Source organism: Halosimplex salinum, from assembly GCF_003730195.1.
Classification (GTDB): Archaea; Halobacteriota; Halobacteria; order Halobacteriales; family Haloarculaceae; genus Halosimplex; species Halosimplex salinum.
The window spans coordinates 1-54,388 of the sequence record NZ_QWGG01000014.1 but is presented as its reverse complement, the minus strand read 5'-3'; the positions used below and the strand labels follow the sequence as shown (position 1 = coordinate 54,388).

The window sequence follows — 54,388 nt, the reverse complement described above, 5'->3', positions numbered from 1 at the left end:
GCGAGCCGCGAATTCATGGAGGCCGCGATCATCGTCGTCCTCTGGATTACATTCTTGGTGATCGGCACCTTCGTGTTGCTGCTCACACTTCCGTCGGGGGAGTATTCGCTCGCGAACGTCCTGTTCGAAGTCGCCAGCGCTCAGGGGAACGTGGGCCTGTCCTCAGGGATCACGGGCCCTGAGTCATTACCTACGGTCGGAAAGATCTCGTTCCTTTTCCATATGTGGATCGGGCGGCTCGAAATCATCCCCGTCCTCGTGACACTCCGAACTATCTTCCAGCGTGGGGGGCTCTATCGATGACGGTACGAGATCTGCCGGTTCTTTCCTCTGTGTTCGAGGCTGGAGCGGATGACCGGGTCTTCGACTCACTCCTGCTCGTGGGACCACTCGTTATTGGAGTGATCATCTTACTCGAGCGGTCGCTCATCACTGAGGCCCTCGCGCTCGCGTATATCGCTGTATTCGTCGTGTACACGCTGTATCGAGGGATCCGGAAATAAACTACCTACCAACACAAATGCTCACTGAGGGTCCTCCGCGTTCGAAGCAGGCCCATATGGCCGGCCTCCTTGAGCGCTGGCTGCGGTGGTCGGCTATCTGGGGGGCCCGTGGAATGTTCGGTAGCGCTGTTCTCTTTGTTGGCTACGTCGTAATTGGTTGGATTCTCACAATCGTCGCGAGCGCATGGGCTCCATCACAATTTCTCTCATTGACGGGAGACCCCGGATTTGTTCTGACGGGCACCCTGGTATCCCTGTTCATCGTGCAGGCGACAGCATCGATCATCCTGTATCATTTTCTCACCGGCTTCGAAGACGAGCGATCCCAGTTTGTTGTTCTGATGAGCTACATTGGTCTCGGGTTCGGTGGAGCTGCCTTACGATTTCTTCTTCCGCCTAGTCTCGCTTTTCTATCGAGCTGGTTCTGATGGGAGCTTAGATTCTCCGCCTTCAGTCCGAGATGGATGTCAAGCCAGATGAGAGACTTCCTCCGGTTCTTCGACACCGTCGAACTCCCTGCGCTTAACAGGCTCCCAGTCCTCACCCGGTTCTGGACTCCACCAGTCGACCTCGTAGGCACCCGGTGCGCCGAGGATCTTCACCCGTGCTGAGCCGTCGGGTAGGTCGCGACGGAGCTTCTCGTCGACATGGAGGTTCCAAGCCGTGGCGGAGTCGAAGCAGGCGAGGACGGCGTCATCGTAGCCACGATTCTCTCGGGACTCTTGGAGTTCAATCCGCGTGTTACAGTGCTTGCAGAATACACCCTCGAAGGGGATGTGGCTGAACACCTCGTGTCCGCAGACTGGACACCAGAGGAACTCAAACAATGCCTCACTGTGGCGGTCAATGACTTCTAGACTCATTTGTGAACCTGGCCTATTCGGGACGGGCCACCCGTTCCCGCCCCAAAGATAGACACCATCGAAGCTGCGCTCCCATCTTCACTGCTAAGCGTCGGTCACGGCTTTCTGGCGAACGGCGTTACGGTCCCAAGGTGACGATTATTACAATGTAGAACCGATGGAGAGTAATCCTAGTTGTGGTACTGATTACGTTGATATCCGACGATCCAACGTATACCGAGAAGACAGAGCCTCCACCTGATTTGACTCGTTTGTATCCCACCTATTCTTATTGGAGTCCTTGTAGGGTGCATTAGACAGGCTGCTGTAGGGCTCCTTCGACTATCCACAAAATGATTGCAAGAGTGGCTCCAAGGAAAAACGGGGACTCGGGAAGTGGAAAAAATAGAAATAGATAGCTGAAAAGCAGGAGTACCAACAGCCATTGCTTAAACACGGATGACCTTCTAGAGAAGGCCATCAATTTCATACTTGATCTTCAACGCCTCGGCATAAACGGTTTATGCTCAGCAGACAGCCTATACTGCCAGCTGAATAGTAATAATATAGTAGACAATGCGATGCAAATTGTATCCCTTGGGACGTGTTATTGCTCGTTGCCGTAGACAATCTTCGAACGCCCCTCATAGCCGCAGTCGGGGCAGTCGAACCATCGCTGTACCTTCGCGCCATCCGCCGACTTCTGGCCAACGACAACGTCGCTGTTCGGGCACTCAGGACAGGTGAGTTCGGGGGTCGATTTGTCTCGGAGTACATCCCGGAACGTGATGGTTTCCTTGGTGTCGAAGCCTCGCGACCAGACAGGATAGCCGTCGACGAGAATTACACCACGCCATTTGTATCGGTAGGAGTCAGGGGCCCGGTGCAGCACGGCTCGGGCACCAGTCTCGGTGTTTCGATACGCGAGTGTCGGCGAGCGGCTCTCGCGTCGCCAGTTGGTGATGGGGGGCATATTCAGAAGTGGACGTCAGCGGGTACGATCCAGAGCTCTTCACTCTTCTTGAGGAGTCGGTCCAGCTGTCCACGGTGGCGAATGCCGGTTCCGTGTTCGGTGTACAGGAAGATCGTCGGGCCGTCGTACGCACCGATCTGGTGGAAGGCGTGCCGGGCGAGGTCCTCGTCGCGCATAATATCCTCGTCGGAGAGCTCGTCGATGGCCTCTTTCACCCGAACAAGGTTGCGCTCGAACTCTTCCTTCGTCGCCTCCCACCCACGCTCGAGGAGATCCTGGCCGTCGTCGGAGTCGACAGGAACCGCGATCGGGAGCTCACCCCATCGCGCCTTCCCCGCAACGGACGTGTCCTCCCGATCGAACGTGACGTAGTAATCGAAGACGGCGCCGGTGTGTGGGTCCGCGCCGACCAGGCGGTCGAACACCGACTTTCCGGTGGCCAGGGCGTCGTCGTGCGTCGATGCCTCTACCAGTGCGTAAATCACCATATGCATCTTGAACACCTCGAAACGCCGACGCTCCGGGGATCGTTGCTCGCTCTCCCGGCTGCGCCGGCACCCATCGCCGGCGCTCGAAAAACTCACCTCGTGACGGCGGATTCTCAGGCTTCGTCCGTTCGTTCGACAGTGATGGTCAGGTCGCCCGATTCGTAGTCGGCCTCGCAGTCGACGGCGAACGCGTCCGCCTCGTAAGCGGCGTGGTAAGCACGGTGGCGTTCGAGCGAGCCAGTCGCCTTGAAGTGGAAGAATGCGGCCGCCGTGTAGGGCTTGCTTTGTGTTTCGACCTGCGACTCGACGGAAGCCGGAAGCGCGATCTGGGGCGTCTCCGTGTCGATACTCGCAGCGAACTCCTTCGCTTCCTCGACGGTTGCTTGCGAATGTGCCGGTGTCTCGCCGGTGAGCACGTTCACCGGGGTTTCCGTCTCGTCGGTGAACAGGACGTCTTCGAAGGTGTGTGTTCCGAGGATCGCCTCGGGATCCAACTCGCAGTCGTGAAACGGGTCGTCGTCTGAGGTCATCGAATCACGAGCCTATGGCGGGGCTCACCCATTCCGGCCTCTGAAAAACAGGAGCTGCCACGAAGCAGATCGAACTAGGAGTGGTTCAGGCTCGCCTTCTCGAAGGGTGATTCCCCGGTCGGAATGAGCAGCTCTTGTCGGTCTCCGACCCGCTCGGCCAGCTTCCGTTTCAGGTACTGCCTCGCCGTCGACGGCGTGAAGACGCCCTTGTCGAGCATGTCGCCGACGACGTCTTTGAGGGCCGCGAACTGCCCCTGCAGGTGGCCGTCGCCGACCGGCTCGCCGTCGTACCAGCGCACCGTCGCGAGCGCGCCGTTCCCGACCGTCTCTCCCTGTTCGGCTGTCTCCGAGTCGTACTGGAGCCCGAACCACAGCGTCCGATAGGCGGTCGCCTCGAACGTCGTCGACACCACGAAGAACGCCTCGTGGTGGAGGTAGTCGAGGTGGTCAGCGACGATCTCGTCCAGGGTGAGCCCGGTGGCGCGGGGCTTCGGCTCGACGACCGTCGACGGTCGATCCTCGCCAGCGAGGTAGCCGTCGACGGCATCTGCCTCGAGGCCATCGGCCAGCTCTGCGAGGAGCTGTTTCGCCCACTTGGAGTCGGTGTCGTCGCCACCGAATGGCGCCTCAGCCGAGATTCGGTGCTTGAGCTTCAGGTTTGCTGCGCCCCAGTGGCTGTAGTGGAGCGTGTACTGTCCGTCTGTGTGTTCGTACGCAACGAGTGCGCGGTGTCCCATTGAGCAATCACCTCACGGGGCGACCGCGAATGGATCGCCCCGCACCCCTCCCGGGGGACGAACAACCCTACTCGTCGATCGGGTCGGGGGAACTGAGGTCCGCGTGGAGGACTTCGCCGTCGCGAACGACGTACCGCTTCGCCAGCACGGGGAAGCGGCACTTGGTGAACCCCGCCGTCTGGATATCGAACACTTCGTCGGCTTCGAGGTGGTCGGCGAGTTCTCGCAGGAATTCGTGGGTCACGATCCCGCCCTCATAGTCCGGCAGGCCGTTCTCCCGCGCCTCGTACACCTCGAAGTCGTCATACCCCCAGATGGTGAGCTCTCCGTCTTCAGTGACCTCCCAGTCGAGCGTCCCGAAGCAGTAGCTCTCACAGAGCTCGCGGACAGCCTGCGGATCCGATACGATCGCGCCGGTCGACGTCGTCGCAGCTTGCAGTGTCGCCATATCTGGACTTCACGGGGTCGCCCCCGCACCCCTGTCGGGGGCGATAAACCGATGCGAGAGGTGCCTCCCGAGGCGTGGCCGGCGACTCCAGTTAGGAGTCTGCGTGGGCGTCCGCCCCGGCTCCGTCGCCCGGCCGCGTGAGAAGGCTCACCTCTTCCAGGAGGTCTCTCGCGGTCTCGACTCGCTCTCGATCCGCGTCGTCTAATCGGTCGACGTCGAGTCGGTTGAGATTGCTGAGTACACGATGCATCCGGTAGCCCTGTTTGAACTCTTGCTCCATTGGAAGCGCCTCACCGCTCGCCGGCGCGGAAAGACCCACCATCGAGACTGGCGTCGGGCTTGCAGGAGATCCCAGTCTTAACCAACGAACCTCGACGGTACTCGCAGGCGGTTCTTCATCCTCGACGAGATCGACCTCCTGGTCGGACGAACGAACCTCGACGGTACTCGCAGGCGGTTGGTTAATCGATGCCTAGCACTGGCCTTACTCGAGATTGGGGCCGTAGCGAGCCGAGCCACACACCCGGCACTCCCAGATCGGTTGTCCCGTCCACGCCTCATCCGGGACCGACTCGTGGGTCTTGAACCGATGGTCGGTCGCCCGTCCACAGTTTTGACAGTCGAGTTCCTGAGTCGTCGGTACCGACGACTCCTGCCGATCAGCCCCAGCTTCGCCAGTAGATTCGGTCAGCGCCATCGCTGGAACCAGCCACACCGCGTCGTCGGCGTCGTCGAGGACCGCGTCGAGACGCGACGCGTCGCGGATGCCGTCCCCACGCTGGTCGTAGAGCCGCGTCGGGCCCTGCCCCGGACGCTCCGACGCTCCCTGCCCGTGCCACCCAGTCCGGTGACGGGCGGCACTGAGAAGCCGCTCTCCCTCCTCTGCCGACACCTGTACCGCGTCGGGGAGTGAGGGCCATTGCTCGGCCAGCTGGCGCGCCGGTGCCTCGTCGAGATCGTAGATGAGCGTGTAGTCGTCGACGGCCGGCTCCGCCTTGTTGGCAGAGAGGAGGTTCGCCGCGGCGCCGCCCTTCGCCACGGCGCCGTAGAACGTGGTCGACTCGACGACCAGGTGGACGATGCCGAGGCACGTCGTCGACGCTGTCTCGTCCGTCCCGGTCGCGTCACTTCCGAGATGGTTGGTGAGACAGAACCGGCATTTCGTCTGGCCGTCTGGGACTGACGCCCCACAGGACCGGCACTCCGTGTTTGATTCAGTCGTGTCGCTCGGATACCCTTTCTCGGTTGTGGCAACGCGCTGCCGATGGGCTGCACTGTCACCGCATTCGCTAAGTTTCTCATCCGGAATATGCGATGCTTCGCCGATCGGTCTGAGTTCTTCGAAATCAGTGTAGTTGTTCATCGATTGGCTCATGGATTCGTCCGTAATGGTACTTCAACCTGAGGGGGTGACAATCCTCTTTGACCGGTGTTGTATTCAGGAATGACGCCTCCGCTGAAGGTAACTAGCCCCTCGCACGGCAATTGGAGAAAGTCGGTGGTAGTTCTCTATTGCACGCACATCGACCACGTTCCGTCCTCGTCAATTTCGAGAACGGCATCGAATAACGGTCGGAGGGTCTCAACCGTCTTCTCGTCACACGCTTCGGGATCTAGATGGAAGTGCGCTATCGCTCCTGCCGACGAGAGACGCCTGGTAAGGAGATGGAGAAATCTGAACGCCCGATTGAGTTCTGTGGCTTCGAGAAGATCTGTGAGTGAATGGAAGCAGACAACGGGTTGCTCATCGGTACTTCCCCACTCCGAAAGCTGTTCACTAATTCGTATTCCGAGGGTTGTCAGATCCGATGGGTCGAGAACGGTGTTAACCTCTATCCGTTCAGGTGGATGCGCATTCTTGGAAGGCCGTGAGGCAGATGATCGTGTGAAGTCTCCAACATTGATGAGTGAAATACGTGCGGGGGTCTCTTCCTCGAACTCCCATGTGCTGAGTCGGTTCGTGCCTGGAGACTCGTACGTTACCCCGAGCACGTTTGCCCGACTGGTCGGGACGGCGGACAACAAGTCGTCGCATCCCTCCTCTTCGGAGTGACTGCTGCTTGGCGCGAGAAACAGCACGTTTGTCTCTTGGTCAAGTTCTCTTGACCCGGCGTCCGATGCCCCCTGGATCGTGATTGTGCCATCGTTAGTAACCTCTACTACACACTCATCGTATTCGAACGACACCGAGAGATCTGTCTCCTCTGGCTGGTTGAACAGGGCGTCCAATGCGTCTACATCGATTACGTCTTGTAATGGCGTGAGCGCGGTCGGTTCAACACCTTTGAACCATGCCACTGCTCGAATCACTCCTGTACTCGGACTATCTCCGTAGTTGAAGGATGGGGGGTTGGTCTCGTTGTTTGGTCCCATTGATAGTTACACCGTTGAGTACGATTCTCCCGCTGGGGTCTGTTCGGTGGACCGGGAACGTAATTTGGGGTAGTACATAGATTCCAATTCTCCCGGTCCAATAGGTCTTTTGACTTGTTTGCTCTTTCTGACCGGTCAGAGATTTCTATTCTATGAGTTTCCCCAGACCGGTCAGAATACCCTGTGATAATGGGCGGTCTCATCAGCGATACCAAATTGGATATCCTCCGACAGCTACGTTCTGAACCACTTCACGGCTATGGGCTTGCCGCTGAACTGAACCTGAGTCATGGGTATATCTACACCCATCTCGGCGAACTACAGGAGGCAGGGATGATCGAAGTAGCGGAGGAACGCGATGGGAAGAAGATCTATCGACTTACCCAGAACGGTCAGTATTTGGTGAATGCCTTCGACGATTAACCAAGGTTTCAGAGCCTCTGCGCTACGCGGGGGCTGACTTCGAATCGTCGACCTCCTCTAGTTCGTTCCATCGTGTACGTATCGTTACCGGCGTTGTCTCCGCCACCTCTGCGAGATCTGTCTGCGTGAGAAATTGTCCCTGCTCCCGAGCAGCCTTATAGAGGCAGGCCGCTGCGACACCTGTCGGTTGGCATCCGTTCGAGATAATTGTCTCTTCAGCGCTCTTTGCGAGTTCAAACGCCCGCTGTCGGACCGTGTCAGAGACGTCCAATTCTGACGCGAAGCGCGGAATGAACGACTGCGGTCTCCTCGGTGGGGTAGGAAGTCCTAATTCTGTATTCAGCGTTTTGTACGCGTTTCTCACTCGAGACAGTTCGACGCGTGCTGTATCAGCGACCTCATCGAGTATCACTGCTCGACCGTTACACCGGCAGGCCCCGTACACGCTAGCCGCGGCGATGGCTTCGATGGATCTGCCACGAAGCAGATCCTCGTTCTGGGCGCTCCGGAAGAGCTGACACGCCTGGTCGCGGACCGAATCGGAGAGTTCGAGCGCACTCGCCAACCGACGCACTTCGCCCAATCCGTGGGCGAGATTCCGTTCCGCTTTCGACCGCCAGCGACCCCGGGTCTGCTCACGGCGCATCCGCGCGAGTCGTCGTCGCTTCTGCCCAGAGATCTCATTCCCCTTCGCGTCGGTGCCGCGACCGATCTCCGTTGACAGGCCGCGATCGTGGCGGGCGGCAGTGAGTGGAGCGCCCGTTCGTTTACACTCCTCGTCGTCGTACGCCCGCCACTCCGGCCCGTGATCGATACGCTGTTCGTCGATGACCAGGCCACAGTCCTCGCAGACCGTTTCGACCGCGTTCGTGGTGACTCGGCCGTCGCACTCGGGGCATTGGTTCGCACTCGATTCCGTTCGGACGTCTTCGTCGAATCCGCTCTCGTAGATGTCTCTGGTTGCCATTGAACTCACCTCTGTCTGGGACACCTCCTTCTGAGGGCCCCACCCCTCGGGGGCCAATAACAAACTACAAGTTGTTTTGTGGCGGGATTATAAGTATTTCCAAACAAGAGGTTGGGTATGGCTCAGGAACGACGTGTTCATCGAGGGCGAATTCAGCAGGTTGCTGCCGAGACCACCGTGTCAACGTCGCGCCTTACGGAACTCTTGGAACGGATTGCCGACGTGACCGTTATCGATGATTACTTCGAGAAGGCGTGGCGCAATTCTTCATCGACGGTCGAGCTAGCATTCCAGAATCCACCGAGTGACTTCGTCTTCGCTATACCTGACCCTGAGTGGTCAACCATTTTCGAATCGATCGATGTTGAGGAGGACGAGGCGACTGCAGCGAAAGAGTGGCATTCCATCCGCGCACATGACCTTCTCACGTCCAGCGGGCACTCTCATGAATTGGAGGGGCATCACTCATATCTCGTCGTACCGATTCAAGATATCGAGGTCTGGCGGCGATCGAGACTAGTCCTGTCCTGGTGGTTCCAAGAGCTGGCAGAGGATGGCCTCACCCCACCTGAAATCCTCGACTATTGGATGACGGAAGAGCTGGGGAATGCCCCGAAAGAATGGGCATCCCAACGTGATGTCCACCCTGAAGCGGTGCGAAAGAATGTCCGACAGGCCAGGGAGAAACTCATCGAGCAAGGCTTACTCTGATTCTTGCCTGAATTCGTTAGAGTACTCATTTCGCCGCGTTGCAGAGTCGGTTTTGAATCCTCGCGGTTTGATGATGGGCTGCTCTGGATCGTAGGGGGACGCAACCCCGTAGGTGTCGTCTTCCGGCTCGTTCTGATACGTCTCTCGAAGATCGGCTCGATACCGGTCGTCCGAATAATAGAGGCAGAGGACTGCATCCGGTTTTCTGTTCGGAATCGTCGGGACCTTCGCAGAGTCGAACGGTCGAGACTGAAATTGCTCGACGATGATGTCCTCGAGGATGCCCGTTTCATCTGGTGTGAAGAACAGATATTTTCCGTGGTCAGTCGTTTCAGCCAACGACCGTGGCCGGTCATCTGTCCGTTCCTGGATGCTGTCGGTCGTATGGTACCAGACCCACTGACGGGAGGTTGAACGACTGATTCCATCTGGAAGTTCAGATACTGACTGGAGTGAATCCGGCCGCACCGAGTCCCTGGCTTCGATGACGCCCTCGACGTACTCAAGAGCCTGCTGTCGGTAGCTCTCCGTTGGTTCTTCCGGAACCGCGGCTAGCTCTTCTTCGTGGTCGTAGTCCGGCAACTTGGTGACTGTCGGATGCGGGTTCTTCGGCGGCTTCACCAGCTCGAACCACTGCGATGTACTGTCTTCCTGGAGCAATCTGGCGAGCTCTCGTAGTTCCGGATCAGAGACCCGACCCACAGGGGCTATTCCAGTGGGGGCTGTTGGCCAGGAGACGTCTGCCTGATTCATACTTCTCTTATCAAGTCTACCTCGCAAAAGTATTCACGACCGGGAACACCGAGAGCTGAAGCCAGACGCTTCACTTCGATTTAAATATCCAGACTTGGACAATTCGCTATGTCATCTAGTAGTACCAGACGACTTGCCCTCGATATCGAGACGATCAGCCCGCATCTCACGCCTGATGACGATCCTGACTGGGAGGATTCGGAGGATTTCCAACTCGCGGCAATCGGACTCGCGTATGACGGTCCCGAAGCAGGCGGTCGCTTACCCCGAACGCAGATCCTCACTCGGCGCGCTCCAGGGCTTGCGTCCGAACTGGATCTACTACGACGGATCAATGGTGAGCTGTGGGCCTACCAACCGGACGAGATCGTAACGTATGCGGGCGATTTCTTCGACCTGCCGATGCTGAAAAAGCGACCCGTCTATGCTGCTGACGGCCCTGCCGGTGATGGGCTCGCTGGCGATCTGAAGACTGTCATCGGGAGTGCCGAATCTGTGGATTTGGGCGACTTCGCAGCTGAGGCCTACGGGTATGGGACTGGACTCGACGACCTCATCCAGCACCAAGAGGTCGGGCTCCGACGGACGTTCTTCGACGACTATGCTCATGAATTAGATCTCCAGAGGATTCGCCCGACTGATGCAGATACCGACTACGTCGATAGCGGCGACATCCCGGGAATCATGGAAACATGGCTCCATGCTCGTTCGGACAGCCATGACGATATTGGTCCGTGTAATCTCGAGCATACGGAGCGGATGCTCTCGGACTACATCTTGGGCGATATCGAACACCTCATCACGCTCTCGCACAGGGTGCCCTTCAGCGAGTAAGGTCGTGGCTGCGCGCGCAGCGAAGCGAGCACGGAGCGGAGGGTGGGGCGGCGGGGTCAGGGCCGGTCCGGCACACATCAAAAAAAGGAGGGCGACGCGCTCGCCTACTCTTCCCACCACCGACCGCGCTCTGGGAATTCGATCCTGCTCCAGCCCGTGATGGCGATGCTGCACCGCCCCTGGTACCAGTTTTTCTTGACGGCCCGGAACCGGACCGTCTCACCTTCGCTCACGACCGTCTTCCGAGAGGCCTCCCAGATGGTGAACTTGATCTTCCCGCTATCGTCCTCGATCAACCCGACCTGCGAAATCGACGTGTCACTCGGATCCCAGAGTTGCGTGATTTCACCCTGGACCGTCACCTCACCGACCGGGACGTCCGGCACGTCCGCGATGGGCACGATCGCCCCCGGTGCCGCCTTCAACTCCTCGAGGGTCTCCAGCACCGCCTTCGTGACGTCCCGCCCGCGCTGCACCTTCTCTGCCAGCTGCTTCGCGACGACCGCTCTCGACCAGCCGCCCTGCACCTCGTCGCTGATCCGCATCGCCTGCTCGTTGACCTCCGCGAGTTCCTCTTGCGTCAGCTTCTCCCGGGGATCCGTGCGCTCCGCCGGCGTCGGCTCGTCACGACCACACTGCTCGCTGACGACCTCTCGCGTGCGCTGCTCGCGACCGTCCTGTGTTCCCAGCTCGGCCTGGGCACTGATGCGCTCCAGTTCGGCTTCCCGTGCCCTGATGCGCTCTTCCTGTTCGAGGGTGGCACCGTGAATCCGGTCCTCGCTGGTGTCCGCGATCCCGTCCGGGTGGTTTGCATCCACCTTTGCCTGCGTCTCTTGCTCGACCGCGGCCTCGAACTCCGGCGTCTCGTCGACGACCGGGAAGCCGTCCTCATCGACCGCCTGCTCGTCCGCTTTTTCGAATGCCTGTTCATCCACCGTAACGACCTTGCGACTCGAGTTGGTACTAGACATTGGGTACTCACCGTACCTGTGAAGGCGCTCACGCGCCGACACCGCGATGCTACCACATCGCGGTTTTCCGACGACAACGACCGACAGAACCATCTGCGCGCTCTCGCTCGCGCCTTCGTGAGCGCCCTACCGGGCGCGAGCGAGAGCGCGCCTGCATGAGGTGACCCCAACCAGCACCGCGCGCCGACCCGCCCGGAGCGAGCGCCCAGCGCATTCCCCGTTCGCCGCGACGCAACCACGTCCGTCGCGGTCGGCTTTGCCGAGGTCCGCAGGACCCGAACGGGTGAAGCGCTGGCGCCGAGGGCACATGCATTTTAGCCCGGAACGGGCGCGGGCGGTGCGGAGAGCGCCCGCACGCCCGGAATGGTCGGTCGCGAGTGACGCGGAGGGCGGCAGCGGCGAGCGGGGCGGGCCGGTACGGACACACCCGTCCAGCCGGCTACGTCGCTCGGTGGGCCATCCACCGCCCTGGCGGACTCAGAAAGGGCGAGGCCGTCTCGGCTGTCCCCCGGCCCCGCAAGCACCGCAGGGACGAGGCGCGCAGCGGCGGTCGCGGGACGTCGAGCGGCCGAGGGCTTTCAGGGATGGTCTCTGATGTTGCCCTTGATCCGGCTACTGCTCCGTAGAATTCGAGTCTTTGTCGTCGATCAGGACGTCGACGCTCTCTGGTGTCACCGCAAGGTGGATTCCTTCCACCGTGACCTGTACTTCCACGTTTCCACTCGACGAGTTCACGATCTGTTCGAGTGCCTCGACGTCGACAGCGTCGTACAGCTGGTACTCGTCCCGATCCAACCCACACGCTTCGAGCGTCTCGATAATCTCGACGACGAGGTCAGGTGATGCTCCTGGCCCCCTCCTTGAAGAGCAATTCATTTTGAACGCTCGGAGCTTAGGATGGCTGGCGTTTAAAGGATTGGTAGTCAACTACAGTTGCTTGAAGCTTTTTCAGATGACTTAGCGCGTTTGGGATGGCGTCGGCGCAACCACAGGCGATTATGCGCTTTGACGCCGACTGGATGTCGCGTGCCGATGACCGCATTCTGGAGCATCTCTCCGAAGCCGGCCCCGATACCCCAAAAGAAATGGCGGACAGTGATCGAGTTCGCTTCTCTCGGCAACACATCAATGCCCGCTGCAAGACGCTGGTCGAATACGGCCTCCTCGTCCACCTCGGCAACGGCGTCTACGATATCACGCGAACGGGAGAGCAGTATCTTGCCGGCGACCTCGACGCTCGTGACCTCGAGGGTGAATGAACCTACTCCTCCAGAAGTGCTACCAACTGGGCGACGTATGGGCTGTTGTCCCAGCTCCGGAGGGGGCTAATCGCGCTAAGTAGCGTTCTCGCCTCTTCGTGGGTCATATGCCCGTTTCGGGCGTAATCACAGATGAGCCGCGGTGTTGGGACGATTCGCGGCCCTTCGAGCACCGCGTGGATGAGCGGGAAGTTCGTCCCACCAAACTCGTCGGTGAGAAAGCCGTCGACGTCGAGTGCGTTCGCGAGGACTATGCCATCAGTTTCGCCGTCATCGAGGCCGAACGTCGGTCGCGCGTCCGGGGTGTCGTCGCGCGCATACGGATCTTCGACCGTGTAGTGGCCACGGGCCGCGAGGACGTTACTCGCGGCTGCGGCGTGGATGTCCTGATACTGCGTGATGTCGCGGAGTTCTGCGACTACTTCCGGAGGAACGACCACGTCACAGGAGGTGAGCAGGTATTGGAACGGGTCGGGAACATTGGTACCGGTAGTTGCATCCGCACGGGGCACCGCGAGACTGACGAGCGCGCTCGTGTCGGCGACGACTGTTCGCAGTCGTGGACCGCTCATCGATCGTCGTCACCGGTCTCGACCGTCGTCACATCCCCATCGTAGACGTTGACGTCATCGGGGGGAACGAGATCGAGTGGTTCGTCTTCGAGATCCGCTTTGAGGAGGCGGAGTCGCTGGGCGGTCTCGGCGCCCACCAGTTGCTTCACCGTTTCGAACTCGAGTTGGTCGTCGTAGTACTTCGTCGCAACTAATTCCTGGAACGTCTCGCTGTCGGCCGTGTCTTCGATGTACTCTCGGATGGCATCGACGAGGAGATCCGTCCGGTCTTTGTCGAAGAGCTCGGCGATGGCATCGAGCCGGTCGACGAGATACTCCGGCGACTGGAAGTGAACCCGTCGCGGATCGTCGCTTGCGCTCATTGTATGTGCAAGTTTTGCACACAGCCGGATAACGGTTTCGCCGTATGCACAGAGCTTGCACATTAACGCCCGTGGAACAGGAAGGGTTTACGCCGCTCAGCCGTCGTCCTGTGCGTTCAGTTCGTCGAGGAACTGGCCAGCGGTCGTCCCGATACGAACACCGTCGACATTGCGTACCTCGAGGTCCTGGGTGGTGGTCCGGAAGGGCGTGCCGTCGACAAGGACACGGTGAATGACGGTCCGGACAGGGGCGGTACCGTATCTGTCGACGACAGTCGCCATCAGTTCGTCGAGATGCCCGTCGTGATGATTCGTACGGGGATGCTGCGCGCGCTCGAATACGAGTTCGACCACATCGTCGACCGATGCGTGCTCGGGATTCCCGGTTCGCTCACGAACGTCGTAGAGGGCCTCGAAATCAGACATCACCACTCACCCTGGGGTGTCCGCCCCAGTGTCAGTCGTCGATGGCTCCAGTCGTCGCTGCTGGCGAATCCCAGCAAGGGAATCTTCGAGCGTAATCGAGGACCTGCAGCGGGGCAGTCCATATCATTCTGGATGTCGTCCCCGGTGTTCAACGTACTGGGACTGCGTAAGTCCGTTACAGCCGAGAGTGTAGGACGCGACCACAGGTAGTGCTACGCTAGAACATTGCCTCAACAGTCGGCGACGAGATGTTCCTCGAGGTCACGCGTCCAGTACGTCGCGAGACCACCCGGACTACAGCGGGCGCACAGCTGCAACGGGCCTTCCAGATGCCCGAGTTCCACCCGGAACCGGGTGAGCGCTGCGAGCGTGTCGACGACCAGTCCACAGCCGTCACAAGCGACGTGATCGCGCTCGTCGGGATCCGTCTCCGTCTGGATCGCGCAATCGACGCAGATTTGGTGGGTGACCCGCTCGTCCTGCCCCCAGGTGTGCGCCTCGCCACTGTCGGTGCCAGGCGGAGCGTCGCAGAACGCACACCCCGTGAGCGTCTGCTGCATCACTCACCCTCCGCGTCGGCGTCGTGGCCGGCCGTCCAGCCACGGTGGAAGACGGCGAGCTGTGTCGTCGAGTCGAACGTGGTGCCGCTCGGCTCGTGAACCAGAACGCGGTCCTCGGGAATCGGAGTGACGACGTCCGCGTCGATGAGCTCGCTGACCAGGTTCTGGGCCGTCGTGTCGTCGACGTCCGCCGTGTCGACCCCGGCGGCGTCGCGGTCCTTGGCGAGCTGTTCTTTCTCGAACTGTTCGTAGTCGGTACTCATGTCGTCATGCGGATCGGGTTCAGCCATTATGGGTCACGCAGCACTCATGGTCGCGCGCTGCACGCCTCCCGGCGCCGACAAACAGTCAGGAGTGACAGCGTCAGTCCGGTCGCGGATCGCGATAGCCGATGACGGCGACGTCGTCGATGAACAGGACACCCTTCATGAAGTCGAGTTTCGTCAAACTGTGCTGGTAGAGGTTATGCCGGCCAAGGTAGTTCACCGGCACCACCAGACAGCCGAACTCGACCTTCGGCCGGCCGTCCTTCTGGGTGCGGTACCCCTTCTGGAACTTGAGGAGATCGTCGCTGACGTTCTTCCGCTCGCTCTTCTCGACCTCGATGGCGATGCGGGCGTCGGCGTCGTAGAGGTCGACGCTGTAGTTAAACCCCTGATGCGACCAGAGCTTACAGTCCGGGTTGTAGCCGCCGGCGGCGTCCCCTTCGTACTCGTACTGCGAGAGCCCGTCGGCGATCGCGGCATCGAACCCACCGACCTCTGTGTGCTTCGTCGAGCCGTCGAAAACGCTTGCCGGGACAGCTTCGACAGCCGCCCGAATCGACGCCAGTGCGTCGTCCGGAAACGCCTCGGACGAGGTTTGGGTGCGGCGCTCGCTCAGTTTGGTGACCTCCTCGACGACGACCATACTCGCTCTCGACGAACAGTGCCCCGATAAAACCCGTCGCGACGGCCATTCAAGCCGATCGGCCGTCAGGATACACTCACTTGAGGAACAGGGCGGTGGGTGGGGTTATTCGACCGGTTTAGTTAGCAGCAATATCTCTCTCTCAATTCAGCGATGGGGTGAAACTCCTGCTCAGGACTGCTAGTCGTCGTTATTATCCTGACTTCTTCAAGCGGAAAATCATCACTTCTAAGTCTCGAGTTTCGGCGTCGTGGCGTAGTTCGTATCCTCCATTGTCTATGGGAACCCCGTTCTCAAGTGCACGAAGAATGAGGTCATCCATCGCTTCTTGAAACTCCCGTTTGGTAGCTGAATCCTGTTCAGGCATCCTTCTCTTTAGACTGCGAAGAGGAATACGACTGTGGCATGATACACCATGTCAACTTCTGAATTAGCTCTTGAGGGGGCGTTCCTTGTCGAAGTGGGAGCCTTTCTTTACAACGTTCTCCTCCCGATCCCATTTGACCACTCCGTCTTCCACTAATTCTTCCAAAGACTTTTCGTTCAATTAAAGACGAAGTTTAGCAACGTCTAAGCCGGCGGAAGGGGGATCGGAACGAGGGGCGCTCCCCGATGACGTGCGGTCTGTGATAAACAGATAGTACGTGCTTCATACGAAAGAGTCCAGTAGGTTTTCACGCAACCTAGACAATTTGATTAAGTGGGTAACATTCTCCGATACGCACTCAGTCCGTAGTCCTCATTTCGAAATAGACGATTCCAGCTGTGGTTCTATTCTGGAAAAAGGGGTCGCGATAGCACCACCGTTAACCAACACTGTGCCGGTATCGGCCGGGAATGTTGGTTAAGTCTGGCCACTACGGCGTTCGGAGATCCCGAACTGGCTTCACGACGAAGGTGTCTGGCTCGCTGGCTGCTCCCTCACCTGACCGCTCCGCCGGCGTCGAGGGCGACCGCGTAAGCTGGGTGATGAGCTCGTCGCGAACGGTTTGTCGAGGGGCGGTGGTCTCGTGCCAGCCCAGCCGGTCGTCGAAGTGCCGTTTCTGGAACTGCTCACCGACGTCGTCGCCGGCGACGTACTGCGTCCGCGTCGACCGCCCGACCTGCTGGGAAACGAGGACGGCGCCCACGGCCTCGTGCGTGAGCTCGACGAGAGCACACTCCACGAGCGCGACGACCGACGCGTGATCCCGGTCGGTCGGGACCGTCAGCTCGAGGTCCGCCCACGGCGCTTCATCGTCGGGGGTGGTTTCTGCGTGATTCGCTGCTCGTGTCTTGCTGCGTCGTTCCGAAGCCATCGTCTATCGGGGGGCACGTGATGCGCCCCGCCACCCCCTCGCGGGGGCGACAGACTCCACCTGAACACACCCGGTCAACCTATGCGCTACATCTGATACTTCCGTAGTTCCGCTATCCTTGAGACGGCCCCTCGGCCTGAGAGAGCCGGCGGCCTTCGCACACCGCATATCGCCTCTTTCTTTGGACGAAATCCGCGATATGCAAGGCGGAATAACGGACTCAAATTGCAGAAGAACCTCGTCGGGCCGATTTGAGGGCGTAGAAATTACCTCGACGAATTCCGAGATAATGCTGTGATTTTAAAAATTGCTCGACGGCGGGGTAACGAAGGTGATTTCGGGCGTATCTGGATACCTTGGGACCGCTGCTTCACCGGGTCTGAGTCCCTCGAGGTTCCCGCAGCGCAGCACTTCGAGCCGTGAACCACCCTGATTCCCTTGATTCTGGTCTTCTTAGCCGCTGAAAATTGCTCGACGGGGATTCCGTGGGATCTATTTCTAGTTTTGAATGTAATTATTATAATTCTCTGGTTGTTACATGTTGTAGCTGCCGTGCTGAACACACCGAAACTACAACCTTACCAAATACCTGTTTCACTGAGAGTGATTTCGGTCAAGTAGATCCTCTACAGGCCAGAATTTTATCGTCTACAACGGTGGCTAGGAGATGCTGGAGAACCTGACTTCAAATAGGTTCAGGGACCGATCTGGTCCTCGGGCGGCAGTTCGACGTCGACTTCCCCAGTATCGATGTCGTCCCTGAGTTGTCGCCAGGTTTCCTCGGACATCTTGACTGCGACTTCGTCGTCTACCTTGCCTAATGTCTCGATGTTATACTCGGTAGAATTGTCGATGAACGTGAAGTCGTTGTCGGAGAAAAGCTTGATCCGGGAGTTGCCCTGCATCGTGAGGCCCATCGTCAGGCCAGGGATGTCCGTCGCCCATTTAATGAACTGAATGACTCCGTTGGGGTTTGAGATAACCAGTATGGCGATGCTGGTCCACCAGATATCTGACTGCCTGGTGTAGCCGCGGATCTCTTTGTCGATGACGTTGCCGTCCTCGTCGACTTGCTTGGTGTATTCGGTCTCTATCTCGTCTCCAGCTTCTTCGAGGAACTGCCTCACCTGCTCTCGTGCTTCCTCCTTTGTGCCATCGTATTCCTTGTCGATGGTTACGGCTTCAAGCCGAATATCTTCCATAAGTAAGGGATTGGTTGTTGCTGACAAAGTGTTTGGTCCGGTATTTCTTTCCAGCTGGCCGGGTTACAGCTCTTTAATGGCTGAGGTAGAGTTCCCGCCGGAACGGGTAGAGGACAAGTTTGAGAAGTGGGAGGAAACCTACGCTGTCGACAAGCTGGAGGAGCTGCCAGAGAACAAGCTTCGGTCTCAGAAGCACCTATTTGAGATCGAGGTCAAGGAGTTCGAGGCCGAATACAATCCTGGACGGTTGGTGACGCCGGAGATGGCGCAGATAGCTGGGAAGGAACCATTGACCCAGAATCAGTTCCGCAGGGTTCGCCGCATGATTGATGACGAGGCCGACAAAGTCAGAATGAATTTTGAGCGGGCTATCGGACGTCGAAGAGAGAAGGAGACAGAGCGTCGGAATAGTTTCTTCGTGGACTTGGCTGGCCGGGTATCCGACTCTTTGACGAACGTGTCTGTATCTTTCGAACTCCCGAAACTGAGGTGATTAACACCAAGACCTCTCAGTTCTATTCTCGAAAACGAAGAAATCCGTAGTTCAGAATTGCTCTACGGGACCGGCGGATTCCTCCTCAACCTGCTCGTACATCTCATCCGGGAACGGGAGACTGCCCCAGATCGAGTAGGGACACTGGTCCTGGCCGATGCAGTAGCGCTGCAGATCGTCGTTATCACAGTTCATCGGCAACGGCGTGTCGCCGTCGATGGTGTTCGAGAATTCGTAGCGAACCTGGTACTCGGTCTCCTGCTCGTCGTACCACGGCCACCGAGAGAAGACGTCCTTGAGGTCCGCGACAATCTCATCGAGACTGCTATCTTGGTACTGTGGGAGCCACATCACCATCCGCGCGAAGTTGTAGAGGTCCTTCCGGACGGGCTTCTTCTCGTGCAGCCGCTCCTCCATATTCGCCATACAGGGGAGTTCGAAGAGGTCCTCGATCTCCCGCACCTCGATCTGTTCGGCGCCGATTCCGGCTCGCCCGATTCGGTACGTATTGATGCGCCCGTCGCGATCGATCGTGACGGCCGAGTGGGACTCGTGGTCGGCCAGCGTCTTCGCGAGACTGCTTGGACTCGAGATCCAGTCCGTTACTGAGGATTCCCAGTCCTCCTCGGCGTCGTACGCCGTAACCGCTCGATAGAGTTCTTTCGCCGTGTGGAACTCGCCCCTTTGCGCTACGTCGTCGGGCGCATCACTTAGGGCCCGCCGGAGGACGCGAATCGTCCGTTCCCCACGGTCCCAGTTCCGCCAGATTCGCTCGTGATGGCCGGTCTCGAGGAAGCGGTCGATCCGCTCCGTAATCGCCGACTCGTTCGTGGTCAACCACGTCAGCTGGTCGTCGGAGAGCCCGTCTTCTTGCACCCGCAGGAGCTTCTTGAACGCCCGCTCAGCGTAGTCAAGATACTTGCTGTCGAAATCACCGACCGGGACGTACAGCTTGTTGTCTTTCACTCGCGTCAGTATCTCCCCGCCGTCACTCCCCGTAGATGACTCGCCCTCCGCTCGAACGAGACATTTGCGTGACGCCGCCGCCATCGGGATTTCGAGGTAGAGGCCCTCCCCGAACTCCGGCATCTCCGTGATTCCCGTACAGACCCGACCCGGATGTGGGCCATCCTCACCGGGCTCCTTGCTGTACAGCACGTCGGCGATGTCCTGCTGGAGTGACCCATCGCCGTGGGCGCGGATGAGGGAGGCGAGATTGTTGACGTACAGCTCCCGGATGTCGTAGAGCACCTGGATGTTTCGGGGTGACGCGTGCTCGAACTTCGGGTGCTCTTTCACACAGATCACACTCAGCGTCGCGAGCACGGCGAGCGTCCCCGGTTCGTCGACGAACGGCTCCTGGGCGGCGTCGGCACGAACCTGCTCTTTGAACGCCGCCGTCCCGAACCGCTCGACGTCGTTCACGAGGTCCTCGGGTTGGTCCTCGCCGTCGACGACGTATCGGTTGTAGCCACGCGTAAACAGCTGGTTGATGCGGGTCTCACCGTACTCCAGCGGGAGTGCCGCAACTCGATACGCCATGTCCTCGTCGTCGGTGGGCGTACTCGGACTCATTCGTCGATCACCTCTGGCGTCGCCGACCGAACGTCGAACGCCGGACTCTCGATTGGTTGGACGATGCTGCAGACGTCGGCGTGCAGCGAGTAGGGCAGGCGAGCGACACGCCGGCGGTCGGCCGTCACGACGGGGTCGATCGGGATGTCGTACGTCTCGAGAAGGAGGTCGTTCAACACCTCGCGACTCCGCTCGTCGTACCGGTGCGCCGGGTCGGTATCCAGCAGATAGACGTGGACACCCTGCCCGCTGTACACGACCATCGTCTCCTCGGCGTCGAAATCGTCCTCGAAGATGTCGCGCACCTCGAACCCGCACTCGATGGCGCGGTCGACGTCTTCGAAGGCGTACGGATACCCCTCGGGAGCGGCGTCGAGGATACCCGCAGCGTCGAGGAGCGCATCGTCGTCCCGATCATCGACGTCCGCCGACACCATCTCGTCTGCTCGGTCTCGGGCGATTTCTTTCGCGTCGATGTCGACGAGGAGGACCCACGGCCGCTCCCAATGATCCAGTGCGTAGTAAACGGCGTCGGGCTGTGGATCCGGTTTCTCCAGTACCTTCGGGTCTGCGAGTGCGAACTTGCTTCGTCCGAGTGGGTCGTTTCGAGCCGGGTGCCGAATGAACTCAACGACGTCCTCGAAGTCGTCGAACTCGGGCGTTGTTCGGTCGCCCGATACATCTGTCTGCCACGTATCTCGCCGGATGAAGTCCTTGTCAGGGACATCGTCTTTGCGAACCGGATGGGGATTTCGAAAGGCGATGGCGTACTGTTTCGGGCCGGTCGACGTGATGAACTCGGGAAGGTTGTCGATGTAGCGCGGGAACTCCTCGGCGTAGTACGCATAGATCTCCTCACGAGTTGCCTGTCGCCACGTCATTGATTCACCCCCTGATCGAGATTCTTGAACCCTCGAACGGTGGTCATCCCCGCTGCATCGAAGTCCGCCACAGCGTCTTGGATCGTCGAGAACGACCGTGCGTCCCGTCCACTGACGCTTTCTTCGATCCGGTCTGCGTCGGCCAGTCGGTCCAGCACTTCGACGGCCGTCTCGCGGTTGTTGAACGCCCAGATTGCGTCTGCGTCTACCGAACGCAGCTTATCGTAATCGTTGACCGGCGCGTGGGTGTTGTTGCTCGGGAGTTCTGCTTCCCCGACCCAGACGAATTCACCACCCGCGTCGAACCCGGCGACGTCGAACACGGTGTCGTCATCGTGTTCGTCGTACGGCTCGACGCGGGCGACGTCGTCCTGCTGCTGGAGCCACAACTCAAGGAGTCTGACTCCAACCTTGTGCGGCGTTTTCTCTCCGATGTCCCCCAGTCCGGGACCCACCTGGAGCTTTTCGCCGAGGAGCTCGCGCCCCGCTGGAAGGACGGTGTAGTATTTGCGGCCACAGGCCGAGGATTCCTCAACGAGGTTCTGTTCGATAAGGCGTTGGAGATTGAGCTCCTCGAACCCGTCTCGAAGCGCACGCATCGAGTCAAGAAGAGTGTACTCGCTGTCGTCCCTGTTCATCACGTCGAGGACGCGACTCAGGAAGCGGACGTCGTCGCGACTGAGATCGCGCTTTCGGAGTTCGTCATCAGGGACGGGCACGCTGCTTTTCTGGACGGGCGTTGACCCGTTCTCCGGTTGCTCTGATTGGTCGGCGGCTGGTTCCTCGTCGGTTTCGGTGGACCGCCCGAACAGGGTGCTCATCTCTTCCTCGTCTGTATCAGGGTCGATGTCAGTCTCGGGCTGCGTGGTCGACGTCGACGCTTCATCGGTCGTCGATTCGCTGATGAATGCGGATTGAGTCGGGTCGGTCGCTCCATCGCCGTCGTCAGCCGAGACCGTCGTGTCAGCCCCCGAACTTCCCCAGCCAGTTTCCGCCGGGGCAGTGCTCGACTCAGTTGGCTCTGCAAGCCCGTACTGGGCCTGTGTTCGCTCTATCATCCGTGGGCGGGACACGGACTCGAAATGGTCTTTCTGCGGCTCTGTGAGCGGCTGGTCGCTTTCTGGATGCCCCGGCGCAATCGGGAGCGGTTTCAGCGAAAACGGCGGTGGGCCAGTCTCCCCGAACGACGGACTCGGGAGCTGCGCTATCCACTCGCCGCTCGGAAGCGTGTTGATTCGGTTGCGGAGTTCGGTCGGGCTGAGGTCCTCGTGGGCAATCGACTCCGCGAGATCGCGTTCGATCGAGATGTTGCCGATGAGCTTCGTCTTGATGTTGTTGAGAACCTCGTCGTAGGCCCGCTCGTTCCGGTTCCGCACCTGTTCGGGGAACTGCATCACGAGCCCCATGCTCAACCCGAACGACCGGCCCTGCGGCAGTAGCTGCTCGGAGACAAGCTTCGTCGACGCGACCGGAGCCGCTTCCTCGATGATGAGGTTCGTCAGGTTCTCGTAGTCGGTCTGGCCGTCGCGTCGGCGAACCTGGACGGCGTCCCAGAGGTTACTCAACAGCAGTAGAGTGATCGCTCGCTGGGCCTCCGGACGGAGGTCGCCGAGGTCGAAGATGATGGTGGCGTCTTCATCAAGGAACTCGCGGAAGTCGAAGCGGTTGTCGACGTTCTCGCCGACATCGTTCTGCTCGGGAACGTGGCTGAAAATCCGCCGGAGATGCGCGTCTTCTTTGAGCTTGTCGAGACGGTTCCCGACGGCGTCCATCGACACCTGGAACCGGTGGTTGTCCTTCGCGAAGTGGCGCGTCAGCGATTCCTCGATATTCTGGTTGTTAGCGGAAACTGGGGGAATCGTCTGGTCGCGCTGCATCCGAAGGGCGGCGGCGAAGAGATCGTCCAGCCCGAACACGTCGCTCCCGTACTCCTCGTCGAACAGCGCCTTGATCAGGTAGCTAAGGATCTCGTTCGCGACGAACGCCTGCCCGTACTGCTCGCGACCCATAATCATCCGCAGGATATCGTGGAAGTGATCGACCTTATCCTGAATCGCGTCCTCACGGTTGCGCCCGGCCCCCAGCGCGGGCCGAATGTCGAAGAAGGAAAACGCGGGGATGGTCTCCGGGACGCGGAACTGGTAGACGTCGTCCAAACCACCGAACTGCTCGTAGTGGCAGCGCAGGTAGTTCTCGCACATCCCATCACCTTTTGGGTCGACGATGACGACGGGCCCGCCGGTCGTCTCTCGGAGCGAGAGGGCGTCGTTGATGATCGCTTTCGACTTCCCACCGCCAGTCGACGCGAAGCGACCGTAGTGCGTCGTCAACAGATCCAGCGGGATTCGGATTGGGTCCGGTCGCGGCTCGCCGTTCTCGTCGAGGGCGTACCCGATGGCCATTCCGCCTTGGAACTGCTGGATCAGGTCCGGGTTCGGCCACGGCAGCGGATTCCGGCTCTGCTGTTCGGCGCGAGTGCCCCGTGTTCCCTCGACGGTCAGCTGTTCGGAGGAGGGAACCAATACAAAGTTCGCTATCTCCGTCCCACAGAGGACCAGCTCGGGTCGGGTTTTGCCTCGTCCGGTCGTCAGATCGCGGTTGAGGAGGCGCTGGAGAGCGGCCCGTGCCTTCTTCTCCTTCGTTTTCTCACGGAAGCCACTGTCCCGGAGACGTTGTCCTTCGACCTCGTAGAACGGCCCATCAAGCGGGTCGAAAACCGGGAGGAGCGAATTCATCCGTGCATCGAGGTCGTCGCGGGTGTCGTCGATGGGGACGCCGACGGCCCGAATATTGGCCGTGAACGACCGTTTGGCGTTCTTCGCGTCGATGTACTCGATCCGCTTCTCGACGGACTCGCTGATCTGCCGTTCGTCCTGGTCGCTCCGCTGGTCCTCGACCTCGAGCACCGACCCGACGACCTCCTGGAAGAACGTATCCCGACCGTCGACGAGGTCCTCTTTTCGAACCTCCGCGTCGGACTGCCAGCTGGTCCGCCGTTGGAAGACGACTTGGAACGCGGTCGGCGCTGTCGCCTCCATCAGGTGGTCGACAAGCGACGCGAGCGCTGCTCCGGGTTGGTCGACGGACGAGAGTTCTCCATTCGTCTCCTCCGCCGTGAACGGCGTCAGCGAGGTCATCCAGTCCTGCTTCCGCGTCGCGGAGCCACACCAGCGGACGCCGAGCGGCGAGACAGCGTCTTCCCCTAGGCGAGCCAGAATCGTTCCCTGCGGTGTCATCGTCGGCTTCTCGATGGCCTGTCGCTCTTCTGTGTCGTCTGGAAGTGCATCGGGCGGCGCTAGTTCGAGGGCTGAGTCCCCAACAGTAACGTGATGATCAGGGAATCTCGTGGATGCCGTACCGCCGTCGACAACGGGGTCTGCTTCGGCTGACTCGGAGTCCGCTGATTCCTCGTCGACGATGTCGTACTGTTCCGCCGGGACAAACTCGTACTGCAGCCGCCCGGCCTCGTAGTGTTCGACGAATTCCTGCGGTGTGAACTCGACTGGCTGAATGAGCCGGGCGGCGACGTCGACGTCGACGCGCTCGATATCGAACGTGGCCGGATAGATGGAGCGGAGGCGTTTCTCGAGCGTATCGAGGTGTGCATCGGCCCCGTAGAAGAACTCCACTGGGTCGTCCGGGCCATCACTGATCGCGAGGAACTCGAACCGAGGCGGTGTGTTACTGTGGAGTGGGTTCAGCTTCGCCCCGAGGCCCGACGAGCCGGGCGTGTTCAGTTTGTGGAGGCTGTCGAGGACGCGGGAGATACTCCCCGGATCGAGTCGCTCGGACGTCGGCGTGACGCGCAGGTATTCAGCCATCGTTGGTCTCCTCCGTAGACCCGCCGTCTGGCTCAGCTTCGACGGCGTCTGATTCCTCGTTCGGTTCGCTCGTTTCGTTCGTTCCGTTCGTTGCTCGATGCTCGAGCGCTTCCTGGAACTCCTGCATCTCGGTATCAACGGCGTCGCCGCCGGCGCCGGGCAGCGAGGAGCGAACTTGGGAGGTCGGGTCGAAGTCGATGACCTGCTTCTCCTTGGGCATCGCTTTGACCTGGATGCCGCGCCACTCGCCGTCGACGCCGACGAGTGCCTCGGAGAAGCCGGCGTCCTCGTTACCGGGGACGGCATCTTGGACGAACCGCATCTGCGCGTAATTCAACCCGAACTCGTCGGCCCACTCTTCGTCCATCCCGTCGAGACGGTGGAACTGCTTGACTGCACACTGGTCGAGGATCGCTTCGGACTCGGCGTGCTCGAAGAACTCATCGACGGTCTGCGTGACCAGCCGAATCGAGAGATCGTGGTGGCGGTGGTGGCGGAACACCGTCTCGAGGAACGCCAGACTCGCAGCGTCCTGCATGATGTAGCGTGCCTCGTCGATGTAGAACACGACCTCCTTATCCGAGACCTTCGCTCGCTCGTAGACCAGCGAGATGAGTAGCTGCATTGTCAGCGCCGTGCTGCTGTCGACGCTGCCCTCCTGCTGGGCGAGGTCGAGGTAGATGACCTTCTCGTCGCGAATGTCGAAGTCCGACGCTTGACCGAGATTGGCGTGGCGACCGTCCTCCTCGAAGGGGCGAAGCTGATCGAGCAACCACGTCGCGTCGTCCTTGATCTTCCCTGCCTCCTCGTCGGACCGGACGACAAACTCCTCAGGATCGTCGACCATGTCCTCGAAGACGTCCATCATGTTCCGGATGGTCGGACTCGGATTGCTGTGGGTGGAGATGTCGTCGGTGATGCCGTTGCGCTTGTAAGCACGCTTGAGCCCGAGTTCCAACGTCGTTCTCCGGTCGCCCAGAGAGATTCCGCGGAGCGCGAAGAAGTTCGTGAGGAAGCTCATCGCGTCGTCGAGCTTCTCGTTGAACGGGCTCGCGTCCTCACCCATCGCCCGCTGCACGTGCTCAGGGGTCTCCCGGATCTCCAGGGGGTTGAGGCCGAGCGTCCCACCGACGGTGATTCGTTTGGCATCGAGCGCTTCGGCGACGCCTGCCCAGTTGTTCAGTGGTTCGAGGATGATGCCGATGCGGTCCTTGCTCTGCTCGATGGAGCGGATGAAGTTCTGCTTGGAGCTGAACGACTTCCCGGAGCCCGTGTCGCCGACGGTGAACATCGCGTAGCCGTTGTCCCGGGCGAACGGGTCGATGACGACGGGACTCTGGTTGTCCTTGTGGATGCCGACCTCGACGCCGCCCTCCTCGAGGATTGTCGCGTTGTGCGGGGAGGAGAGCAACGCTCCGACCGCACCGCCGAGTGCAATTGACTCTCGACCGAACTCGTTGTCGCCGATGGGTGCGGCGGACTGGAGGGCGAGGTCTTGCCTGCAGATGGCGGTCTTTGGCGTGAGGTTCGACGGCTCGTCGCGGAGCGCACTTTTGACCTTCTGGACGGCGTCTCTGAGGTCGTCCTTCTCGTCGGCCCGTACCGTGATGAACATCCCCTGGTCGAAGACGCTCGCGCCGTTCTCGACGGCCGTGTACGTCGCTGCGGCCTCGTTGGCGCGTTCCTGTAGGTAGGCACTCCGAACGCTCTGTTCGAGATCAGCATCGACCTGGAGGTCGTCAGCGATGTCCTGCAGTTCGTTCCGGGCTCGCTCCTGATTTTTCGGCGTGATGTGGGCGGTGAGGTCGAACTCGACATCGGTCAGCTCGAAGAGGTCGCTGAGGTAGCCGTCGTTGGGGTAGTCCGGGTAGTCAGTGATGTACAGCGTCGTGGTCCACTGCTCGCCGACCCGTGCGGCTCGTGTTTCCCACTCGATGGCATTCGGCGCCGTCACCGTCTTGTGCGACTCGGCGATGTCGTCGAGGAGTTGGCGTTCGGCGTGGCCGTCTTCGAGCGTGTCCTCGTCGAGGAGGTCGGAGAATTCGACCTCTTCTTCGTCCTCCTCGGTGTACCTGTCCCAGAGGAGTTTCCCGACGGCGCCGAGGACGACGACGATACCGACGTACAGTGCTACACCTTCGGCCGAAGTCGGGTCCGAGAGCCACTCGACTACCTGGCCGACAGTTTCGCTTTCCGTCTGGAGGACGAGGTTACGCATCGAACTCATCCTCCCGGCGCGAGTGGCCGACGATGGGTTGTTCGCGAACGACACGCTCCGCGTCGTCGTAGTCGTGCTCGTGCCCGTTCCAGAAGTCCATATTCAGGACGAATAGCTCGACCGTGCTCAGCCGCCGAGCGGACCAGCCCGAGGCCTGCTGGATGAACTCTGACCGCACGTCGTTGACTCGACTGTCCAGCTTGTCGAACATCTGCGCGCGGCGCTCGACGTCAGTGAGGTCCTCGCGGCGAGTCACGAACGGATTGAACAGGAACCCGATGACCGGGAACTGCGTCAGCTTCTCGGCCGGCGTCCCCTCGTCGCGGAAGCGGTCGTAGACTTCCAGCGGGGTGACCTCGGCGCCGATGTAGTACCGTACCTGCTGGATGCCCCGTTCGCGCATCTCCTTTGGCCGGGTCTCCCGGTACTCCTCGAGGAGTTCTTTGAAGATCGGGTTCTCTGTGACGTCCTCGTCGTTCAATCGCTCCTCGATGTTCTCGGTGATCTGTTCCACCGGAAATGAGCGGGTTGTCGCATGGAGTTTGAGCTTTGAGTCCAGTTCTTTGTTGGCGAACTCTTCGCCAGCGTCCTGGAGCTGGGCCCAGTCGTCGGACATCGCGAAGTCCATGTTGCCGGGGTTGATCTCGATGAACGCCTCCATCGTCCCGTCGGCTCGCTGGATCGCGCCTGCACCAGGCCACGCCCGCTCGATGTTCGTGAGGTCCTGGGTTCGCTCGTCCGGCTTGAAGGGCGTGTAGTTTGCGAGCCCGCCCTCGTTCCGTTCCGTTTCGTTAGTACTACTGTCGGCTTCCTCTGGTGCGCTGAACGTCACTCGTGGGCGTTTGACGTATCGGTAGACATCCTTCGTCCACGTCCATGCGTTCAGGTGGTCGGGAGAGACGTAGATGACTGCGACGCCGAATCCGAACCCGCCAGCGACGAACGGGAGGGCGAGCGATTCGATTCCGGTGAGGCCAGCAATGAACAGGCCGATGATCGGGAAGGCGATGAGGACGCCGACGTCGCCCTCCTCGATGTTGAGGTAGGGGATGCGACTTACTTCCCCGAACTGGTCCGTGATGCGTCGTGCGGCTGCGTCTTTATCTATGGACATCGTTAGTGGATACCTCGATCGAACTCCATGCCGTGTTCGTCGCTCGCTGCTTCCGCTGTGGCTCCGCCAGGGTCGTTTTCAGTCCGCCGGTACGATGGAGCACTGCCTCCCTCACCACCGTGACCGCCTCGTGCAGCAGCTTTTTGCGCGACTGCATGGCCGGCTGCAGCTTTCGGTCCCCACCGAGCGGCGGTCGTCGCGACGCCGGCGCCACCGACGTACGCACCGGCAGCCACGCCGCCGATGAGGGCTGCGCCTTTCGTCGCGCCACCGACGACCTTGGCAGTCAGCGGCGTCGCGTATTTGAACGTCTTCCACGTGAGATACAGAGCGATCAGGGGTAGCGAGGCTGCGACCAGGTACTTCAGAAACGCGCTATTTGGAGCAAGTGCATCCTGCGAGTAGAGCAGATCGTATCCTTTGAACACTACTGCCGCCGGGAGGGGAAGAACTGCGAGCGGGACGAACCGCTTGGTGAATCCCATCGCGATATCGGATAGCACCGGGATATTGCCATAGCCGAGGGCAATCGCTATTGGCATGCCATACACGTAGACGTAGAGGAGGATTTCTCGAATGTAGTAGAGTGCCTCCAGCGCCCACATCGAGAGACCGCCGATAAGGGCGAATACGAGTGCAAGTCCGGGGTTCGTTAGAGAGACTTCGAGGAAGTTGAGCATCGCATCACCTAGTGAACTGAGACTCGGCATCAGGGCAATCGTGAATCCATCCACGATGTAGAGGCCCAGAATACTCATCCAGTACCAGCTGATGATAAGGAACGCTCCAACCCAGGCGGTCTTCTTCGTCCGTCTAGCTTCGTATGTACTCCCGATATTGAAAATCCGGATCGTGTGCCGTCCTTGGACGCACATCAACAGCAGGAGTAACGAGATCAGCATAATCTCACCGCCCACCAATGCATCTCGGATTGCCTGCCAGGGAGTGTTGATCGGGTCACCGAAGACGAACGCTCCGTTCGTCTCAGGTGTGGGCGTACCGAACATCTCCTCTGTCAATGTCTCGTAGCCAGCCGTCAGCCCCTCCATAAAGAGGCTGATGACCCAGTCGACGGCATCTTTGAACCCCTCTAAGAAGACATCAATCAGGTCAACCATGGCTATGCCTCATTGATAGTGAGATCACAGTTGTTGGACTCTGTTGAAGCCGAATACTGGATGTTGTACGTTTTTGAGACCTGCTTTTCTCCGACGCGGCTTTCGAGGATGAGATTGAATTCTCCGGTCTGTTGCTCGTCCGTACAGGATGTCCCACTGCCGGGGACGAAGGCGAACGGCGATCGAGAGCTGTAGATTGTAATTTGGTCGCCAGCGGCTATGACGACTTCATTAACTTCTGTATCTGCTTCCGGATCATAGATCCCGCTTACGTCCTCGTTGTCAGCATAGTTCGTCCCTTCTTCATCTGAGGAGTACGGCACGTCTCCGATGAAGAGCAATTTCGTTATCGCATCTGGGCCACTGCTTTGATTCTTAATGGTCACGAACGCTTCCTCAGCGATCTCATCGCCTGGGCCGTCCCACATTTTCTCGGGCTGATTTCTCCCAATGCCCATCTCCATTATCCCAAGATCCGGCTGAATCGGAAGTGAGGTTTCGACGACGGTCTCTTCTCCCTCCAGCGCGAGCACGCGGTACTCACCGGGGGCGTAGGAGGTTCCAATCTCGAATGACACCTGCCGGGAGCCTGCGGCCACCTCACGCTGTCCGAACACCTCCCCGTTCGGCTGGATGAGATTGATCTGATCGACGTCGGCGTCCGCAGTGAGTTCTACGACGAGTGTCGTCCCTTCGACAGCGACACGCTTGAGCGGACCCTGGCCGCCTGGAGCGGTAGTTCCGTCACCAGGCGCTCCAGAGCCGCCATCGTTATTCAAGCAGCCGGCAACGCTCACGAGCGAAGCACCTGCGACTGTTCGGAGGGCGGTTCGCCTACTGATATGTGGATTGTTCTGTGTCATGGATTTCGTTGGAAGCTGTCTTCTGGACCGAGCATTCGGACGAGACGTTTGCCGGCGTAGAACATCACGACAAACGGGATGAGCTGCCAGCCGACCTCGAACAGGAGAGCGAACCACCCGCCAATCGTTCCCAGCGGATGCCAGCGAGCGGTCGCAGAATCGCTCACGTACGCGGGATTATGGCCGAGCCACGAGCCCGGATGGTACCGAGCCGTGTAGATTCCCGGCTCATCAATCGTCACGATAGCCACCCCGGATGCGTTGGTCTCGACGCGCTGATCTGCGATGGTGATGTATCCGCTCCGAGTGCTTCCGCCAATCGGATATTGGCGGCTATCGTCGAGCGTGATCGGCGCACCGGTTTGATTGTCCCGGAGTTCGACCCTGAGCGTCGCTTGCGACTGGTTCTGCTGGATGACCTCCACAGAGAGATTGCTGCGGCGGAGCTGCCGCTCAGAGCCAGTATCTGGCTCAACAACTGAGGCATTCACGCCCCTGACGATCCCCGCAACGTTAAGCGCCTCACGGTCGACGTTCTCGGCTCGAACGGCGACACCGTACGTCGTCGTGTATGTCTCGTTGACGATGTCGATATTGATGTTCTCGCCGATGGTTCCGACCGGCGACGAGCGGTCAGTCCCCCAAGTATCAATGGGCTCCGGCCCATCTCGAACTGGTTCGGCACGCGGGCCGATCCGCGAGGGATACGCGTGGACGTAGACCGGAATCGCGTCAGACTGGACGGAAGCACTAGCAGTCCGATTCGACCGAACGAGCGTATCCCAGTTGGTGTTCCGTGCGGTGTAGAACCGCCAGACGCCACGAACCCGTGCCTCACCGTCTTCGGTGAGGGTGTACCCCTGCCACGGCCGGGACTGGAAGATGGCCAGGCCGGCGTCGCCGTTCGGGTACTCGGCGTAGTAGGGGTACGCCGAGAGGTCGTACATCTCGACGGCGATTGAATCGGAGACGTTGCGTGACTCCGTGCGGTAGGTGACGTTGACGTCCGTCCGGTTGCCCTGGTCGACCCGGGTTGTCTTCTTCAGGCGGACGCTGATCTCTGCTTCCAGCGTGAGATTCGCGCTCCAGTCATCTTCGATTTGATAGTCGAGAGCCGGCGTATGGGACCCGTCACGCTCGGCGATGGTCTCCCCGTCCTTCTTCAATCGGACTTCTTCGATCTCGTGCTCCGTGAGCGACCACGAGATAGTCGTGTTGCCGGAGGAACTTCCGTTGGGCACGCGAACGCGGTAATCAACGAAGCCGCGCATCGTCCCATTCGGCACGATGTAGAGTGGGGTTTCACCGGACTCCAGGTGTCCTCGGGTAGAGGGCTGGACCGCGAAGATCGTTGCGTGAGCGTCCTCGATGAACACGCCGTCTTCGAGCGACGCGTGGGGCGGATACACGGACGTATCCGAGCCACCAGCGTCGAGGTCCTCGAAATCGTTGCGCGTCCACGTCGCGGCTGTCGCCGGCGGGCGTTTGAACGTTACATCCGTCCCGTTAGCCACCTGATGGACGGCAGACCGGTTTTCACCGTATCGCTGGCTGTACTCCGCTTGGGTGATGTAGGTGTCCGCGTCGCGCGACCAGAGCGTTGCCGACTCGTTTTCCGTGAGCCCGTTGTCCTCCGTCCCCGGTCGCGGCGGGTCGGCTACGACGATACCCGTGACTAGGCTCGTCACGAGTAACCCGATCATGAGCACGGAGATCTCTTGGTGGTTCATAGGGCTCGCGGGGACAGCGGAGTGCTTACCAGGGGACGAGATCGACACACTGCGCCAGCGGGAGGCCCATCATCGACCCGGCGACCGTGTACAGCGGGCCGAGGACGACGAGGACGACGGCAGACTTCATTGAGGACCGCTTGTGGCGCTTGAGTCCCTTCTTCTGCTCCGGATTCAGGGTGAACATCTCGATAAGGGAGTCGGCCTGCCAGACAATGGCGAGGCCGACGATGCCTAGCCCGGTGGTCAGCTGGAAGAACCCCTCAATCATACTTGGGAGGTTGTCCGCGCTACAGACCGCGTTACTCTGGGCGGCGACGGGCTGGACAGCGAACAGGCTCAGGAGGACAACCGTCAGGGCTGCCTGTCGTATCACGGGTCGGTAAGACGATTCAATAGTCTCTGGATGATCTTTGTCTGTCATTGGTGCGTCTCGTTCTGAGCGGTTTCACTGCTTTCGGTAGCTGGTGTTTCAGACTGGGATTCGTCTCTCGAATCGGCTGCGTCGACGACCAGTTCCTGAAGATCACTCAATCGATTCGTTTCCTCGGCCACATCGTCGAACGAATAGCCCTGCTCCTGTGCGCGTTCGAGGAGGTCACGGAATTCGTGTGGGTCGATATCACGAACACCCATCTCTTCTCGAAGCGCCTGCCGATACAGCGCCGAGGCGTTGATGTAGTCAAACCACTCCAGGAACAGCTGATCGATCTCTTCGATGGTGACCTGCCGGGTTTTCATCTGTATGCGGGATGGTTTGTGATGGTTGAATCACGGTTCATAGCATACACCCTCGTTTTTTCGGGCGGGTGGTTATACTCATCCGTGTTAACACTGTCAAAGGGCGTGAACACCTGCGACAATCCCCACCACTACAGAAAGCGCCGATATTAGCGAGAAGACAGCTTCAGAGGGATCCCATTCTTTGTTCTGGTCGTGACTCGTGGCTCGAGTTCGATTTCTTGATCTCGTTCCCAGTCGAACTGGAATTGCTGTCCAATCGTCGCGAGAACAACTTTTGCTTCTAACAGGGCGAACTCGCGTCCGATGCACGATCGTCGGCCACCGCCGAAGGGGGCATACGCGAAGTCGTGGAGGTCCTCTTCAAACTCGTCTGTCCATCGATCCGGTCGGAACGAGAGGGGCTCCGCATAGAACTGCTCGTCTCGGTGGACATGGATAACCGAGAGGTGGATTTCATGCCCTTCGGGGATCCGGTACCCGTTGATTTCGACGTCAGCCATTGTCTGACGCGGAATCGTATGAATCGGCGGGTATAGCCGAAGTGCTTCTGTGATGATTCTATCCATAAATTCCAGATCTTGGAGATCGTCGTATGTTGGCGGTCTCCCATCGAGGACCCTCTCCAGTTCCTCCTGGAATTGCTCTCGGATATCCGGCTGTGTCGCCAGTACATAGCAAGTAAACGCGAGCGCCGCAGCCGTCGTCTCGTGTCCTGCAAACACCATCGTGACTAGCTGATCTTCGATCTCCTCGGTCGTGAGCTGCTCCTCCTCCGTGCTTTGAACCCGTTGTAGCTGTGTGAGGAGATCTGGAGTTTCCGGATCGGCTGATTGCTGCTCTGACCCTTTGTGTTCACTATCCTCTGTGAGGAGCGCTCGAACCTCCTGTCGGAGACGCTTCGTTGATTGTTCGAACCGCCGGCGAGCTGGCGTTGGTATCCAGCCTGGCAGAATCCACGACGAGGGGGCAAACCACTCGTTGAGTCCATCGGCCGCGTCACGGAGTTCTTGGTCCTCCCCTGGAACTAACTCCCGACCGAACAACGTCGCAAAGAGGATTTCGAGGGTGAGGTCTCGCATCTCCGTTTCCATATCACGGGTTTCCCCGTCACTCCACGTCTCAAGCCGTTGCTCAGTACACGCCACCATTTGCTCTGTGTATCCGCTGATTTTCTCACGGTAGAACAGCGGTTGTAGCATCTCACGTTGACGTCGCCACTGCTGCCCCTCAACCGAGAGCAAGCCATTCCCGAATGCCCGTCGATAATCTTCAGTTTTCCCGAATGCGTCGACGTCGGTGACCAGAACGCGGTTGAAATAGTCCGGGTGGGCAAGTACAAAGACGTCGTCAACTGCCGGGAGATCCATTCGGTAGATATCTCCGCACTCCGAGGTAGCACGCTCCACGAACTCGAACGGGTCGCGAGCGAACTGAACCGCGTGTTTGAGTACTGGATATCCAGATGGTGCAGGGGGTAGCTGGGAGTCCACAATAGTGGGTCTTTGTGTGAGCACCTGTAAAAAGTACTGTCGAAATTTCGGATGCACGCGCCAATTGGAGAGACAATGGGCGGTTTGGTAGAGACGTATGATTACCAAATATCCCCGACATATTCAAAGCCCTCGCTACAGTAGTTTACTGTACAGGTGAGATCCAGTGACACGCCACGAGCGTGCGACCACAAACCCTCTCACGGACGAACAGCTTGTCATCCGTGAGTTCATCAGTGATCTTGCTGGCTCTACCTGCCTGGATGTGTTACGTTCCCTTGACGAACAGTCTATGACAGCGTCGGAAATTGAAGATCAGGGGGAGATCACTCGACAGACTGCATCAAAACACCTTGCTCAACTCACCGAGAGAGGCCTGACGAACTCCACGGGTGGAGAGTACGTACACACAGCCGGCGGAAAGATCGTTCTCGATGCGTTCGAAATCTGTCTTGCTGAGATTGATCGCAAGCGACTCACCAAACTCACTCGTTCAAAACACTCCATTCCGCTGTTGCAAAGACTTTCAGATGGGTCTGTACGTCCAAGCGAGCTGGCGGGGACGAACACAGGGGCACCCTCACGCGCAACTGTTCAGCGAGCATTACGGATGTACGAAACGGAGGAATGGAGCGAAGAGATCGACGGCAATCACCACCTCACGCCCGCCGGAGAGCGTATATTGGATGCGTACGAAGAATTAGCCATAACCATCGAACAGGTGATGGAGAAAGCGCCCTGGTTTCAGCGGCTCAGTCCAATTCGAACAGACATTCCGGTACGAGCCCTCGCTGATGCAAAACTGTACGTCTCCTCCCCGAACTCCCCGGGAATCGTCCTCGCGACAGCCCTCAAACTCTGCGATCCGCGGCTAGATAACTTTCGGGTGTTGACGTCGATTTTCAATCCAACCCTCTTTACGGCGTACGATAAACTCCTCAAACTCGGCCTCAAAGGGGAGGCAATCGTCGATGCGTCACTGTACGACCGTCTCCACGAAGAGGACATGGAGCACTTCCTCGACGATTCCAATTACGATAACTTTCGGATTTTCTATCTTGAGGAGACATTGACGCTCGGTATCGGGATCTACGATGAGGAGCAAATCGCGATTGGGGCGTATAATCAAATAGGAGAGGGTGAACATATTGTAATGCTGCTCAGTTCTAATGAGGCAGTCGTCCAGTGGGGCGAGGATCTCTATAACCGCTACCGTGAACGGGCACGCCATCCCTCAGAGACGCCGAATTAGCGTGAATACTGAGTCTGGGCCATACTCTTCAGTTTACGGCTAGCTCACTCTAACTACACGGTCGTTCCGCAGCTCTACACAAGAGCGCGAGTATTTAACCAACGATTTAGGTGATTAGCGGGGTAGTGTTGGTTAACGTGACGGAGAAGCCGATGCTGTCCTCGTCAATTATTCGATCTCGATGACCTCGCCCTCGCCTTCGTGGAGCCGCTCGCGGATTTCAGTCAACAACTCCTGCCCCTCTTCGTACAGCTCACTCCCCTCATCGAGGGACACATCATCTGCGTCGAGTTGTTCGATTATCTCCTCGACACGGGTCATTCGGCCGCTGATGTCCGGGTCTTTCGCCATCGCTTAGATCACCCCCAGCCAGAGCGCAGTGATGAGCAGCAACAGCACCAGAAGCACGGCGATAGCGGCCTTGTAGTAGACCGATGGAAGACCATCTGGTGCCGTCACCTCCTCGACAGCCTCTGCCAGTTCCGCCTCGTGTTCGTGCTCCTGCTCGAAGGTCTCGTACGCAGCGTCAAGTTGCTGCTCTAGCGGCTCGATCTCGCTGGCGAGGAAGTCATTCCGGGACTTCACGATGTACTCGCCGGCGGCGGTTGGCGTGATCGTCGCGACATCCGCCACCTGATCCGCGATTAGCCGGTCATCGGTATGTCCGATCGCGGTGACCACGGGGGTATTCGCGGTGAAGCTCGCCTCCGCAACCCGCTCGGTATTGAACGCTTGGAGGTTCGAATCACTCCCACCGCCGCGGCCGACGATGATCGCGTCGACGTCCTCCGAGCGGTCCAAATGATGGATGCCGTTCGCGATGGACGTCGGCGCCTCTGACCCCTGGACGGTTGCGTCCTTCACCAGAATGTCGACGGTGGGGTCCTGCTCGTGGATCGCGTTCTGGATGTCGTACCGGGCGTCTCCTCGGAGGGAAGTGACGACACCGACTCGCTCCGGGAACGCCGGCGGGCGCTGTTTCTGTTCGTCGTCGAACCAGCCACGCTCTTCGAGTTCGCTTCGCAGTCGCTCGACGGCGGCCGCCTGGTCACCGTCGCCGACGACGATAACCTCCCACGGTTTGAGGTCGATTTTCCCACCCTCAATCCAGTAGTCGATATCGCCCTCGAGGATGACCTCGGTGCCGTCTTCGAGCTCGGCGTCCATATCCCGGTAGCGGTTCGCCCAGATCATACAGGGGAGCTCGGCGTCGCCGTCGGTGAGCGTGAAGTAGAGCGCCGTACTGTTCTGGTGGAGGTCGGTGACTTCTCCGATACAGCGGACACCGTTGAGGGCAGGCGTGTCCTGGACGATCGACGCAATTCGGTCGTTCAGCTGTGACACGCTGAGGACCTCTCTCGCATCGGGGTCGACCGCCTGCCGTTCAGTATCCGTTGCGTCCGCCATTACGTCTACTAACTTCTGAACAGGAACCTCAAAAAGCTACGTTCGAGGGGCGGGGTTAGCTGCGTTACGCAGGCCTACAGATCGCGGGGCTGGACCGTCTTCCGGTCGTTGGCCTCGGCACGCTCTGCGGCGTCGTCGAGCAGTTCGGCTACTTCTTCGTTGAGGGGGTCGTAGAAATCTGCCGAGACGTTGTGGTCCGAGAGTGCGTCCTTCACGGCTGCTTTGACGATTAGGTCAGACATTCCATCGCGGACTTCTCTTGTCCACCATATAAAGGTTCGAAGTTCTCACGCCGGGTTCTCGCCTCGTCGTATCGAATAATGGCCTTTGAGCACCAGAGAGAACATATGCCACCCCTCAAAAATAGGGAACGGACGGATGCATGATCTAACTGGGTTCCAGCGGGACATCTTGTACGTGATTGCCGGGCTCGAGGAACCGCACGGGCTCGCAGTAAAGGCCGAACTCGACGACTACTACGAACAGGAGATCAACCACGGCCGGCTCTATCCGAATCTCGACGACCTCGTCGAGAAAGGGCTCCTCAAGAAAGGCGAACTCGACAAGCGAACCAATCTGTACTCGCTAACGCAACGAGGCTCCCGCGAAATTGAGGCACGTCGAGAGTGGGAAGACGAATATGTCGAGTCTACAGAAGAAGTCGCTCCGTCGACCTAGATGCCATTTATCGCACAGTCTTCTACAGACGAGGAGGGAGGGACAGTTCTTCCTGAAGAGATAGAGGATGGTACTGACGTCGTGTGTCCAGCCTGTGGCGGAACGATGCGACCACGGGGCCCATTTGATGACGGCCGCGCTCGCCATTTCTATCACGTTACTGCGGGCTCAGGGAATTCGACGGCCAATTGCTCCGGAGGAGAGTCGGATCCGCATCGAAAGATGAAATCACTCGCAGTTTCGGCGTTGCGGCAGCGGTTTGACCGATATGTCCGTTGCGGACCCGAGGTCACCGTCAACGTCCCCAATACGCCGACGCTCACTGAATCTCGCCGAGCAGATGCCCTCGTCGAATTTCCTGCTGATGACACAAACGACTATCTTGGGCGTGGATTGATCGTTGAGGTACAATACGCGAACGAAGACAAAGACCTTGACGCGGTCACGCACGACTATCTCTCGGCCGGATATAGCGTCTACTGGGCCAGCCCTGACGATTTTACGAACGACCGATTCCGTATTGAGGAGATGGTCGTCGAATTCGACAAACGGGCTGACACCGCCTTCGCAGCTTCGTGGGCAGATCCTCCAGAGGTAGATCCACCTGAGGAGTATCTAGAGCGGTTCGTGAACGGTGACTCCCTAACTTTCTCGGACCCGAATCCGGACTGTAACCATACCTGGAAATACGGAGGGAGTGACCTCCACGACCGGGATTTCTGTAAACACTGTCGGCTTGAGCGCTGGAAAGACACTACGGTAGAGGCGTATATCTACGATGAGTCGACCATCAAGACGAGCTCCGATCTTGCTGACAGAGCTGCTCAAGCAGCGTTTGAACAGCGAGAAAAGGAGGAGAAGAAAGAAGATCATCAACACGTCTGGGAGCCGCGAGGAGAGAACCGCTATCGGTGCCGGTGTGGGGCCCGTCTCAAAGAGCACAACGGAGAGGAGGTCATCTCAAATGATCCGTTCGAGGACTTCTCTGAGATGACGACCACGGACCCCCAGTACTGCGATCACATTTGGGAACGTGAGGACGGCTGCATGAAGTGTATCTCTTGCGGACTTGAGGACCCGATCTAACCTGTTCCGTCTTGTACTGGCCTACAGCTGGGAGAGATTATTTGCTTACCGAGATGTTCTTTGCCGGTATGCCCTTCCGCGGTCGTCGTGACGGTCGCCCGGTCGTCCCCGCCATAGTTGACGATGGAGAAGAAGTCACCTGTCCGGTATGCGGCGGGACGATGTACCCGCGATCGGCGCCGGGCAAGTCTCGACACTTCTACCACGTATCAGACGACGCCGGCCAGCGCTGCTCGAATGGCGGCGAGTCAGAGACCCACGAACGCGCAGTCGCCCGTGTTGAGGTCGCTCTGCACCAGCAATTTGGAGAAAACGCCCGCATCGAGACGGAGGTGGACGTCGACGTGGCCGAGGTGCCAACACCTGTGACCGAACGCCGGGCCGACGCACTCGCGACCTTTGACGATTGGAACCCTTATTTCGGGGAAGGCCTCGCCGTTGAGGTACAGCACAGTCACAAGGACAAGGACGTCCATCAGGTGACGCATGACTACTTGGCCGCTGGGTACTCGGTCGTCTGGATACGCGCGGCAACAGTCCTTCTCGATACGTTCAACTACGATACGATCGGTGCCGAATTTGAGCAAGACGATGGTTCTGGATACGCCCAACGAACGAGCAAAGCTAGCCGAATTACGAACTGCCAAGCGCTCCTCTACGACGGCGAACATGCGTGGGAGCGCGTGCCGCCCTATGCCCATCCCCGCGGACAAGATGACCTGATTACGTACGATATCTGTACTGCCCAGGGTTGCGAGCTACGCCGGCTTCACGAGCGCGACGGCAGTTACACCTACACCGCGAGCGACGAGTACGGCCCCGACTTTCCTCTGAAAGCACTCAAGAACGCGATTGTCCGGGAGTACGATCGAAACCCGTTCTGGAAGTGGGCAGGAAGCCAGTACCATTCCGCACAGGTTGAGAAACTGCTTGCGACACGACCTGAGATAGAGCGCTGCCGGGGGCCGAAGGGGTTTCACGAATGGGGACGGCGAGAAACGCTCTGGACAAACCATTCTGACCAGCCGTTAATCGAACTGCGCGAGTGCATGTACTGCCCCGTTCGGTTAGTAACGAACCACCGAGGGCGGTCTGGACACAGTACATTCTGTCTCTACGGTCGAGAGCCTAATCTCGACTGGGATAACGTGTATTTCCAGGCCAGCCCTCCCGAGTGCGATCACTATCTCTACGACGAGGATGCGATCGAAGATTACTGCCCCAAGTGCGGTGCGACGATGGAATCCCCCAATTCAACGCTCCGCGATCACACAAGCTGGATTCCGCCGTAATGGTAACACCAGTCGCTCATCCCATCGACGGAAGAATCCAGTCAAAGCTCGATTGAGACTCAGCCCACTACCGAATCCGAGAATATCGATAGCTGTCTTTGATTTGGCGATGATGATACTTTCCGTGAGAGGATGCCGCCATCAGTCCTTGATAGATTCTCTTAGGGACGTTGTAGTACTGATAGACTCGGCCACCGTGGAATTCGATCTCGAGGGTGTTCGAACTCTGATCGTAGCCGACACTTTTCAGGTTACTCGACGAAACGGGTGTTCGGTTCATAGCTGTGGGATATAGCGGGCTACCGTACTCTTGATACGAGCGAGTAGGCTATGCTCTTTGGACGGTTCATCACCTTCAGGTTCAGCCTTGTCCTCGGCTGGCTCTTTCTCGACGACAGAATCGAGATCCAGTTCTGCGACACTCCCCGTCTCGACAGTCGACGGCGTTGTCCGATAGAGTCCTGTCTTCGCTATTGGAACGCCACGATCGCCGGCAGCTGTGAACGCCCCATTACAGAACTGGCAGTCGGGAGTAGCCTCTGCGTCGCTCACAAGGCGGTCAGACGTTGCGCTGTACGTGCCGGTTCGGAATCCGTGCCGGTCGGCGAGGAGTCCCGTGAGGAACCGGTGCAGCGCGAACGTCAACCGTTGTACCGGTTCCTGATTGATTGTGATAACCGACGGTTGCTCTCCGGCAACGAGTTCAAGCCCGTACTCGAGATTGTCTTCGTCTTCGCCTTCGGCATCAATTCGATCTTCGTTGATCGCATCCAAGCAGTCCAGACACGCCCGGTTCGCGCCGGACACCTGGAAGCTGGTCGCGATGCTTCGGAGTCCAGCGTCGTCGTCAACATCGATATCCGTGCCAGCGTTGAACAGGGGCCGAAGATACTGCTGGGCGGCCTCCGACACGAATCGACGTGACGTGGCGGTATCGGTGCCAGTAACAATCACGTCCGCAGCAACGACCTGCTCCAGCGCTTTCGGAGCCTGTACTTCCTCGTGGATGCCATGATAGTAGATCGACGGATCAATATCGGAGACAACGCGGCCCAGGACCTCCGCCTTGGGCGTTCCACATCCGTCGATGGCCTCGGCCCACGCAGCTGGGACGACACCATCCTCGTCGGGCGTCCGCTCGGGATCACCAGCATCGGCTGGTCGCGCACCGACGATTCGCGAGCGGTTGGATTCCTCCACGACGTCGGGATCGACGACCGTGATCGCGCCAACCCCGAGGTGAGCGAGCGTCTGGACGATCGGGGCACCGAGTCCACCAGCACCGACTACGGCGACGTGAGCGTCCCGTAGCCGAGTGTTACCGCCGGCTCCGTGGAGCAACGCCTGCCGGTCGCGCATCTCGTCGCCGTCGTTTGAAACCGGAGGGAGTCGTGAATCCGTCGTCCGAATCCGCTCTAGTTCACGGTCGTGAATGACAACGAGTTCATCAATCGGCGACGCGGCGGCCGTGATCGGCTCATGCCTGATCGTTGGGACGTCCGAGAGCCACGCCCGGCCGGTCAGACCCCCTTGACCAAAGATGAGGCTTCCATGCGGACCAGCAGTTCGACCGGTCAGCGACGCCATATGGGCCGGCTCGTTCTCGTCATCGGTGCCCGAGTAGCACGGCTGGCTCGAACGGGGATGGCTATGGCACATCAGAAGCGCCATGTCGTCGAGATATCGATGGTCCGTCTCGCTCGTCCGCATCATCGACCGGATCGTCGTGTGATCGAATCGGACGATTCCGGTCGACTGATCGAGATATTCCTCCCGATCCAGCAGGTGAACCTCACGAATGAGATACTCGAAGACCCGCTGCCCACGATGAGTGTACTCCTGTGTACCGGCAACGAGATAGGCGGCATGCTCTTTCGGACACTTCTGCTCCGGACGCACGAGATGCTCGCGTAGCCGCTGGTAGTCGGAGCCTCGGATCCGAACCCGTATCCGGTCAGCGACCGGCCACTCGTGATCAGGGTCTTCTAGCACGGAGCGAAGCCAGTGAGATACCCGCGGCTTGCTCCCCGTCGCTCGCTCTCGGCTGCCGTCAATCTCATGTCCCTGCATAGATGTGGTGTGGGAGGGTTGATCGCCAGCGGGAGGGCTCGCGTCAGTCACCCTGTCGGAGTCGTCCGTTCGCGACGGTCTCCAGATACCACTCGAGATCGGTCTCGTAGGGTTCCCACTCGATGCCGTCCAGTTTGTTGATGTGCCAGGAAAGAGCCAACCAGCCCCGGACTTGGTCGTCGCGAGATTTCCGAAGCTCGCCGCCTCCTTCAAGCCGGAGATCCTCGTCGACGTAGACCCAGTCCGGAGCCTTCTGGGGGTAGTTCTCATGGACGCGGATCATCACGTCCGTCGTGTCCGCATTGTAGGCATCCGACGGGATCTGGTAGTCCCGAACGATGACGTGGACGAACTGCGCCTCGGCCTCGGTATCGACATCGACCTCGCGGTTTTCTCGAAGGGCGTCGATGTCCGCTGCGAGCACGTCGTCGAGCTGAGTGCTCCCGTAGGCAGTGTCAACGGGGATTGCGTCGAAGACGTTCTCTTCGGCGAGGTTGATTTCGCTGTCTTTGGGGACTCGCTCGTCCTCGTCGGGCGGGTAGAGGACGTACTGGTTAGGATCGTACTCGAACGTGCGCAGCAGTTCGATCGGCTCGATGTACTGCTGGTCGAGTACTTTCGTTTCCCCACTGACGGTCACCTCGTAGCCGTCAGTCTCCTCGTCGTCCTCATCAGCATCACCTTCATCAACATCTTCGAGCGCCTCATCAAGGCCGTCCTCGACCTCTTCGATGGCCTCTTCGAGTGCTTCGAGTTCCTCAGCGTAGCTAACATCGAACCCAGCCGCGTCCTGGAGGGTGTCGATGTCGTCTTGTGCTGACTGAATGTAGTCGGCCGCCCGATGGAGCGCGTCGTAGCGGGATTGATCCTCGTCGGTATCTTGAGCCTCGTCGATGGCGTCCTCTGCGGCTTCGAGTGCGGCACGGAGGTCGTCGGCCCTCTCTTCGTCGAGAGACTCGAGCTGTTCGCTCAGTCCTCGGTAGCGGTCTTGGGCATGCTGGGTTGCTTCCTCAAGATCAGTTGGTTGCATGCACATTCGCCTAACAGCGTCATTCCCTTAAGCACCACGCGGTCTCTAACATCAGCGGCAGCATTAAGCGCACAATCCGCACCAAACGCATAAACCACAGAATCCCCAACAACGAGACATGCGCCCCAGTGAACGAGTCCATATCGCGCCGCTCGGGTTCGAGCGCGATCGTGTCGTCGAAGCCGCGGAGCAATTGAAAGCTGATCGATTAATCTTACTGGAATGGGGTGAGGGGGAACGGCCGCCATTTATCGAGGAGCTGTATGAGGATATCGAGGCAGCTGGGATTGACCGAGAGATCCGATCCTGCAACATTTTCGATCTGTATGAGGTTGTCCGGGTGACGGCACGAGAAATCCAACAGCACGCAGATGATGACGTGTTCGTGAACATTGCAACCGGGAGTAAAATATCCGCAATCGGCGGGATGATCGCGTGTATGGTAACCGACGCGGTGCCGTATTACGTCGAGCCAGAACGGTATGGTGAAAAAGATGCTCAACGGGTCAAACCGGTTTCACACGGAGTGAAGAACATCAAGGAACTACCGGCGTACCCAATAGATGCCCCCGAGACACAGCTCATCTACGTGATGGAGTACATTTACCGAAATGGTCCGGTCACGAAGAAGGAGCTAATCGAATTCGGCCAAGGGAATGGTAAATCAATTCAAGCAGAAACTCCACCGGAGGGATTGCCCTTCATCACTGACCATGAGGCTGATTCGGACCGAGCCCGCTACCGACTACTCGAAACGCACGTACTAGAACCACTGACCGAGAAAGGGTTCATACAAACCAAAGAGGTTGGACGAAGGACCGACGTAGATCTGACCGAGGAAGGGGAAAATACACTTTCTGCGTTCAGACACCTCATTGAAACGTGACCGATTCGCTTAGCCGTCTACTGAATCGACATCTTCGAGAGCTTCTGTAGCGACATCACCCAACTCGCCAGCTTCGATATGCGAATATCGTTCTCGTACCATCTCCTCTGAATTATCGAGATACCGGGCCGCCACCGTGTACCCAAACGCGCGGACAAGCACCTCGCCCATTCCACGTCGACCACCGTGTGGAGCAAGATAATCGTGTTTCGGATGGTCGATATCGATCTCTGCGGTCTCCGAGAGCCGTTGAAGAATCGACCGTGCGCCGTCCGTCGTGATCGACGGCGGCCGAATGTCCTCATCGAGCGCCAGGAGCAGGTCGCGAGCGTACTCCGCACGGCGTTCAGCGATTGCTTCTGGGCGTTCCCCTCGTTCGGCTAGGTCTTCCTGGACGAACTCTGCGAGCGTCCGTTGGTCGAATGTCGAAAACACGGGCCAGCGCTCCGTCGGCGGGTCCATCAGCTGGCGATAACTCCGTAGCGGCGAGATCACCGGGTCGGGGAGACTGGCGGCGTCCCACTGCTGTTTCTTCCGGTAGACGTCCATACTCCCGTCATCGAAGGAGAGGTCCTCCCAGCGGACGCCACGCCGACGCGGATCGTTCGGGTCCCGGAGAAGTTCCCCAACGCGGACAGCTGTGTACGCGAGGACGAACACCAGAGCCCGGTCACGAGCCGCCTTCAGCGCCGCGTAGCGCGCTCGCTGCTTATCGAGAGGGTCAGTATCCTCAGGGAGTGTCGTGTACGCCTCGACGGCATCGCGGGCCCGTTCGTCGACATGCCGGGTGAGGGCGTGACGCTGCTCGGACGTCCAGGCCTGCTGGTCACCGGGCTTGCGGCCATCGTCCTCCGGCAGCGGCGCCATCGCACTCGCCCGCTGCGCGTAATGGGCTTCGAGATATCCCTCGTTGACACACCACCCGCACCACGCAGAGATATAGCGGTAATAGGTTTGTACGGTGTTCTGCTTGAGTCCCCGATCTCCACTGAGATGCCGGGCGTACTCCCGGAACACGCGTTCGTCGAGATCGTCGAAGGTCGGCTCCCGGTCGACGTCGTCGGGGACGATCCCGGTCCAGTCGTCGTCGCCGCGGTCGCCGGCGGCCCACTCGGCGAACCGCTCGAGTTCGCGGGCTGCGTTGCGTCGATAGTTCCCGCCGTCACCGCCGCGGCCTTTCCCCTTGTCCTGGAGGTAGCGCTCGAAGCGGTCGTCGAGCGGCGTCGAAAGTGCTCGATCAGGCATCCACCGGCCCTCCACCGTCCTGCAGGCCCGGTCTCGGTGCCTCTACCCCGGGGGAAGCGCCGTCGTGAGGCGGTTGCAGCATTCGTGCTTCACCGACGGCGGCGGGGTACTTCAAAGTGGTCGTGATTACCAGTGTAATCATAACCAGGCACAGAATTATGCGTATTGGCGGGATATGGGGAGTAGAGCCCTCTACAACCAGATATTGGCGTTTATAGAACTCTATATATCGTATATCGCTATATCCAATTCGGTCCCTGACCCAATAGAGATCTGAGAACTTTGCCGGCTTAGATTATTTTGGAATTCTGAACAGAATTTCTATAGAGATTGAATGGATACGACAGGCTATGAGCTATGAAGAGATGGAGGAGATAACTCGTGATGAACTCCTGGCAGCCTCCGAGCAGCTGGAAAGGATGTCACTGACGCAATTTGAGGAACTGTTCTCCCCTTTCTTCGAGAAGGAGAATTACAATTCAGACGCGGACGCTTTCGAAATAGCACTTGGACTCGATCGTGATTACGGAATTGAGGCGGTTCGATATACCCACCTGCGGGCGTACGATAATAATCGAAATCCGATCCAAGACGGTCACAAAGGAGAGTTCGAGATTGAGAGAGTATCAACAGGTTCGTGGGATTTGCGGGATGTCGATGACCCATCTCAATCGCTCGGGATGAACATGTTGAACCTTGTCCACCCAGTGAGGGAACCTCTGGCTTCTGAACGGCTGATGCAGGGCATATATGAGGCTCTTCTGACCCTAATGACCAGTTCGTCGCCTTCCACCTACTTCATCAATCCTACGTTAGACGTAGAGCTGTATCAGCACGAAGACCAAGATATCGATGTAACCGAGGTGCATGGAGATCCGTGGAAAGTTCCGGATCTCGAGCCTGATGAGGACAAGCAAATTCAGCGGATGGTTGAAGGAGATTTGGTCGACGTAATTGGTGAGATCAATGCCGCCAATCCAATGAGTGGACTAACGTGCTCGCATTTCTTCGACGAGTGTGAACACGTTGGGGAGCTTCCTGAAGGAAGTACGCACCCGGAGGAAAGAGAGCTTATAGAAAAGCGGCAGCGTCAACATCGCCTCGACCCAGGCACTGCTGTTCGGGCTGTAGCTGTGGTGACTCGAAATCAGTACAAAGGTGAACAGGAGGAGTGGGAATTTGAGGATCTTTGGTATGAAGATTGTGGGCCATCCATTGAGGAGTTCGAGTCCGAGTACGCTTCCCGGAAGAGCATTGGAAAGGATGAGGTACTTATTGATGGACGAATCGAACTAGGTGATCTCCAAGATACAGAATTTGGCGAGTATCACGAGATGCACGTCACGGATATCGATATCCTTGCACGAAAGGGGGAATACGCTAACGAAGAGTAGTCAAGTGACTCCAGTCCTAACGTGCCGACTATTTGAATGGCGTCAACGAATTCTGAATTCCATTCGCCGGAAGCTATTCATGCCCAAGATTTGAGAGACGCGCCTGGATTTCCTCGGCATCCGCCTCAGAGAGCGCCTCAATACCGAACTGGACGAGTAGCGGGTAGAAGTGGCGGTTCTTCTTGAACTCGTCCTGGCCCGCCTTGCGGAGCTTCAGCTGGGACTCGAGGTAGGTATCCTCCATCTCGTCAAGGACATCGTCGGGAATGTAGATCGTCCGCCCGTTCCATTCGTCCTTGATGTTTGTCTTCGTTTTGCTCGTTTCGTTCGTTTTACTCGTTGAAGTCGATTCGGTCGTTTCGGTCGATGAACTGGTTTCCACCGTTTCACTCACCTCACTCGTTTCACCGGAATCGACCTCATCGTCCTCCTCTTCGTAATTGCCCTCGATGCCGGAAGCATCGCCCCAGCCGTCGCTCATGCTTTCACCTCCTCATGTGCGGTCTTCTCGAACGTCTCGTCGAACAGGTCGGCGATCTCGTTGAACAAGTCGCGTGCATCCTCGACGCGCTGGTTCTCCTTGCCGAAGCCGAAGACGGACACCCCCTCGCCGATCGACTGGGAGAGGTCAGTCCGCTTCGGGATCTCGAACACTGGGAGAGAGTACGCCGACTTGATCTCCTCGATAGTGTCGCGATGCTCGGCGTTCTGCTCGACACGGTTACAGACAATCGCAACCCGATTGATGTCTCCGTACGCCTGTTCGAGGGAGCTCAGCTGCTTTGCGAAAATTTGGAGGCTGTTGGCGTTGAGCTTCTCGGGAATGACAGGGATGACGACGTTGCCGGTCGCGACGAGAGCGTTGTCGGTGAGGACGTTCAGGGATGGTGGCGTGTCGACGATTATGTAGTCGTAGTCCTTCTCGAGTTCGTCGAGAGTCATCTCCAACCGCTCGCGACTCTTCGGTGCCTCAAGCAGCGTCTGGATGTTCTTGTTGTTCGCGAGCTTCTCGCTCGCGGGGAGGATGTCAAATTCCTCGTGCTCGACGATAATGTCGTTCACCGACTCCATCTGATCGAAGTCCAGGACGTCGAACAGCGTTGTACGGTCGGTATCGTAGTACAGATCGTTGTAGCCAAGCGAGCAGGTGAGCCCCCCGTGGTAGTCGATATCGACCAGGAGGACGTCGTGGTCTCGGGCAGCGAGTGCGCCGCCAGTATGAATGACGTCGGTTGTCTTCCCCGCGCCTCCCTTCTGATTCGCCACGGTGATTCGTGCGGTGTTGGTGTCGGTCATTTCTTTCGTTTGCCTCGTTGTGTTCGTTCCGTTCGTTTTGGTCGTTCTGTTCGTTTGGTTCGGTGAGGGTGTTTCACTCGGTGAGAGGAATACTACGATGTTAAAACCAATTGTTCGTTTCGCTCGTTGAGGCAAACACTATCGTTGCCATCAATGCATTCGTTCTATTCGTTACGTTCGTTTCACTCGTTCTGTTCATCGAGTAGAAGCCGGCCAGCTCATCCTCAACCAGTTCGTTCCTCAGAATGCGTTCAATCCATTCATTTTTCTCGTTCTGTTCGTTTTGCTCGTTGAATTCGTTATATTCGTTCCGCGTGTTTTCAGCGGGGATCTGGACTACCTTCGAAACAAGTGGGGAGATCGTGCTTTACGGCCAGTCGAGTAAGACTTTTAACTGTTACCGGATTATTGGTAACCACCAGATGTATGAGGTGCTCGACGACACGGCGGCACAGACTATCCTCGGCATCGAGAGTGGTGACTCCATCCGCCGTGTCGCCCAACACCTCCACACGCCCTACGAGACAGTGAGACAGGCCGTCAATCGGCTGGAAGACGCAGGCTACGTTTCCTATGACGACGGCCTCACTGTAGTCGACGAGCGCGTGCGAGACGCAGCGCTCGAGCTCGTCGCTGCCAGCGCCGGCGTCAGTCCACCCTCCATCGAGGAGGCCTACGTCATCCCACAGTTCGGTGACTGGCCGTTCGCGTTTACGCGGATCGACGCCGTCTACGTGTGGACCCAGGGCGGCTACCAAGTTGGTCGCGAGCCCGACGACTATCCGCTGTTCCTTGCTGTTCGTGAGCAGGACGTCGACGCCTGGGAGGCGTTTTTCGAGTGGTTCGACCTCCCCACTGCATTCGAGCGACAGCCCGGCGACGAGTTGGATGGGACTCTCCAGATCGTCCTCGAGCCACGCGCGTCACTCGATATCGAGCACGTTGAAGGCTACCCGGTGGTCCCGAGAGCAGAGACAATCGAGTATATGCGCGAGAACTACGCCCAGTTCCAGTCGGCGCTGGCGATGCTCGACCGGATGTACGACGACCTCGACCTCGGCGTCACGTATCGAGAGACCGAACAGGCGCAGCCATGAGCTTCAACAACCGAAGTGACGCGCTCATTGAACTGCTCGAGGAGCTCACCCAAGAGGGCCACGAGTACGTTCTTGTCGGCGGGTACGCTGTCTCAGCGTTCAATGCTCGCTTCTCCACGGACCTCGATATCGTCGTCGCGCCAGACTCCAAGGCTGACTTCATCGAGTTCCTCGAACGTCGGGACTTCGAGGAAACGGACAGCCACGCCAAGAAATGGTTCTACGACACCGAAGTAATCGAGTACGAGAAGCGGCTCACGCCGCAACAGCCGATCGGCTTCGACCTCCTAGTGAACGGACTCGGGTGTCGCCAGACGGAGGCACAGTGGTCGTTCGACTACCTGTACGACCACAGCCACCAACAGGAGGTGAGCGGAGGTACAGTGACGACCACAGCCAGAGTCATCGATGGAGCCGTCCTCGTCGCGGCAAAGCTCCATAGCGGCCGTGAAACAGACCTCCGGGACGTCCTGGCAGTAGCAGAAGAAATCGATCTCGACGCTGTTACGCCTCACCTTCGGCGAGGGGACGACGATGCGCTACGGGAGCAGCTTGAGCGTGGACTGGAGATCATAGAGAGCGATGAACTCAAGCACGGGTATCGGAGTGACTTCGGGGCCTCAGCAGTCTCAGAAGAAACGGTCACCGCTCTCCAAGAGTATCTGTCTGCACAGATTAACCACCTGAGCTGAAGCGGTCGGGACCCCCTTGATCGGAAGTGAAGATAGGGTCCTTCAGCGGTGTTTACAGTCAGTCAAAAAATTGGAGGGGCGGTGTCAGTCGACCGTCGCTAACACACGGACATCCGTAGCTGAGTGTCGTTCCCGTTCAGTACGAGCACCATGCTCGCGGAGGAACTCATCAATACGGTCGGCAAGGGACTCCGCGTCCTCTCTATCAACGTGGGCGATCAGCGTCGGATGTTCCTCGTCGCTGTTCTCAATCACGAGCGAGACATCCTTGAATTCGTCCGGCTGTCTATACGCCTCAAACTCATCGGCGACCTGGTTGACCAGGTCGTCGAGTACCTCAATCGGTTCCTTTGTCATAGATTGTATTTCGGCTTTGGAAGGTTGTGCCATCGCGAGCGCGTGAAGAAAACGTGACGTGACTTTCAGAACCACCTCCATCAGACAAACGCGAACGGAGCCTTCTCACACCGATGGTTTACCGAGAAGAAGACCGATCCACAGAAGGGACAACAGGTTAGAGTGCTCGCGGATCGCTATCGACAATGCTCGCAAACGTGACGTTCTCCTGAACTTGTTCGATTTCGACTGTTGGCTCGTCGCCGGGCTGAGCGCCGGGAACGATCACGACGTACCCCCGTTCGACTTTCGCAATACCGTCTCCTTGATCACCGACGGTTTCGATTGTCACGTCGCGCACTTCTCCCTCATCAACAGGAGGACCAGATGAATCATGGCTCGTGCTCCCCTGAGAGGCGGGATGCCGTGGGGCCTGTGGAGATGTTGATTCAGCTTCGGAGGAGGAATCAAGGAGAGCGATGCGGTACGTTTCATCACCGGTCAGCGCCCCGTGCTTGATCTCACTCGGAGGAATCTCGATGACGAAAGTGCCATCCTCCTCCTTAATTTTCGCAGTGAAAAGCGAACACAGGGAGTCTGATATTTCTACCATAACTGGGTTTGATACTGGATACAATTAATCGGTCTCTTTGAGAAGGAGCGAACTGGATCAGCTGTCCTCAGCTGGTTCTTCCCAAGGAATGTCTCGCTTATGGACTACAGCGAGCTTCGAGTCGTCATCATCTTCTATTGCACTGAGACCACGCTGGACGAGAGTGTGAACCTGTCCAGCAGACTCCGGGAACGAAAATTGGTCATCCTCCGCGTCAGCACGGAGTTCCAGATAATGGAGGTACAACCTGAACCTCGTATCTGCTCCGATAGGCCACCAAATCGTCCCTATCTGCTCATCTACCTGATTGTCCCAATGCTCTATGAGTTCACGGATATCGTCGACGAGCTCCTCCCCAGAGGTGCGAAGGCGGAGGGAGTATTCCCGATCCCGCTCCATCTCTTCGATTATATCCTGAAGGAAAGGCTCAGCCTCCAGGGCGGTAGGTGAGGTCTGATCCGCTTCTAGAAGGTGTTCTAACGCCCGAATTTCTTCACGCCGAGCGGCTACAGCGTATGCGACATTGTACTTGTCCTCGGGGAAGATTTCGTGCTGACTCGGTTGCTGTGCCTGAGGGACAGTATCCCCAGTGGATGAGCTAAATAAGGTCTCAAAGAGTCCCATACGCTTCGTCCGGAGGGCACCCATAAGTACTTCCTGTCATATCAGACGGCAATTCTGCCCGGCTGTGAACCGATTCACCTTGCCACTCGAAGAAGAAGCGGATTATCTTTGTATCGACAGACAGCGATGGATATGGTAGCAACACGAGAGAGGGCCCTTAGCGAACGCGAGTTCGAACTACTGTTAGAAGGTGCTGGGCGAATAGATGATACACAACAGAGACTCGAAACACGAGCGGCCATTCTCCTTGGAGGCCGTCTTGGACTTAGACCAGGAGAAACAACGCACTTGTCGAAATCGTGGGTTGACCTAGAGCGGCAGATGATCCAGATTCCCACACAGGAAAACTGTACGAAGGGACGGGATGGTGGCATCTGTGGATACTGCCGGCAGGCGGTGAAACAACGGCTAGATCACAATCCCAATACGGATTTTCAGAGCTTTGCTGAGCGTTATTGGCTCCCGAAAACAGAAGCCGCATCTCGAACAGTTCCCTACCACTTTTCGTATCGGGTTCGAGTCGCGGTTGAATTGTTACTCGACGAACATAGTGGCTGGCCGTATTCGTTCTCGACCTTACAGCGACGTCTAGAAACGGCCCTGAAATTGTCCCCAGAATTGTCTAACGACGCAACCTCATTACATGGATTACGTGCCACAGCAGCGTCGTACCATGCAGGAAGAGGCTTGGATCTTCCCGCACTCCGAGCAATGTTCGGGTGGGAGGACATCACGACCGCACGTCAATATCTAAATGTCGATGGAGCTATGACCCGACGAGCGCTGGACAGTATTCATCAGTAAATCTGAACCCACTGATATTCAGGAACCAGGCGTAGCGCTATTTCAGTGATTACTCCATCGGGCCTACATCTCCAAGATAAGTGTATTTCTCAGCGACCTTCTCGAAGTACGCTTCCGTCATAATTCGAGGATTCGACACCCGATGGAAGTCATCAAGGACGAACTGCATTTCCTCCTCATCCAACCCATATGCGTGGAACACGGCCGCGTCGACTTCGGCTTGTAGTTCACGCCGGGCCTCCATATCCGTCGCCGGCTCAATCCCACCGAGTCGCTCACGCATCTCAGCAAACTCCTCACCGTAGCAATTGAGCTTCGCCGCTCGATCAGCGATGTAGTGGAACCAATCGTCGCCATCAGTGAGTCGGGGGACCTGTGACTCCTCAAACTTGTACTTCGAGGCGTGAGAATCAACCTTTGTCCGCATCAAGAAATCGAACGGAATACTATTGATCAGCCCAAGCGCGACGAAAAGCTCCTTATCAGTGAAAACACGGTCGTAAGCGCTGTGCATCGGGAATTCCGAAAGATCATCCTTGCTAGGGTTTGCCTCGAATGGTCGAACCGTGTACAGCGTATGGACGACGACTCCACCCGGTGGGATTACAGCCGCAATGAGCGTCCGTTCGTCGGTTGCACGAGCGACTTCACGGAGCACAAGCCGGTACTCAGAACTATGGAGACGGATGTCCTCCAAAGAAAGTTCGGGGCGGTCGAATTCCTCTGTTAGCAACCGATTGACGAACCGCTTCTGCGAACTTGCCGGGAGATGGCGGAACTCAGGGTCATCAGCGAACTTGTTGTAGATAGCCTTCTTCAGGCTGATCGCATCGTCCCGGGCACGGAAGTTCTTCTCTCGAACGCGACGCTTCGCGCTCAGCTCCTCGTTATCCTCATCGACACTCCACAAAGAGATGGGTTTGAGGTCGTCGACGTAGGTCGACTCATAACAGAATTGGTGAATATTCTTTCCCTGATAGACCGGATAATCCCCTTTGGATTCGTCTTCGATGAATCTATCCCGATCTCGTCCTCGATCCAGTTCCTTGTACAAGACCGTTCGCCAAGCACCTTCAATTTCAGTCGCCAATGGTGGTGTCTGGAGAATTTTATCCAGCACTGAGACCTCCTGCTGGTCCTCGATGTTGGGGAAAATTCGAGCTCCAGGAGAATACTCTTTGAGGATTCGCGCTGGAATTTCTAGAGCTACATCGTCAATTGACCGAAGAACATCAACGGAAGTCTGATGAAAGATTCCGTGGACAGTATCAGTGCTTCCCTCTGTTCGGAGCGTAACGATACCGAAGTTATACCTAGTGTCTATATCGGAGAAAATGCCGCGATTTTCAAATCCGATGATACTCTGAATCTCAGACTCTTCCAATGCATGTACTCGCAAATCCTTTCCAGCGGCGGCATTGAAGAACGGACCAGGAAGCAGCTGTGAAACATAACCACCGTCTCTGACGATATCATAGACTCGCTCAAAGAACAGTAGGGACAGGTCGTTCGTCCGTGCAACCTGTTGTCCTTCTACGCTTGGTGTCTGGTACTCGTATTCTCCACTCTGGTTGATATAGGTCGCTTGCCGTTCCTTGTCACGCTGGACCTTCTCCCATTCGGCAGCGATTTCAGGGTTCTCTAAGAGCTCCTCTACCTTCTTGTCCTTTTCACCTGGTGGGCGGCTACGAAACTCAGTATCGTACTTTGGGAAGAAGTCCGTCCGGTATGGCTTCAGCTCATCCCACGGTGGGTTCCCAATGATGACATCAAAGCCGCCTTCCCGATAGACTGTCGCGAACTCGAGCACCCAATGAAACGGTGAGAACTCCTCTAGTTCCTCAAGAGAAATATCCTCGTCGACAAGTTCGTTGAACTGATCGCGGATCTTCTCATTAAGCTCCTCGCTGTGGGTGTCGATTTTTCGTTCAGCCATTTTACGAGCATTCTGCGCTTCACGGGCAGAATCCGCAGCTCGATGGCGGTCCTGTTCCCGGATGACATCCTCATAGAGATCTTTGACTGCAGTTCCGACACCCCAATTCGAGAGTGACGCGTCGCCCGCATCTTCCCGTGCGACTTCTTGGAGCTCAGTGAACCCGATCAGCGAGTTACCCTGACGAATGTTAAAATCAATATTTGGGAGGGGTTCGACCTCGTTCGGTTCGTCCTCAATATCAGCGACCATCGACAGCCACAGGCGTAGTTTACAGATTTCGACTGCCCCGTCCTCGATATCGACTCCATAGAGATTGTGAAGGATGATAGAACGCTTTGCGAAAAGTGACACCCCTCCATGCCCCTCTTCTATTCTCTCCAATTCTTCACGGCTACGACTCTCCAACTCCCAGCCTTTCCCTTCAGCTTCGAGTCGCTGGAAATACTCAATGCATTGCAT

General features: G+C 58.3%; 62 protein-coding genes (1 of these 62 cut by a window edge). 17 read left to right on the top strand and 45 right to left on the bottom strand.

Going from position 1 to position 54,388, the window contains the following annotated elements; all coding sequences use genetic code 11:
* The 3 genes in view from D1409_RS22805 to D1409_RS22795 are tightly spaced (at most 56 nt apart) and all read left to right on the top strand, a layout consistent with a single transcriptional unit that may run on beyond the window.
* On the top strand, window positions 1–303 hold the 3' portion of the coding sequence (locus D1409_RS22805) for a TrkH family potassium uptake protein (protein ID WP_123539266.1). It extends 1,248 nt beyond the left edge of the window; the window shows 303 of its 1,551 coding nt (coding positions 1,249–1,551); its start codon lies beyond the left edge, outside the window; the stop codon is at window positions 301–303.
* Window positions 300–503 carry a hypothetical protein gene (locus D1409_RS22800; protein WP_123539265.1) on the top strand — a complete coding sequence of 68 codons (204 nt, stop codon included), beginning with the start codon at window positions 300–302 and terminating at the stop codon, window positions 501–503. Before D1409_RS22805 ends, D1409_RS22800 begins: the two co-directional genes overlap by 4 nt.
* Before the next feature lie 56 nt (window positions 504–559).
* On the top strand, window positions 560–931 hold the full coding sequence (locus D1409_RS22795) for a hypothetical protein (protein ID WP_164471860.1): 372 nt from the start codon (window positions 560–562) through the stop codon (window positions 929–931).
* A 39-nt stretch (window positions 932–970) separates the two neighbouring features.
* Here the strand turns inward: D1409_RS22795 and D1409_RS22790 are convergent, their stop codons facing one another.
* From D1409_RS22790 to D1409_RS22750, 9 genes are all read right to left on the bottom strand, one after another.
* Window positions 971–1,366, bottom strand: coding sequence for a DUF7567 family protein (locus D1409_RS22790; protein WP_123539263.1), 396 nt, complete (start codon window positions 1,364–1,366; stop codon window positions 971–973).
* A 586-nt stretch (window positions 1,367–1,952) separates the two neighbouring features.
* Complete coding sequence (locus D1409_RS25480) at window positions 1,953–2,318, bottom strand: DUF7568 family protein (RefSeq protein WP_123539262.1); 366 nt, start codon at window positions 2,316–2,318, stop codon at window positions 1,953–1,955.
* Window positions 2,319–2,320: 2 nt separating this feature from the next.
* Window positions 2,321–2,812: a hypothetical protein gene (locus D1409_RS22780; RefSeq protein WP_123539306.1), complete on the bottom strand. Its 492-nt coding sequence runs from the start codon at window positions 2,810–2,812 to the stop codon at window positions 2,321–2,323.
* 107 nt (window positions 2,813–2,919) lie between these two features.
* A complete protein-coding gene (locus D1409_RS22775; RefSeq protein ID WP_123539261.1) occupies window positions 2,920–3,336 on the bottom strand; it encodes a hypothetical protein in 417 nt (138 codons plus the stop codon).
* Window positions 3,337–3,410: 74 nt separating this feature from the next.
* Entirely contained in the window at window positions 3,411–4,073 is a 663-nt protein-coding gene (locus D1409_RS22770; RefSeq protein WP_123539260.1) for a DUF6735 family protein, read from the bottom strand.
* Window positions 4,074–4,140: 67 nt separating this feature from the next.
* The gene (locus D1409_RS22765) at window positions 4,141–4,521 is read right to left on the bottom strand and encodes a hypothetical protein (protein WP_123539259.1); all 381 of its coding nucleotides are present in this window, start codon (window positions 4,519–4,521) and stop codon (window positions 4,141–4,143) included.
* Between the two features lie 91 nt (window positions 4,522–4,612).
* Entirely contained in the window at window positions 4,613–4,801 is a 189-nt protein-coding gene (locus D1409_RS22760) for a hypothetical protein (RefSeq protein ID WP_099254199.1), read from the bottom strand.
* A 204-nt stretch (window positions 4,802–5,005) separates the two neighbouring features.
* The gene (locus D1409_RS22755; RefSeq protein ID WP_235853698.1) at window positions 5,006–5,896 is read right to left on the bottom strand and encodes a biosurfactant protein 1; all 891 of its coding nucleotides are present in this window, start codon (window positions 5,894–5,896) and stop codon (window positions 5,006–5,008) included.
* A gap of 134 nt (window positions 5,897–6,030) precedes the next feature.
* Complete coding sequence (locus tag D1409_RS22750) at window positions 6,031–6,894, bottom strand: DUF7504 family protein (RefSeq protein ID WP_123539257.1); 864 nt, start codon at window positions 6,892–6,894, stop codon at window positions 6,031–6,033.
* 189 nt (window positions 6,895–7,083) lie between these two features.
* Between D1409_RS22750 and D1409_RS22745 the strand changes: the two genes are divergently transcribed.
* Window positions 7,084–7,317, top strand: coding sequence for a PadR family transcriptional regulator (locus tag D1409_RS22745; protein ID WP_123539256.1), 234 nt, complete (start codon window positions 7,084–7,086; stop codon window positions 7,315–7,317).
* A 22-nt stretch (window positions 7,318–7,339) separates the two neighbouring features.
* Here the strand turns inward: D1409_RS22745 and D1409_RS22740 are convergent, their stop codons facing one another.
* A complete protein-coding gene (locus D1409_RS22740; RefSeq protein ID WP_123539305.1) occupies window positions 7,340–8,284 on the bottom strand; it encodes a transcription initiation factor IIB in 945 nt (314 codons plus the stop codon).
* A 117-nt stretch (window positions 8,285–8,401) separates the two neighbouring features.
* Between D1409_RS22740 and D1409_RS22735 the strand changes: the two genes are divergently transcribed.
* A complete protein-coding gene (locus D1409_RS22735) occupies window positions 8,402–8,995 on the top strand; it encodes a hypothetical protein (RefSeq protein ID WP_123539255.1) in 594 nt (197 codons plus the stop codon).
* Here the strand turns inward: D1409_RS22735 and D1409_RS22730 are convergent.
* Window positions 8,987–9,748 carry a hypothetical protein gene (locus tag D1409_RS22730; RefSeq protein WP_123539254.1) on the bottom strand — a complete coding sequence of 254 codons (762 nt, stop codon included), beginning with the start codon at window positions 9,746–9,748 and terminating at the stop codon, window positions 8,987–8,989. The two genes, D1409_RS22735 and D1409_RS22730, sit on opposite strands and share 9 nt — an antisense overlap.
* Before the next feature lie 108 nt (window positions 9,749–9,856).
* Here D1409_RS22730 and D1409_RS22725 point away from each other — a divergent pair, with 108 nt between their 5' ends.
* Entirely contained in the window at window positions 9,857–10,582 is a 726-nt protein-coding gene (locus D1409_RS22725; RefSeq protein WP_123539253.1) for a hypothetical protein, read from the top strand.
* A gap of 104 nt (window positions 10,583–10,686) precedes the next feature.
* Here the strand turns inward: D1409_RS22725 and D1409_RS22720 are convergent, their stop codons facing one another.
* Together D1409_RS22720 and D1409_RS22710 are read right to left on the bottom strand one after the other, a co-directional pair.
* Entirely contained in the window at window positions 10,687–11,553 is an 867-nt protein-coding gene (locus D1409_RS22720; protein ID WP_123539252.1) for a DNA-binding protein, read from the bottom strand.
* 612 nt (window positions 11,554–12,165) lie between these two features.
* Window positions 12,166–12,480 carry a HalOD1 output domain-containing protein gene (locus tag D1409_RS22710; protein WP_235853694.1) on the bottom strand — a complete coding sequence of 105 codons (315 nt, stop codon included), beginning with the start codon at window positions 12,478–12,480 and terminating at the stop codon, window positions 12,166–12,168.
* 71 nt (window positions 12,481–12,551) lie between these two features.
* Between D1409_RS22710 and D1409_RS22705 the strand changes: the two genes are divergently transcribed.
* On the top strand, window positions 12,552–12,812 hold the full coding sequence (locus D1409_RS22705) for a MarR family transcriptional regulator (RefSeq protein ID WP_123539304.1): 261 nt from the start codon (window positions 12,552–12,554) through the stop codon (window positions 12,810–12,812).
* A gap of 2 nt (window positions 12,813–12,814) precedes the next feature.
* On the opposite strand, the gene D1409_RS22700 is transcribed toward D1409_RS22705, so the two are convergent.
* The 8 genes from D1409_RS22700 to D1409_RS22665 form a co-directional block, all read right to left on the bottom strand.
* Window positions 12,815–13,384, bottom strand: a complete 570-nt coding sequence (locus tag D1409_RS22700) for a hypothetical protein (RefSeq protein WP_123539250.1) — start codon at window positions 13,382–13,384, stop codon at window positions 12,815–12,817.
* Entirely contained in the window at window positions 13,381–13,746 is a 366-nt protein-coding gene (locus tag D1409_RS22695; protein ID WP_123539249.1) for a hypothetical protein, read from the bottom strand. The genes D1409_RS22700 and D1409_RS22695 overlap by 4 nt, the downstream gene beginning before the upstream one ends.
* A gap of 96 nt (window positions 13,747–13,842) precedes the next feature.
* Window positions 13,843–14,172, bottom strand: a complete 330-nt coding sequence (locus D1409_RS22690) for a hypothetical protein (protein WP_123539248.1) — start codon at window positions 14,170–14,172, stop codon at window positions 13,843–13,845.
* A 230-nt stretch (window positions 14,173–14,402) separates the two neighbouring features.
* On the bottom strand, window positions 14,403–14,732 hold the full coding sequence (locus tag D1409_RS22685) for a DUF7558 family protein (RefSeq protein ID WP_123539247.1): 330 nt from the start codon (window positions 14,730–14,732) through the stop codon (window positions 14,403–14,405).
* A complete protein-coding gene (locus D1409_RS22680) occupies window positions 14,732–15,022 on the bottom strand; it encodes a hypothetical protein (RefSeq protein WP_123539246.1) in 291 nt (96 codons plus the stop codon). Before D1409_RS22680 ends, D1409_RS22685 begins: the two co-directional genes overlap by 1 nt.
* A gap of 73 nt (window positions 15,023–15,095) precedes the next feature.
* A complete protein-coding gene (locus tag D1409_RS22675; RefSeq protein ID WP_123539245.1) occupies window positions 15,096–15,641 on the bottom strand; it encodes a hypothetical protein in 546 nt (181 codons plus the stop codon).
* A gap of 857 nt (window positions 15,642–16,498) precedes the next feature.
* Entirely contained in the window at window positions 16,499–16,939 is a 441-nt protein-coding gene (locus tag D1409_RS22670) for a hypothetical protein (RefSeq protein ID WP_123539244.1), read from the bottom strand.
* A 695-nt stretch (window positions 16,940–17,634) separates the two neighbouring features.
* Window positions 17,635–18,141 (bottom strand): hypothetical protein, encoded by a 507-nt coding sequence (locus D1409_RS22665; protein WP_123539243.1) that lies wholly within the window; start codon window positions 18,139–18,141, stop codon window positions 17,635–17,637.
* 76 nt (window positions 18,142–18,217) lie between these two features.
* Between D1409_RS22665 and D1409_RS22660 the strand changes: the two genes are divergently transcribed.
* Window positions 18,218–18,634 (top strand): hypothetical protein, encoded by a 417-nt coding sequence (locus tag D1409_RS22660; protein WP_123539242.1) that lies wholly within the window; start codon window positions 18,218–18,220, stop codon window positions 18,632–18,634.
* A gap of 51 nt (window positions 18,635–18,685) precedes the next feature.
* Here the strand turns inward: D1409_RS22660 and D1409_RS22655 are convergent, their stop codons facing one another.
* The 11 genes from D1409_RS22655 to D1409_RS22605 all read right to left on the bottom strand — a co-directional run bounded on the left by D1409_RS22655 (window position 18,686) and on the right by D1409_RS22605 (window position 34,188).
* Window positions 18,686–20,209, bottom strand: coding sequence for a primase-associated protein (locus D1409_RS22655; RefSeq protein WP_123539241.1), 1,524 nt, complete (start codon window positions 20,207–20,209; stop codon window positions 18,686–18,688).
* Entirely contained in the window at window positions 20,206–21,090 is an 885-nt protein-coding gene (locus tag D1409_RS22650) for a bifunctional DNA primase/polymerase (protein WP_123539240.1), read from the bottom strand. Before D1409_RS22650 ends, D1409_RS22655 begins: the two co-directional genes overlap by 4 nt.
* Window positions 21,087–24,911: an ATP-binding protein gene (locus D1409_RS22645; protein WP_123539239.1), complete on the bottom strand. Its 3,825-nt coding sequence runs from the start codon at window positions 24,909–24,911 to the stop codon at window positions 21,087–21,089. The genes D1409_RS22650 and D1409_RS22645 overlap by 4 nt, the downstream gene beginning before the upstream one ends.
* Window positions 24,904–27,138, bottom strand: coding sequence for a VirB4 family type IV secretion system protein (locus tag D1409_RS22640; protein WP_206425160.1), 2,235 nt, complete (start codon window positions 27,136–27,138; stop codon window positions 24,904–24,906). Before D1409_RS22640 ends, D1409_RS22645 begins: the two co-directional genes overlap by 8 nt.
* The gene (locus D1409_RS22635; RefSeq protein WP_123539237.1) at window positions 27,122–28,243 is read right to left on the bottom strand and encodes a hypothetical protein; all 1,122 of its coding nucleotides are present in this window, start codon (window positions 28,241–28,243) and stop codon (window positions 27,122–27,124) included. Before D1409_RS22635 ends, D1409_RS22640 begins: the two co-directional genes overlap by 17 nt.
* A gap of 2 nt (window positions 28,244–28,245) precedes the next feature.
* Window positions 28,246–29,361 (bottom strand): hypothetical protein, encoded by a 1,116-nt coding sequence (locus tag D1409_RS22630; protein WP_123539236.1) that lies wholly within the window; start codon window positions 29,359–29,361, stop codon window positions 28,246–28,248.
* 2 nt (window positions 29,362–29,363) lie between these two features.
* The gene (locus tag D1409_RS22625) at window positions 29,364–30,224 is read right to left on the bottom strand and encodes a hypothetical protein (protein ID WP_123539235.1); all 861 of its coding nucleotides are present in this window, start codon (window positions 30,222–30,224) and stop codon (window positions 29,364–29,366) included.
* A complete protein-coding gene (locus D1409_RS22620) occupies window positions 30,221–31,954 on the bottom strand; it encodes a hypothetical protein (protein WP_206425165.1) in 1,734 nt (577 codons plus the stop codon). The genes D1409_RS22625 and D1409_RS22620 overlap by 4 nt, the downstream gene beginning before the upstream one ends.
* Before the next feature lie 25 nt (window positions 31,955–31,979).
* Window positions 31,980–32,378 carry a hypothetical protein gene (locus D1409_RS22615; RefSeq protein ID WP_123539234.1) on the bottom strand — a complete coding sequence of 133 codons (399 nt, stop codon included), beginning with the start codon at window positions 32,376–32,378 and terminating at the stop codon, window positions 31,980–31,982.
* Window positions 32,375–32,695 (bottom strand): hypothetical protein, encoded by a 321-nt coding sequence (locus tag D1409_RS22610; RefSeq protein WP_123539233.1) that lies wholly within the window; start codon window positions 32,693–32,695, stop codon window positions 32,375–32,377. Before D1409_RS22610 ends, D1409_RS22615 begins: the two co-directional genes overlap by 4 nt.
* Before the next feature lie 149 nt (window positions 32,696–32,844).
* A complete protein-coding gene (locus D1409_RS22605) occupies window positions 32,845–34,188 on the bottom strand; it encodes a cytochrome P450 (RefSeq protein ID WP_206425159.1) in 1,344 nt (447 codons plus the stop codon).
* A gap of 166 nt (window positions 34,189–34,354) precedes the next feature.
* On the opposite strand from D1409_RS22605, the gene D1409_RS22600 reads away from it, so the two are divergent.
* A complete protein-coding gene (locus tag D1409_RS22600) occupies window positions 34,355–35,440 on the top strand; it encodes a transcriptional regulator FilR1 domain-containing protein (protein WP_123539232.1) in 1,086 nt (361 codons plus the stop codon).
* A gap of 168 nt (window positions 35,441–35,608) precedes the next feature.
* Here the strand turns inward: D1409_RS22600 and xseB are convergent, their stop codons facing one another.
* The 3 genes from xseB to D1409_RS22585 form a co-directional block, all read right to left on the bottom strand.
* Window positions 35,609–35,791, bottom strand: coding sequence for an exodeoxyribonuclease VII small subunit (gene xseB / locus D1409_RS22595; protein WP_123539231.1), 183 nt, complete (start codon window positions 35,789–35,791; stop codon window positions 35,609–35,611).
* Between the two features lie 3 nt (window positions 35,792–35,794).
* The gene (gene xseA, locus D1409_RS22590; protein ID WP_123539230.1) at window positions 35,795–36,847 is read right to left on the bottom strand and encodes an exodeoxyribonuclease VII large subunit; all 1,053 of its coding nucleotides are present in this window, start codon (window positions 36,845–36,847) and stop codon (window positions 35,795–35,797) included.
* A gap of 74 nt (window positions 36,848–36,921) precedes the next feature.
* Window positions 36,922–37,089: a DUF1931 domain-containing protein gene (locus D1409_RS22585; RefSeq protein WP_123539229.1), complete on the bottom strand. Its 168-nt coding sequence runs from the start codon at window positions 37,087–37,089 to the stop codon at window positions 36,922–36,924.
* Window positions 37,090–37,225: 136 nt separating this feature from the next.
* Between D1409_RS22585 and D1409_RS22580 the strand changes: the two genes are divergently transcribed.
* From D1409_RS22580 to D1409_RS22570, 3 genes are all read left to right on the top strand, one after another.
* Complete coding sequence (locus tag D1409_RS22580) at window positions 37,226–37,525, top strand: helix-turn-helix transcriptional regulator (protein WP_123539228.1); 300 nt, start codon at window positions 37,226–37,228, stop codon at window positions 37,523–37,525.
* Between the two features lie 222 nt (window positions 37,526–37,747).
* Window positions 37,748–38,611, top strand: coding sequence for a hypothetical protein (locus tag D1409_RS22575; RefSeq protein ID WP_164471859.1), 864 nt, complete (start codon window positions 37,748–37,750; stop codon window positions 38,609–38,611).
* A 68-nt stretch (window positions 38,612–38,679) separates the two neighbouring features.
* Window positions 38,680–39,903: a competence protein CoiA gene (locus tag D1409_RS22570; protein WP_123539301.1), complete on the top strand. Its 1,224-nt coding sequence runs from the start codon at window positions 38,680–38,682 to the stop codon at window positions 39,901–39,903.
* Window positions 39,904–39,970: 67 nt separating this feature from the next.
* On the opposite strand, the gene D1409_RS25780 is transcribed toward D1409_RS22570, so the two are convergent.
* From D1409_RS25780 to D1409_RS22555, 3 genes are all read right to left on the bottom strand, one after another.
* Window positions 39,971–40,183: a KTSC domain-containing protein gene (locus tag D1409_RS25780; protein WP_123539226.1), complete on the bottom strand. Its 213-nt coding sequence runs from the start codon at window positions 40,181–40,183 to the stop codon at window positions 39,971–39,973.
* Entirely contained in the window at window positions 40,180–41,802 is a 1,623-nt protein-coding gene (locus tag D1409_RS22560; protein ID WP_164471858.1) for a HesA/MoeB/ThiF family protein, read from the bottom strand. Before D1409_RS22560 ends, D1409_RS25780 begins: the two co-directional genes overlap by 4 nt.
* A gap of 214 nt (window positions 41,803–42,016) precedes the next feature.
* Window positions 42,017–43,003 carry an E2/UBC family protein gene (locus D1409_RS22555; protein WP_164471857.1) on the bottom strand — a complete coding sequence of 329 codons (987 nt, stop codon included), beginning with the start codon at window positions 43,001–43,003 and terminating at the stop codon, window positions 42,017–42,019.
* Between the two features lie 118 nt (window positions 43,004–43,121).
* On the opposite strand from D1409_RS22555, the gene D1409_RS24950 reads away from it, so the two are divergent.
* The gene (locus tag D1409_RS24950) at window positions 43,122–43,889 is read left to right on the top strand and encodes an HFX_2341 family transcriptional regulator domain-containing protein (protein ID WP_164471856.1); all 768 of its coding nucleotides are present in this window, start codon (window positions 43,122–43,124) and stop codon (window positions 43,887–43,889) included.
* A gap of 9 nt (window positions 43,890–43,898) precedes the next feature.
* On the opposite strand, the gene D1409_RS22550 is transcribed toward D1409_RS24950, so the two are convergent.
* Window positions 43,899–45,134 (bottom strand): phage integrase SAM-like domain-containing protein, encoded by a 1,236-nt coding sequence (locus D1409_RS22550; protein WP_123539223.1) that lies wholly within the window; start codon window positions 45,132–45,134, stop codon window positions 43,899–43,901.
* Between the two features lie 350 nt (window positions 45,135–45,484).
* Between D1409_RS22550 and D1409_RS22545 the strand changes: the two genes are divergently transcribed.
* Window positions 45,485–46,528, top strand: coding sequence for a hypothetical protein (locus D1409_RS22545; protein WP_123539222.1), 1,044 nt, complete (start codon window positions 45,485–45,487; stop codon window positions 46,526–46,528).
* 73 nt (window positions 46,529–46,601) lie between these two features.
* Here the strand turns inward: D1409_RS22545 and D1409_RS22540 are convergent, their stop codons facing one another.
* Window positions 46,602–47,009: a hypothetical protein gene (locus tag D1409_RS22540; RefSeq protein ID WP_123539221.1), complete on the bottom strand. Its 408-nt coding sequence runs from the start codon at window positions 47,007–47,009 to the stop codon at window positions 46,602–46,604.
* Entirely contained in the window at window positions 47,006–47,824 is an 819-nt protein-coding gene (locus D1409_RS22535; protein WP_123539220.1) for a ParA family protein, read from the bottom strand. The genes D1409_RS22540 and D1409_RS22535 overlap by 4 nt, the downstream gene beginning before the upstream one ends.
* A 422-nt stretch (window positions 47,825–48,246) precedes the next feature.
* On the opposite strand from D1409_RS22535, the gene D1409_RS22530 reads away from it, so the two are divergent.
* Window positions 48,247–48,921 (top strand): helix-turn-helix domain-containing protein, encoded by a 675-nt coding sequence (locus D1409_RS22530; protein WP_123539219.1) that lies wholly within the window; start codon window positions 48,247–48,249, stop codon window positions 48,919–48,921.
* Window positions 48,918–49,613 carry a hypothetical protein gene (locus tag D1409_RS22525; RefSeq protein ID WP_123539218.1) on the top strand — a complete coding sequence of 232 codons (696 nt, stop codon included), beginning with the start codon at window positions 48,918–48,920 and terminating at the stop codon, window positions 49,611–49,613. The genes D1409_RS22530 and D1409_RS22525 overlap by 4 nt, the downstream gene beginning before the upstream one ends.
* An 84-nt stretch (window positions 49,614–49,697) precedes the next feature.
* On the opposite strand, the gene D1409_RS22520 is transcribed toward D1409_RS22525, so the two are convergent.
* The 3 genes from D1409_RS22520 to D1409_RS22510 form a co-directional block, all read right to left on the bottom strand.
* Entirely contained in the window at window positions 49,698–49,970 is a 273-nt protein-coding gene (locus tag D1409_RS22520) for a hypothetical protein (protein ID WP_123539300.1), read from the bottom strand.
* 157 nt (window positions 49,971–50,127) lie between these two features.
* Window positions 50,128–50,562: a TRAM domain-containing protein gene (locus D1409_RS22515; protein ID WP_123539217.1), complete on the bottom strand. Its 435-nt coding sequence runs from the start codon at window positions 50,560–50,562 to the stop codon at window positions 50,128–50,130.
* A gap of 57 nt (window positions 50,563–50,619) precedes the next feature.
* Window positions 50,620–51,186: a hypothetical protein gene (locus D1409_RS22510; RefSeq protein ID WP_235853691.1), complete on the bottom strand. Its 567-nt coding sequence runs from the start codon at window positions 51,184–51,186 to the stop codon at window positions 50,620–50,622.
* A gap of 126 nt (window positions 51,187–51,312) precedes the next feature.
* Between D1409_RS22510 and D1409_RS22505 the strand changes: the two genes are divergently transcribed.
* Complete coding sequence (locus tag D1409_RS22505; RefSeq protein ID WP_321170479.1) at window positions 51,313–51,990, top strand: site-specific integrase; 678 nt, start codon at window positions 51,313–51,315, stop codon at window positions 51,988–51,990.
* A gap of 49 nt (window positions 51,991–52,039) precedes the next feature.
* Here D1409_RS22505 and D1409_RS22500 read toward each other — a convergent pair.
* The coding region (locus D1409_RS22500; protein ID WP_394339049.1) for an Eco57I restriction-modification methylase domain-containing protein at window positions 52,040–54,388 on the bottom strand (2,349 nt) is incomplete at its 5' end.

Excerpts from the sequence above, each read along its gene's own strand:
- D1409_RS22800 (WP_123539265.1), top strand. The coding sequence starts at position 300 with ATGACGGTACGAGATCTGCCGGTTCTTTCCTCTGTGTTCGAGGCTGGA.
- D1409_RS22795 (WP_164471860.1), top strand. The coding sequence starts at position 560 with ATGGCCGGCCTCCTTGAGCGCTGGCTGCGGTGGTCGGCTATCTGGGGG.
- D1409_RS22790 (WP_123539263.1), bottom strand. The coding sequence starts at position 1,366 with ATGAGTCTAGAAGTCATTGACCGCCACAGTGAGGCATTGTTTGAGTTC.
- D1409_RS25480 (WP_123539262.1), bottom strand. The coding sequence starts at position 2,318 with ATGCCCCCCATCACCAACTGGCGACGCGAGAGCCGCTCGCCGACACTC.
- D1409_RS22780 (WP_123539306.1), bottom strand. The coding sequence starts at position 2,812 with ATGCATATGGTGATTTACGCACTGGTAGAGGCATCGACGCACGACGAC.
- D1409_RS22775 (WP_123539261.1), bottom strand. The coding sequence starts at position 3,336 with ATGACCTCAGACGACGACCCGTTTCACGACTGCGAGTTGGATCCCGAG.
- D1409_RS22770 (WP_123539260.1), bottom strand. The coding sequence starts at position 4,073 with ATGGGACACCGCGCACTCGTTGCGTACGAACACACAGACGGACAGTAC.
- D1409_RS22765 (WP_123539259.1), bottom strand. The coding sequence starts at position 4,521 with ATGGCGACACTGCAAGCTGCGACGACGTCGACCGGCGCGATCGTATCG.
- D1409_RS22760 (WP_099254199.1), bottom strand. The coding sequence starts at position 4,801 with ATGGAGCAAGAGTTCAAACAGGGCTACCGGATGCATCGTGTACTCAGC.
- D1409_RS22755 (WP_235853698.1), bottom strand. The coding sequence starts at position 5,896 with ATGAGCCAATCGATGAACAACTACACTGATTTCGAAGAACTCAGACCG.
- D1409_RS22750 (WP_123539257.1), bottom strand. The coding sequence starts at position 6,894 with ATGGGACCAAACAACGAGACCAACCCCCCATCCTTCAACTACGGAGAT.
- D1409_RS22745 (WP_123539256.1), top strand. The coding sequence starts at position 7,084 with ATGGGCGGTCTCATCAGCGATACCAAATTGGATATCCTCCGACAGCTA.
- D1409_RS22740 (WP_123539305.1), bottom strand. The coding sequence starts at position 8,284 with ATGGCAACCAGAGACATCTACGAGAGCGGATTCGACGAAGACGTCCGA.
- D1409_RS22735 (WP_123539255.1), top strand. The coding sequence starts at position 8,402 with ATGGCTCAGGAACGACGTGTTCATCGAGGGCGAATTCAGCAGGTTGCT.
- D1409_RS22730 (WP_123539254.1), bottom strand. The coding sequence starts at position 9,748 with ATGAATCAGGCAGACGTCTCCTGGCCAACAGCCCCCACTGGAATAGCC.
- D1409_RS22725 (WP_123539253.1), top strand. The coding sequence starts at position 9,857 with ATGTCATCTAGTAGTACCAGACGACTTGCCCTCGATATCGAGACGATC.
- D1409_RS22720 (WP_123539252.1), bottom strand. The coding sequence starts at position 11,553 with ATGTCTAGTACCAACTCGAGTCGCAAGGTCGTTACGGTGGATGAACAG.
- D1409_RS22705 (WP_123539304.1), top strand. The coding sequence starts at position 12,552 with ATGCGCTTTGACGCCGACTGGATGTCGCGTGCCGATGACCGCATTCTG.
- D1409_RS22700 (WP_123539250.1), bottom strand. The coding sequence starts at position 13,384 with ATGAGCGGTCCACGACTGCGAACAGTCGTCGCCGACACGAGCGCGCTC.
- D1409_RS22695 (WP_123539249.1), bottom strand. The coding sequence starts at position 13,746 with ATGAGCGCAAGCGACGATCCGCGACGGGTTCACTTCCAGTCGCCGGAG.
- D1409_RS22690 (WP_123539248.1), bottom strand. The coding sequence starts at position 14,172 with ATGTCTGATTTCGAGGCCCTCTACGACGTTCGTGAGCGAACCGGGAAT.
- D1409_RS22685 (WP_123539247.1), bottom strand. The coding sequence starts at position 14,732 with ATGCAGCAGACGCTCACGGGGTGTGCGTTCTGCGACGCTCCGCCTGGC.
- D1409_RS22680 (WP_123539246.1), bottom strand. The coding sequence starts at position 15,022 with ATGGCTGAACCCGATCCGCATGACGACATGAGTACCGACTACGAACAG.
- D1409_RS22675 (WP_123539245.1), bottom strand. The coding sequence starts at position 15,641 with ATGGTCGTCGTCGAGGAGGTCACCAAACTGAGCGAGCGCCGCACCCAA.
- D1409_RS22670 (WP_123539244.1), bottom strand. The coding sequence starts at position 16,939 with ATGGCTTCGGAACGACGCAGCAAGACACGAGCAGCGAATCACGCAGAA.
- D1409_RS22665 (WP_123539243.1), bottom strand. The coding sequence starts at position 18,141 with ATGGAAGATATTCGGCTTGAAGCCGTAACCATCGACAAGGAATACGAT.
- D1409_RS22660 (WP_123539242.1), top strand. The coding sequence starts at position 18,218 with ATGGCTGAGGTAGAGTTCCCGCCGGAACGGGTAGAGGACAAGTTTGAG.
- D1409_RS22655 (WP_123539241.1), bottom strand. The coding sequence starts at position 20,209 with ATGAGTCCGAGTACGCCCACCGACGACGAGGACATGGCGTATCGAGTT.
- D1409_RS22650 (WP_123539240.1), bottom strand. The coding sequence starts at position 21,090 with ATGACGTGGCGACAGGCAACTCGTGAGGAGATCTATGCGTACTACGCC.
- D1409_RS22645 (WP_123539239.1), bottom strand. The coding sequence starts at position 24,911 with ATGGCTGAATACCTGCGCGTCACGCCGACGTCCGAGCGACTCGATCCG.
- D1409_RS22640 (WP_206425160.1), bottom strand. The coding sequence starts at position 27,138 with ATGAGTTCGATGCGTAACCTCGTCCTCCAGACGGAAAGCGAAACTGTC.
- D1409_RS22635 (WP_123539237.1), bottom strand. The coding sequence starts at position 28,243 with ATGTCCATAGATAAAGACGCAGCCGCACGACGCATCACGGACCAGTTC.
- D1409_RS22630 (WP_123539236.1), bottom strand. The coding sequence starts at position 29,361 with ATGGTTGACCTGATTGATGTCTTCTTAGAGGGGTTCAAAGATGCCGTC.
- D1409_RS22625 (WP_123539235.1), bottom strand. The coding sequence starts at position 30,224 with ATGACACAGAACAATCCACATATCAGTAGGCGAACCGCCCTCCGAACA.
- D1409_RS22620 (WP_206425165.1), bottom strand. The coding sequence starts at position 31,954 with ATGAACCACCAAGAGATCTCCGTGCTCATGATCGGGTTACTCGTGACG.
- D1409_RS22615 (WP_123539234.1), bottom strand. The coding sequence starts at position 32,378 with ATGACAGACAAAGATCATCCAGAGACTATTGAATCGTCTTACCGACCC.
- D1409_RS22610 (WP_123539233.1), bottom strand. The coding sequence starts at position 32,695 with ATGAAAACCCGGCAGGTCACCATCGAAGAGATCGATCAGCTGTTCCTG.
- xseB (WP_123539231.1), bottom strand. The coding sequence starts at position 35,791 with ATGGCGAAAGACCCGGACATCAGCGGCCGAATGACCCGTGTCGAGGAG.
- xseA (WP_123539230.1), bottom strand. The coding sequence starts at position 36,847 with ATGGCGGACGCAACGGATACTGAACGGCAGGCGGTCGACCCCGATGCG.
- D1409_RS22585 (WP_123539229.1), bottom strand. The coding sequence starts at position 37,089 with ATGTCTGACCTAATCGTCAAAGCAGCCGTGAAGGACGCACTCTCGGAC.
- D1409_RS22580 (WP_123539228.1), top strand. The coding sequence starts at position 37,226 with ATGCATGATCTAACTGGGTTCCAGCGGGACATCTTGTACGTGATTGCC.
- D1409_RS22575 (WP_164471859.1), top strand. The coding sequence starts at position 37,748 with ATGAAATCACTCGCAGTTTCGGCGTTGCGGCAGCGGTTTGACCGATAT.
- D1409_RS22570 (WP_123539301.1), top strand. The coding sequence starts at position 38,680 with ATGCCCTTCCGCGGTCGTCGTGACGGTCGCCCGGTCGTCCCCGCCATA.
- D1409_RS25780 (WP_123539226.1), bottom strand. The coding sequence starts at position 40,183 with ATGAACCGAACACCCGTTTCGTCGAGTAACCTGAAAAGTGTCGGCTAC.
- D1409_RS22555 (WP_164471857.1), bottom strand. The coding sequence starts at position 43,003 with ATGCAACCAACTGATCTTGAGGAAGCAACCCAGCATGCCCAAGACCGC.
- D1409_RS24950 (WP_164471856.1), top strand. The coding sequence starts at position 43,122 with ATGCGCCCCAGTGAACGAGTCCATATCGCGCCGCTCGGGTTCGAGCGC.
- D1409_RS22550 (WP_123539223.1), bottom strand. The coding sequence starts at position 45,134 with ATGCCTGATCGAGCACTTTCGACGCCGCTCGACGACCGCTTCGAGCGC.
- D1409_RS22545 (WP_123539222.1), top strand. The coding sequence starts at position 45,485 with ATGAGCTATGAAGAGATGGAGGAGATAACTCGTGATGAACTCCTGGCA.
- D1409_RS22540 (WP_123539221.1), bottom strand. The coding sequence starts at position 47,009 with ATGAGCGACGGCTGGGGCGATGCTTCCGGCATCGAGGGCAATTACGAA.
- D1409_RS22535 (WP_123539220.1), bottom strand. The coding sequence starts at position 47,824 with ATGACCGACACCAACACCGCACGAATCACCGTGGCGAATCAGAAGGGA.
- D1409_RS22530 (WP_123539219.1), top strand. The coding sequence starts at position 48,247 with ATGTATGAGGTGCTCGACGACACGGCGGCACAGACTATCCTCGGCATC.
- D1409_RS22525 (WP_123539218.1), top strand. The coding sequence starts at position 48,918 with ATGAGCTTCAACAACCGAAGTGACGCGCTCATTGAACTGCTCGAGGAG.
- D1409_RS22520 (WP_123539300.1), bottom strand. The coding sequence starts at position 49,970 with ATGACAAAGGAACCGATTGAGGTACTCGACGACCTGGTCAACCAGGTC.
- D1409_RS22515 (WP_123539217.1), bottom strand. The coding sequence starts at position 50,562 with ATGGTAGAAATATCAGACTCCCTGTGTTCGCTTTTCACTGCGAAAATT.
- D1409_RS22510 (WP_235853691.1), bottom strand. The coding sequence starts at position 51,186 with ATGGGACTCTTTGAGACCTTATTTAGCTCATCCACTGGGGATACTGTC.
- D1409_RS22505 (WP_321170479.1), top strand. The coding sequence starts at position 51,313 with ATGGATATGGTAGCAACACGAGAGAGGGCCCTTAGCGAACGCGAGTTC.